This is a genomic window from Okeania sp. SIO3B5 (assembly GCF_010692555.1).
Taxonomy (GTDB): Bacteria; Cyanobacteriota; Cyanobacteriia; order Cyanobacteriales; family Microcoleaceae; genus Okeania.
In genome coordinates this window covers 1-57,671 of record NZ_JAAHHG010000003.1, presented here as the reverse complement: position 1 = coordinate 57,671, position 57,671 = coordinate 1, and the positions used below count along the sequence as shown (strand labels likewise).

46 protein-coding genes, 1 tRNA gene and 3 pseudogenes are annotated in these 57,671 nt (G+C 37.9%); 26 read left to right on the top strand and 24 right to left on the bottom strand.

Annotation, left to right across the window (positions count from 1 at the left end; all coding sequences use genetic code 11):
- Positions 1–50: 50 nt before the first annotated feature.
- On the top strand, positions 51–272 hold the full coding sequence (locus F6K54_RS00755; RefSeq protein WP_293073112.1) for a hypothetical protein: 222 nt from the start codon (positions 51–53) through the stop codon (positions 270–272).
- A gap of 145 nt (positions 273–417) precedes the next feature.
- On the opposite strand, the gene F6K54_RS00750 is transcribed toward F6K54_RS00755, so the two are convergent.
- From F6K54_RS00750 to pyrE, 7 genes and pseudogenes are all read right to left on the bottom strand, one after another.
- Complete coding sequence (locus F6K54_RS00750; RefSeq protein WP_293073109.1) at positions 418–1,104, bottom strand: PEP-CTERM sorting domain-containing protein; 687 nt, start codon at positions 1,102–1,104, stop codon at positions 418–420.
- Positions 1,105–2,350: 1,246 nt separating this feature from the next.
- Positions 2,351–2,423 (bottom strand) — tRNA-Glu (locus F6K54_RS00745).
- Between the two features lie 98 nt (positions 2,424–2,521).
- Entirely contained in the window at positions 2,522–3,955 is a 1,434-nt protein-coding gene (locus F6K54_RS00740; RefSeq protein ID WP_293073106.1) for an S-layer homology domain-containing protein, read from the bottom strand.
- A gap of 593 nt (positions 3,956–4,548) precedes the next feature.
- Positions 4,549–5,418, bottom strand: coding sequence for a DUF4231 domain-containing protein (locus tag F6K54_RS00735; protein WP_293073103.1), 870 nt, complete (start codon positions 5,416–5,418; stop codon positions 4,549–4,551).
- A gap of 867 nt (positions 5,419–6,285) precedes the next feature.
- On the bottom strand, positions 6,286–7,083 hold the full coding sequence (locus F6K54_RS00730) for a pantothenate kinase (protein ID WP_293073100.1): 798 nt from the start codon (positions 7,081–7,083) through the stop codon (positions 6,286–6,288).
- Positions 7,084–7,555: 472 nt separating this feature from the next.
- Positions 7,556–8,491 carry a hypothetical protein gene (locus F6K54_RS00725; protein WP_293073097.1) on the bottom strand — a complete coding sequence of 312 codons (936 nt, stop codon included), beginning with the start codon at positions 8,489–8,491 and terminating at the stop codon, positions 7,556–7,558.
- A 463-nt stretch (positions 8,492–8,954) separates the two neighbouring features.
- Positions 8,955–10,061, bottom strand: a pseudogene (pyrE, locus tag F6K54_RS00720) (orotate phosphoribosyltransferase); the annotation flags it as partial.
- 230 nt (positions 10,062–10,291) lie between these two features.
- On the opposite strand from pyrE, the gene F6K54_RS00715 reads away from it, so the two are divergent.
- From F6K54_RS00715 to F6K54_RS00640, 16 genes are all read left to right on the top strand, one after another.
- Positions 10,292–10,705 carry a type II toxin-antitoxin system RelE/ParE family toxin gene (locus F6K54_RS00715; RefSeq protein ID WP_293073095.1) on the top strand — a complete coding sequence of 138 codons (414 nt, stop codon included), beginning with the start codon at positions 10,292–10,294 and terminating at the stop codon, positions 10,703–10,705.
- A 5-nt stretch (positions 10,706–10,710) separates the two neighbouring features.
- A complete protein-coding gene (locus F6K54_RS00710; RefSeq protein WP_293073092.1) occupies positions 10,711–11,424 on the top strand; it encodes a helix-turn-helix transcriptional regulator in 714 nt (237 codons plus the stop codon).
- A gap of 221 nt (positions 11,425–11,645) precedes the next feature.
- A complete protein-coding gene (locus F6K54_RS00705) occupies positions 11,646–12,224 on the top strand; it encodes a Uma2 family endonuclease (RefSeq protein ID WP_293073089.1) in 579 nt (192 codons plus the stop codon).
- Between the two features lie 128 nt (positions 12,225–12,352).
- Positions 12,353–12,688, top strand: coding sequence for a hypothetical protein (locus F6K54_RS00700; RefSeq protein ID WP_293073086.1), 336 nt, complete (start codon positions 12,353–12,355; stop codon positions 12,686–12,688).
- Entirely contained in the window at positions 12,681–13,061 is a 381-nt protein-coding gene (locus F6K54_RS00695) for a DUF6516 family protein (protein ID WP_293073083.1), read from the top strand. The genes F6K54_RS00700 and F6K54_RS00695 overlap by 8 nt, the downstream gene beginning before the upstream one ends.
- Positions 13,042–13,182: a hypothetical protein gene (locus tag F6K54_RS00690; protein WP_293073080.1), complete on the top strand. Its 141-nt coding sequence runs from the start codon at positions 13,042–13,044 to the stop codon at positions 13,180–13,182. Before F6K54_RS00695 ends, F6K54_RS00690 begins: the two co-directional genes overlap by 20 nt.
- A 55-nt stretch (positions 13,183–13,237) precedes the next feature.
- Positions 13,238–13,387: a hypothetical protein gene (locus F6K54_RS00685; RefSeq protein ID WP_293073078.1), complete on the top strand. Its 150-nt coding sequence runs from the start codon at positions 13,238–13,240 to the stop codon at positions 13,385–13,387.
- A gap of 590 nt (positions 13,388–13,977) precedes the next feature.
- Complete coding sequence (locus F6K54_RS00680; protein WP_293073075.1) at positions 13,978–14,763, top strand: Uma2 family endonuclease; 786 nt, start codon at positions 13,978–13,980, stop codon at positions 14,761–14,763.
- A gap of 133 nt (positions 14,764–14,896) precedes the next feature.
- The gene (locus F6K54_RS00675) at positions 14,897–20,647 is read left to right on the top strand and encodes a tetratricopeptide repeat protein (protein ID WP_293073072.1); all 5,751 of its coding nucleotides are present in this window, start codon (positions 14,897–14,899) and stop codon (positions 20,645–20,647) included.
- A gap of 163 nt (positions 20,648–20,810) precedes the next feature.
- Positions 20,811–22,166, top strand: coding sequence for a tRNA (N6-isopentenyl adenosine(37)-C2)-methylthiotransferase MiaB (gene miaB, locus F6K54_RS00670; protein WP_293073069.1), 1,356 nt, complete (start codon positions 20,811–20,813; stop codon positions 22,164–22,166).
- 727 nt (positions 22,167–22,893) lie between these two features.
- Complete coding sequence (locus tag F6K54_RS00665; protein ID WP_293073067.1) at positions 22,894–24,342, top strand: sodium:solute symporter family protein; 1,449 nt, start codon at positions 22,894–22,896, stop codon at positions 24,340–24,342.
- 1,376 nt (positions 24,343–25,718) lie between these two features.
- Complete coding sequence (locus tag F6K54_RS00660) at positions 25,719–26,090, top strand: hypothetical protein (RefSeq protein ID WP_293073064.1); 372 nt, start codon at positions 25,719–25,721, stop codon at positions 26,088–26,090.
- On the top strand, positions 26,083–26,346 hold the full coding sequence (locus F6K54_RS00655) for a transposase (RefSeq protein WP_293073206.1): 264 nt from the start codon (positions 26,083–26,085) through the stop codon (positions 26,344–26,346). The genes F6K54_RS00660 and F6K54_RS00655 overlap by 8 nt, the downstream gene beginning before the upstream one ends.
- A gap of 44 nt (positions 26,347–26,390) precedes the next feature.
- Positions 26,391–26,630: a zinc ribbon domain-containing protein gene (locus F6K54_RS00650; RefSeq protein ID WP_293073062.1), complete on the top strand. Its 240-nt coding sequence runs from the start codon at positions 26,391–26,393 to the stop codon at positions 26,628–26,630.
- A gap of 453 nt (positions 26,631–27,083) precedes the next feature.
- Positions 27,084–27,341 carry a hypothetical protein gene (locus F6K54_RS00645; RefSeq protein ID WP_293073059.1) on the top strand — a complete coding sequence of 86 codons (258 nt, stop codon included), beginning with the start codon at positions 27,084–27,086 and terminating at the stop codon, positions 27,339–27,341.
- A 9-nt stretch (positions 27,342–27,350) separates the two neighbouring features.
- Positions 27,351–28,178: an SDR family oxidoreductase gene (locus F6K54_RS00640; RefSeq protein WP_293073056.1), complete on the top strand. Its 828-nt coding sequence runs from the start codon at positions 27,351–27,353 to the stop codon at positions 28,176–28,178.
- Positions 28,179–28,626: 448 nt separating this feature from the next.
- On the opposite strand, the gene proC is transcribed toward F6K54_RS00640, so the two are convergent.
- The 7 genes from proC to der all read right to left on the bottom strand — a co-directional run bounded on the left by proC (position 28,627) and on the right by der (position 35,535).
- Positions 28,627–29,445, bottom strand: a complete 819-nt coding sequence (gene proC, locus F6K54_RS00635) for a pyrroline-5-carboxylate reductase (RefSeq protein WP_293073053.1) — start codon at positions 29,443–29,445, stop codon at positions 28,627–28,629.
- Between the two features lie 512 nt (positions 29,446–29,957).
- A complete protein-coding gene (locus F6K54_RS00630; protein ID WP_293073203.1) occupies positions 29,958–30,605 on the bottom strand; it encodes a cell division protein SepF in 648 nt (215 codons plus the stop codon).
- A gap of 269 nt (positions 30,606–30,874) precedes the next feature.
- Positions 30,875–31,591: a YggS family pyridoxal phosphate-dependent enzyme gene (locus F6K54_RS00625; RefSeq protein WP_293073050.1), complete on the bottom strand. Its 717-nt coding sequence runs from the start codon at positions 31,589–31,591 to the stop codon at positions 30,875–30,877.
- 81 nt (positions 31,592–31,672) lie between these two features.
- A complete protein-coding gene (locus F6K54_RS00620) occupies positions 31,673–31,828 on the bottom strand; it encodes a hypothetical protein (RefSeq protein ID WP_293073047.1) in 156 nt (51 codons plus the stop codon).
- Between the two features lie 61 nt (positions 31,829–31,889).
- Entirely contained in the window at positions 31,890–32,159 is a 270-nt protein-coding gene (gene pipX, locus F6K54_RS00615; RefSeq protein ID WP_293073044.1) for a transcriptional coactivator PipX, read from the bottom strand.
- A gap of 569 nt (positions 32,160–32,728) precedes the next feature.
- Complete coding sequence (locus F6K54_RS00610; RefSeq protein ID WP_293073041.1) at positions 32,729–33,739, bottom strand: energy-coupling factor transporter transmembrane protein EcfT; 1,011 nt, start codon at positions 33,737–33,739, stop codon at positions 32,729–32,731.
- A gap of 434 nt (positions 33,740–34,173) precedes the next feature.
- Complete coding sequence (der, locus tag F6K54_RS00605; protein WP_293073038.1) at positions 34,174–35,535, bottom strand: ribosome biogenesis GTPase Der; 1,362 nt, start codon at positions 35,533–35,535, stop codon at positions 34,174–34,176.
- A gap of 563 nt (positions 35,536–36,098) precedes the next feature.
- On the opposite strand from der, the gene F6K54_RS00600 reads away from it, so the two are divergent.
- On the top strand, positions 36,099–36,695 hold the full coding sequence (locus F6K54_RS00600; RefSeq protein ID WP_293073035.1) for a hypothetical protein: 597 nt from the start codon (positions 36,099–36,101) through the stop codon (positions 36,693–36,695).
- Positions 36,696–36,886: 191 nt separating this feature from the next.
- Here F6K54_RS00600 and prmA read toward each other — a convergent pair whose 3' ends face one another.
- Both prmA and serA read right to left on the bottom strand, forming a co-directional pair.
- Positions 36,887–37,780: a 50S ribosomal protein L11 methyltransferase gene (prmA, locus tag F6K54_RS00595; RefSeq protein ID WP_293073032.1), complete on the bottom strand. Its 894-nt coding sequence runs from the start codon at positions 37,778–37,780 to the stop codon at positions 36,887–36,889.
- 218 nt (positions 37,781–37,998) lie between these two features.
- A complete protein-coding gene (serA, locus tag F6K54_RS00590) occupies positions 37,999–39,582 on the bottom strand; it encodes a phosphoglycerate dehydrogenase (RefSeq protein WP_293073030.1) in 1,584 nt (527 codons plus the stop codon).
- A 360-nt stretch (positions 39,583–39,942) separates the two neighbouring features.
- On the opposite strand from serA, the pseudogene F6K54_RS00585 reads away from it, so the two are divergent.
- The 3 genes and pseudogenes from F6K54_RS00585 to F6K54_RS00575 all read left to right on the top strand — a co-directional run.
- Positions 39,943–40,272, top strand: a pseudogene (locus tag F6K54_RS00585) (zinc ribbon domain-containing protein); the annotation flags it as partial.
- 34 nt (positions 40,273–40,306) lie between these two features.
- Complete coding sequence (locus F6K54_RS00580) at positions 40,307–40,816, top strand: hypothetical protein (RefSeq protein ID WP_293073027.1); 510 nt, start codon at positions 40,307–40,309, stop codon at positions 40,814–40,816.
- 542 nt (positions 40,817–41,358) lie between these two features.
- Entirely contained in the window at positions 41,359–42,138 is a 780-nt protein-coding gene (locus F6K54_RS00575) for a photosystem II S4 domain protein (RefSeq protein WP_293073024.1), read from the top strand.
- A 318-nt stretch (positions 42,139–42,456) separates the two neighbouring features.
- Here F6K54_RS00575 and F6K54_RS00570 read toward each other — a convergent pair whose 3' ends face one another.
- Genes F6K54_RS00570 through F6K54_RS00555 form a run of 4 tightly spaced genes read right to left on the bottom strand, consistent with a single transcriptional unit; the run spans position 42,457 to position 43,617 of the window.
- Positions 42,457–42,873 (bottom strand): type II toxin-antitoxin system VapC family toxin, encoded by a 417-nt coding sequence (locus F6K54_RS00570; protein WP_293073022.1) that lies wholly within the window; start codon positions 42,871–42,873, stop codon positions 42,457–42,459.
- Between the two features lie 6 nt (positions 42,874–42,879).
- On the bottom strand, positions 42,880–43,152 hold the full coding sequence (locus F6K54_RS00565; protein ID WP_293073019.1) for a hypothetical protein: 273 nt from the start codon (positions 43,150–43,152) through the stop codon (positions 42,880–42,882).
- Positions 43,153–43,207: 55 nt separating this feature from the next.
- On the bottom strand, positions 43,208–43,402 hold the full coding sequence (locus F6K54_RS00560; protein WP_293073018.1) for a hypothetical protein: 195 nt from the start codon (positions 43,400–43,402) through the stop codon (positions 43,208–43,210).
- Between the two features lie 44 nt (positions 43,403–43,446).
- Entirely contained in the window at positions 43,447–43,617 is a 171-nt protein-coding gene (locus F6K54_RS00555; protein ID WP_293073015.1) for a hypothetical protein, read from the bottom strand.
- A gap of 449 nt (positions 43,618–44,066) precedes the next feature.
- Here F6K54_RS00555 and F6K54_RS00550 point away from each other — a divergent pair, with 449 nt between their 5' ends.
- Positions 44,067–46,673 carry a GUN4 domain-containing protein gene (locus tag F6K54_RS00550; RefSeq protein ID WP_293073012.1) on the top strand — a complete coding sequence of 869 codons (2,607 nt, stop codon included), beginning with the start codon at positions 44,067–44,069 and terminating at the stop codon, positions 46,671–46,673.
- Positions 46,674–46,850: 177 nt separating this feature from the next.
- On the opposite strand, the gene F6K54_RS00545 is transcribed toward F6K54_RS00550, so the two are convergent.
- Positions 46,851–47,186, bottom strand: coding sequence for a XisI protein (locus F6K54_RS00545; RefSeq protein WP_293073009.1), 336 nt, complete (start codon positions 47,184–47,186; stop codon positions 46,851–46,853).
- Positions 47,187–47,640: 454 nt separating this feature from the next.
- Here F6K54_RS00545 and F6K54_RS00540 point away from each other — a divergent pair, with 454 nt between their 5' ends.
- Together F6K54_RS00540 and F6K54_RS00535 are read left to right on the top strand one after the other, a co-directional pair.
- Positions 47,641–48,969, top strand: coding sequence for a hypothetical protein (locus F6K54_RS00540; protein WP_293073006.1), 1,329 nt, complete (start codon positions 47,641–47,643; stop codon positions 48,967–48,969).
- 743 nt (positions 48,970–49,712) lie between these two features.
- Complete coding sequence (locus tag F6K54_RS00535; RefSeq protein ID WP_293073003.1) at positions 49,713–52,040, top strand: VIT domain-containing protein; 2,328 nt, start codon at positions 49,713–49,715, stop codon at positions 52,038–52,040.
- Between the two features lie 643 nt (positions 52,041–52,683).
- Here the strand turns inward: F6K54_RS00535 and F6K54_RS00530 are convergent.
- Positions 52,684–53,004, bottom strand: coding sequence for an antibiotic biosynthesis monooxygenase (locus tag F6K54_RS00530; RefSeq protein ID WP_293073000.1), 321 nt, complete (start codon positions 53,002–53,004; stop codon positions 52,684–52,686).
- 510 nt (positions 53,005–53,514) lie between these two features.
- On the opposite strand from F6K54_RS00530, the pseudogene F6K54_RS00525 reads away from it, so the two are divergent.
- Positions 53,515–54,555 (top strand): annotated as a pseudogene (locus F6K54_RS00525) (IS701 family transposase).
- A 319-nt stretch (positions 54,556–54,874) separates the two neighbouring features.
- Here the strand turns inward: F6K54_RS00525 and F6K54_RS00520 are convergent.
- Together F6K54_RS00520 and F6K54_RS00515 are read right to left on the bottom strand one after the other, a co-directional pair.
- Entirely contained in the window at positions 54,875–55,132 is a 258-nt protein-coding gene (locus F6K54_RS00520) for a hypothetical protein (RefSeq protein ID WP_293072997.1), read from the bottom strand.
- 57 nt (positions 55,133–55,189) lie between these two features.
- Positions 55,190–57,448 carry a protein-arginine deiminase domain-containing protein gene (locus F6K54_RS00515; RefSeq protein WP_293072994.1) on the bottom strand — a complete coding sequence of 753 codons (2,259 nt, stop codon included), beginning with the start codon at positions 57,446–57,448 and terminating at the stop codon, positions 55,190–55,192.
- Between the two features lie 23 nt (positions 57,449–57,471).
- On the opposite strand from F6K54_RS00515, the gene F6K54_RS00510 reads away from it, so the two are divergent.
- On the top strand, positions 57,472–57,671 hold a 200-nt coding region (locus F6K54_RS00510; protein ID WP_293072991.1), incomplete at its 3' end, for a hypothetical protein.

The window sequence follows — 57,671 nt, the reverse complement described above, 5'->3', positions numbered from 1 at the left end:
TTTGGTATAAAACCTACCACCTTCTTCAATTTAGTAAGTGAATATCGATTATGTTAAATAATTCTGATTATGTAGAACTACAACCTCTAGAAAGTGATGAATTTCTCCCTCCTCTAAACCCTTGGAGCAAAATAGGAGGAATGTTTTTAGTGGGAACATTTGGTGTGGCTATTGCTCTAATGAGTGTAGTAAAGTATAACCCTACTGTCAGAACTGAAGCAATTGCTCGCCCAACAGGAGATATATCATGTCTCTTTGAATACCCACAATAAACATTTTAGGGAGTAGGCAGTAGGGGAATGCTTTGACCGCTATAGCCTATCTATTTGAAAACCACTATAATAATGCTAATGCTACCAGACTTGAGAGCAAGCAAAATTTAAGATTGAACCTAAAACCTACAACCTACAACCTACTTCAATTATCTTGGCGCTTCAACATAGAAGTAGCACCCAATGTCGCGAAAGCTAATAAACCTAATATTGAAGTAGGTTCGGGAACAGGAGTTAAAATTATATTATCAAAATTTACATCACCAGAACTAGCAATATAGACTTGAGTAATATTTTCAAAACCATCTATTGATAGAGTTTGAAAAGGTAAAGATATATCGTTACCAATGGAATATTCTACAAATTGACCAGCAACTTGCATTGTTGGGTCAAATGTTGTGGAAATTAAGATTTTAGTATCATCCGTTGTATAACCAGTAATTGCATTTTCATTCTTCCGCAATTGATAATCTAAACTTTCTAAAGAGAAGATGCCACCATTTTTTAAAGTTATAAATGAACCTAAAAGTCCGAATTCATTAGTAAAATGTTGAGCTTCATAACTCTGGCGAGCATGAAAATGTGAAGTATCACTAAAATAAGCTGATGGACTGCCTATTTCCTGTGCTGAAAATGCTGCTACATTAAATCCATTTTCCATGAAACATTTACCTGCACTCAATGGAGAAGTACAAGTGTTTGGATTGGAATTATCATATATTTCAGAATCATAAGTAATTGTTGCTGCGTTAGTTTGCCCACTACCAACAAATAGTATCGCTAAAGTTGCACAAAAGCTAATACCCGTAGTTTTCAATCTTTTGAACATCATATTATTAATGCCTGAATTTCAGTAAATTAATGAAGGAGATAATAGCACTGAATTTCTGAAATTACAACTGCTTTGATCTAATCTTTATCTATGACAAAATGTCATACTTTTTCTAGTTAATTAAAAACCATAATTTATTTTTGAGTTATTATCAATTTAACTTACTGTTTAATAACTGATATTTTAATTAGGGCTTGCTGATTAAATATCAAAGTCTTGACTTGTATTGGTTTTACCCTTTTCAGGTACTAAGGGAGTACCAGCTTTTAGGTGGTAATGGTTCAAAAATCTAAGATTTTCGGCATTTCGAGGGGTAGAAAATCAAGGGAAGATTCTTCTGACTACTTCTTCTATAATTCCCATTCCTCCTGACTTCACCGATTCTGGATTCTGGATTCTACCTCTACCAAAAGACTTTTTCAGTCAACCCTAATTAGGGTTTGCTGATTAATAATGAAAGCCTTGACAGGCAAAGGTTTTAGCCTTTTAAGGTGCCAGAAGACAATTAGTGCGAGCATCTTGCTCGCGTCATTACAGCGGTTTTCATTTCAGTAGATTACAGTAGGGACGTTGTATGCAACGTCCCTACTGGATTTTGGTTATGACGATGTGGTTCATCAATTTGAAAAGCGCTGTAATCATCATGTATTACCCGGTATCCTAACTATAGTGGCAACTGCTATAATTGCTGAAAATGACCTTAACTGTTACTATTTTTCCTCAAAAAAACAATAGATATCTCAGAAAAGAGGGAGTAGGGAGTAGGGAGTAGGGAACCCACCCCTAACCCCTCCCAGTAGGGGAAGAATTGATAATTTCTTTGGGATAATTGATTTTATTTTTTATTATTGGAGATGTCCAATAGATATCTCCACTAAAGGTTTTAGCCTTTTTAGGGTAGAAAAAAGTGCGCCTGTTTTAGTCTAAAACGCTTAAAAAGTTAGTATTTTAGGCGCATAGTTGGGCAAGAAAATCTTTGGAAAATTCTTACTTCTACCCCCTATAAATTTTCCTGACTCCTGTCTTCCCCTCCCCTCCTGGGAGGGGCTAGGGGTGGGTTGTCTCCTACCCCTACTAAAAGACTTTTTCAGCAAACCCTAATTAGTAGCTTTGAATAGCAAACCATTAACCTGAATTTACCGAAAAATTAAGGTATAAAGCCTCTCAATTCATGGAGAAAAAGAAAAAAAATCCTTTTAGCCAATCCTCTTCTTATAAAGAAGAGGTAATTATTAATTATTAAAAATACCCCCAAGGGAATTCGAATCCCTGTCGCCTCCGTGAAAGGGAGGTGTCCTAGGCCTCTAGACGATGGGGGCTTATTTGTTTCTTTTCACTCTTACTAACTTAGCGAATTCCTAAATAAATGTCAAGGGGTATGAAAAAAAATTTTCCCTCAACAGTTTGGCTATCTTGACTACTGAAGATTTTGACTTTGCTGTAAAGCCATCTGAGCCGATATACCCTCTTTTTGGTCCCCAAAATACCATAAAACAGCAGCAGCTTCAGCCCGACTCACTGTTTTATCTGGCCTAAATAATTTAGTATAACCAAAAACCCGCCTAATATTAGAAAAATCATTCTGAGCATCTGCCAATACAGTTCTCAAAGCAGCAGGGTCAATCCTAGAAGCATCTTGAAAATCCCAAGCTTCCTTAACTTTCTCTACTGTGGCCTCTGGCAATGGCTTGCGAAAATCTAGAGGTACTTTCCAAAGAATCAAATCCTCACGGGTTAAAAAATCATTTGGACGAAATTTAACTACATTAATATCTCCAGACAAAGGACTAGGAATTAAACCAGCTTCTGCCAAACCTTGAATTATAGCAAAGTCTGGGTCAGTTTTCGAGACATCTTCAAAAATTGGCACTTCATTGAGTCCTGCTAATCTAATATGTTGAGCAGAATTATTAGTAAAAATCTTATTATTAGTATTTACCAACCACCGAACATATTCCCGCCTAGTGACAAGATTCTGAGGATCGACTAAAAGAGTTATAGTATCTGGATTATCTTGATTTTGGGCTTGTGGCTGCTGAAATACTCCCAATTTGGACAAATCTGCAATGTATTGACGTAATCCTGAAGGCACATCTCTGAGAGCTTTTTTTAACACAGAGGACTCTGGAGAAGTGGGGACCTGCACTGGGGGTATGCCACCAGGAGGGAATGGTGTGGGAGTCGGTAATGCCGCTACTCCGGGAGTGGGCAAAGGTGTGGGTAATGATGCAGTTGGAGATGATTCAGTAATGGGTGATGCTGTGAAATTTGGAGATGGCTGAGTTTCTAGCTGGGTAGTTGATGGAGCGACTGGGATAACAGGGGGCGAGGGGACATTAGTAGTTTCTTCATTCTTGGGTTGATAGTCTATCTCATATTCTGTTGCTATTCCTGGAGTTTGGCTTGGTTTGAGGGATATCTCTACCTGCAAATCATTTTTTTCTGCGATCAGAGATCCACTACCTTCTTCGGTAGGTTTGCTAATAATTTCCCAATTCTTGTCTCGAAATTCTTTTTGATAAAAGTTTTGGACTACGTTAGTAGGGTCTGAACTACTCCAAACTGTTTTTTGCTCTTGTTCGGACTTTTCAATTAATTGAGAGTTGGGATATGGAGATATTTCTGAGGGAAAATTAGCCGGAATTTGTGTTGGTGATTCGAGTTGTTGGTTGTTTGGAGTTGGGGTTTGAATTAATTGGTTAAAAGGAGGGTTATTTTTTAACTGGGGGTCTGCTGCAAAAACTTTTTCTAGCTCTTTACTTGAGGGATTATTTGCACAAGCACTGACTGACATTAATAAACAAATAGTTAAACTGGTAAATATAGAAGGTCTATTTAATAACATATTCATTAATCTAAATTTAGTTGCTATTTTGTAAGCATTCAGCCGTCAGCATTCAGCAATCAGCTATTGCTTTAATCAGCTATTGCTTTTAGTTTACGATCAAAACTTTATTAATTGTCTTACTACAAAAGTTGGCTTTCTTGGCCTTAAAGTCTATTTAAATTTAAATACTGTCCTTAAGGAGAGAGTATTGTTGGGCTCGAGCTGTAAGCATTCAGCTATTAGCGGTCAGCTATCAGCTTTTTAATGAATGAAGCAAGCACTTGCTTATACCATTTCTCCATGAAGTTGCGCTTAATACAAAGATAACAGCTATTAGTAAAATTCAGGTTTTGGTAAGAATTATTAAGCGCATTGTTACAGAGAAATGGTATTAAATTGTACTACATTTTCAAACAAAGAATTGAAGCACAAGAATAAAGAGCTTAAATTGTCCACTAAAGATAATAAAGCTGATAGCTGATAGCTGATAGCTGACCGCTGAATGCTTACCTCGAGCTGACAGCTAATAGCTGTTTGCGCAGCATTCCGCAGAAAATGCTTACGCTATTTTTCAGGGAGGTTTTTGTTTCCTCCCTTAATTCTCAAAACTATATTTTTCAGGTATTCTTTAACAAGGATTTTGGTTGTTCAGCAGATAAGTTGTTTTTTTCTTCTTTTTTATCTTCTTGTTGTGATGATTCTGGTCCTTCTACTTGTTTGAGATGAACAGTATTTACCTTGGTAATAAAATTAGCTATAGAATTTCTGGCTTTTTTGCCACGTTCAGTTGTATCTTCTACATCATAAATTCTATAAGATACATTTGCCCCTAAGATAAATTTCTCCTGTTCTGCTTCTAGGAGTTCCACAACTCGATTAGCAGAAATCCAATTTTCTTGGAAAGGAAATGAAGTTACAACACTAGCAACTATAGAAGCGATCGCTGGACAAATTACAGGTAACCATTTTAACCAAGCCTGACCAGTTTCTAATTTATCAACAAGGACTAAAATTGGGGTGACTCCCGAAAAAACTATTGTACCTAACTGCAAAATATAGTAGATATTTCTGGCTTTTTGCCTAGTCTTTTTGTAATCATCTATTAACTCTTGAGTATAACGTAAAGCTTTTTCTACTTCTTGAGTTATCTGAATATTTTCTGGAGAATTTTCTAGTTGTAAAACATTACCGTATAAGGTTGCTTTTTTAAGTAAATCAGCATCCTTGATTGTTTTAGTGTAGTTGATTTGTAATTGCCGATTTAGGAGATACAAAAAAATAAACAAAGCAATAGAAAATACTAAAACTATTGGCAATTGAATCTGATCTGGAAATAAATAAACACTAATTCCTGAGCCAATAATAGTGGAAAAAGATATATATTCACATATTCTCAAAAATGATAAGATACGTGGGCTAGATGGTGGAGATTTATAATTATCGGCCTTGATGTTTAACTGAGAATCAAGGGTTTCCGAACTTGTCATATTTTGTTTATTCCTTTGATTTGATAAGTGGACTAAAATATTCTATGGCTCACAAGATAGTGAGGGCAATATTACCTGAGAAATTATCTTACCGAAAAGCGACGTTGAAAGCATAGGTGTTTTAACCGGGGGATGAAAACAAGCGAGTCGTTTAGACTAGACAACTTTAGTTGTCCTATGCTATCATCTTAATATACAAATGTTTAGATAAAAGTAAGCAGAAGGCTAGGGTTAAACTTAAGCCGACTGTGTAGGGGCACCGCGGAAATTGTCCCCAAAGAGTGTATCTTTGGTCAGCGCTCGAAAAAACGAAGCAACAAGGATTTATCCTGTTGCGTAGTATCAACTTAGAATCCCCTCGGATTCAGCCAGGGGAGTAGTCAAAATAGGCTGTGATATTATGTCCGGAGAATAGGACAATAAAACTCCATTTTGTTGACCCAGAACTCCGCTAAAAAATCGACAGACTTTCTCCTCCAACAGTATGTTCTCCTACTATTTGCCCTACTCCTGATATAGAATCCGGTTATATAGTATATGTTGATAATTCTATAATTACTTCAATATTTAATCTCCCCCACTCCCCTACTCCCCCACTCCCCTACTCCCAACTATACAATAACTATTCAACCGGATTCTATATGACTCGTTATTTATAACTATTCAACCAAACATAATATTACTAAGCAAATTGCTGATATAGCAATCAGGAATCAAATGTGAGAATTGAAGTGTTTCTTTAAAGTATAGGATATAGCAGTTATCTTATTCTTATGTATTCGTTTCTTCCCTATTCCCTCCATACCTAAAGCAAAAGTCTCCAATATCTCACAACTAAAATCTTATGGCTATATTTATTTTAATGTTTTAAACTTGGGATATTTGATGCCAAGTTTTTGCCATACCCCAAAAAATTACTTCCGGTGCATCAATGATAGTTGCACCTAACTCCGGAAAAAGTTTTTTGAAATGAGTTAATAATAAAGTGCGATCGCCTCCTGTCAAAACTATTTTTCCTTCAGGAAATTCTTCTCGCCAGGCGACAATATAATCTTTTATACCTGCTAATACTGTATATATTATCCCACTTTGAATTGCTGTTGCTGTTTCTTTTGCCCACCGTGGAGGTAACTCTACCGGTATATCGACCAAAGGTAACATAGCTGTTCCTGCTATCAAAGATGATAATTGCAACCTTAACCCTGGTAAAATAGACCCCCCCACTATTTTTTTTTGGACATCAGCACCAGTAAAAGTAATTGCTGTACCAGCATCTATTAACAGTACAGGCCAACCAAACTTTGTGCCTGCACCCAAAACTGCTAAAGCTCTATCTATTCCCAAAGTAGGATAAAGTCCTTGCAGTGGCAGTTTATCTAGAGTAATCATATCAGACCAAGGATAAGTTTGCCAAAGTGCTGTTTGTTGAGGAACTACTGATGCTATTAATAAAGGCATCTGATGATTTAACTTTATATTCTGAGTTTCTAATGTATTTTTTAGTAGTTTTCTGACTACTATTTCCACATTAATATTTTCCTCTATTTCCCATTTTTGAATCCGGTCTATATCCCAGGTTTTATGAAGTATTGCACCCACAAAATATCCCCAGTGTAACCGGGTATTTCCAATCATTAAAGCGAGCCATTCTTGATTTTCAGACATATAGTTCAACAATTAATAATTAATAATTAATAATTAATAATTACCGAATAATTAATAATTAAATAATTCTGGCTTAAAGCCGACCTTTTTAAGGGAAAAAAAGCGGTCGTTTGCTTCGCAACGCTGACGCGAAACGCGTATCTCGGAACGGAGTTCTATCTTCGGAGATCCCGGAAGGGTTGGATGGCGAGTTTTCGGAGCCATATCCAATAGACCAAGAGAAGAAACAGTATTTCCTTATATTCAATTCCGTAACGGTTTTAACCAGAGATAATTATCAATTATCCATTATCAATTATCAATTAATGAACTCTCCTTTATAAAGAAGAGAATTGACTCAAAGGAAAATTTTTCTTTATTATTCCCTTAAAAGGGAAGGCTTTAAACCAAAATTTTTCGGTAAAAAGTCCACTTTTAATTTATGATTAAAAGCCTCCATCCCCGTGTCTCCGTGTCTGGTGCGTCCCCGTGTCTACTTGTAAGGAAGTCCTACATCTAAACCAGAAGTATATATAGCAACTGCTTGGTCTTGCATATTAAAGACTACTTTTATGCCTGTATCATCAGGATTTTTCCATTTATAAGCACCCTTAATTTGATTTTCTGCTGGTGTCTCATCTGATGTAACTTCTTGTTCTCTACCAAGAGTATTATTAATTTGCATTTCCCTTGCTTCTCTTGATTGTACAAAAGCTTCTGAGTCAAATTCGGGGTCTATTTCTCCTTCTGCTCCAAGAATATTTCTTATTTCTCGGTATGTCATCCCTAGCTGCAATTTTTCATATTTTTGTCGGGTAATTGAATAAACTGGTTTGGGTTGATTCCAGAAAGGATTACCAAAATTATAAGTATTCATATTTTTAGTTCTAATAGTAACCACTTTCTGATTAGAATCAAAAATTATACTCATGCTTGTACCATCAGGATTAACCCAATTATATGTAACAGTATTAGCATTAGTTAAAGGATTATCTCTTGTTGGTTGTTTTATTCCTTCATTACCAATAATTTCTCTAACTTCATCATAAGTCATCCCAATTTTAATATTTTCAAAATCTGTACTGGTAACTAAAGGAGGTTCTTGATTAACTCCAAAGTTAGTCGCGTTCAAATTTTGAGCAGATAATCGAACCAGTTTATTTTCTGAATTAAATATGGCAACTATACCTGTATTGTCATTATTTAACCAGCGATATGCTACGCCAAAATTTTCTGTTGTCGGACTATTATATTCTGTATAAATTTCACCTTCTATTCCCAATATTTGCTTTACTTCTTGATAGGTCATACCAATTTTTAAATTGTTATAATCAGCTCTGGTAATTCGATTAGCTAGAGCAGGTTGACATTGTATATTTAAGATAGATAGAAAACCACTAATAAATATTGCTAAGAAAAACTTTTTCATCGTAATTACCTGAAATATTTGGTAAGCATTTCCTGCGGAATGCTGCGCAAACAGCTATTAGCTGTCAGCTAGAGCGCAACAAAACTCTCTCAATATAGGACAGTGTTTCAATTAATATAGGCTTTAAGGGCAAGGGAGGCAACTTTTGTAGTAAGACAATTAATAGAGCTTTTATCCTAAACTAAAAGCAATAGCTGAAGTCCGCAGTTCCTCCGGAGGAGGCTAGCTGATAACGTAGTTCTGACCATAGGAGGCTGGCTGACGGCTGAATGCTTACAATATTTGCTATATTTTAATGTAAGCATTTCCTACAAAATACTGCGCAAACAGCAGTCAACTATTAGCTGTGAGTTATTAATATCATGTCCGGATAATCAGTGATAAAAAAACTTTCTTCCCTCTAGCCTTTTCTTCCATGCGGGGTCGCACCGCTTCTGCCTTATGCCCTCTGCCTTCCTTCATTTTAATGATGATTTTTAAGCAGATCAAATTGTTCGGAATTAATCTTGCTAGACTCATATAAAGCTTGAGCAATTTCTGTCAAAGTCAATACTGAATAACTCCTATATCCATTTGCTTGTAACTTGTCTTTTACACCCCGTTCATGGTCAATAAAAACAACAATATCTTCTACTTGCAATCCCACTGATTTAAGTTTATCTGCTCCCTTCATGACACTATTACCACTAATCATAATATCATCTACAACTACAATTTTTTCCCCTGGCTGAAAATGTCCCTCAATTAATCTACCAGTGCCATGAGCTTTTACCTCTTTGCGAGGAAATATCATCGGACGTTCTAGACGTAAAGCTAAACCTGTAGCAGTAGGCAATGAACCATAAGGAATACCTGCAATTCTATCAAATTCTAGGTCTTTGAGAATCTCCGCATAAGCAGTGACTATTTTATGGAATATTTGAGGAATAGAAATGATTTTTCGTAAGTCTATATAATAAGGAAAAGTCGCCCCCGATGCTTGTACATGGTCGCCAAAAATAATACAACCAATATCGTAAAGTTGTAAGATTAAATCCCGGTGTGGTTCATGCTTTAAAAAACAAACATCTGGCAACCACAATTCACAGGTCGGACTACCTTCAACTACCTGTAGACGTTGTTGATTAATCCTATTTCTTAAGGTTTCAATTTCTTGATTAGGATGTGCTGCACCAAATAATTTTGGTGGGATTGGTAATAATAATCCTTCACCATTAATATTCAAACCAGCAGCTAAAAGTTGAGTTAATTCTTCAGGATTAGCAATATCATTTTCTTCCGCTATATCTCCCTGAATTAGTATTAATCTTTCGGGAGCAATTTTTCTGATTCTAGCGAGAATATCTGGCATTACTCCTACTTCTAAACCTAGCTGTTCAATACTTCCCCGACTTTGAGCTTCTTCTACTAATTTGAGATAAAGAGGTTGCTTTTGATTTGGGTATTCTTGTAATACTGCTGCAGAAGAATTTGCTGTAGCACAAAGCAGGAAAACTGTTTTGCCTGGATAAAGTAAAAAAGGTGCAACTAGATCGAGACCAGTGTAAGGTGAAATTGTACAAGCATCTACTAACTGTTTAGCGATCGCATTCTTTCCTCATCATACCTTCATTTACCAACGCCACATAATAATGTTTAAGGTGTGTCGGTCTAGTAAGGTAAATATTAGCTACTAAAATTTAGACTACGGATAGCATTTAACAATCCGTCATAATGCACCATTGAATAACGATAGTTAAGCAATATTCTTCTCAAGGAATATTAGGCTTGACATTCCTTTAAAAGAATATTAGTATAGAAATGATGGTTAAGCAAATGAAATGGACATGGGAATTGTATTTAGATGAAACAGAAAATGTACCTAAAAATTTACTAACTTTTTTTGTGAGATTAATACCGGAAGAAGAGAAATCTCCAGATTTACCAAAACCAAAGCTAACAGAAGCAGAAACTAGGCGACTTCAGGTTAATCTTAAATATCTTTGTGAGAAAGGTCTAGCATCTTTGACTAGGGATAATTTTGATAAACTGGAGGATGATTTATATGAATTTAAACTCACTAAAAGTATACACAATCCTAGATTTATACTCACAACGTTAACTCCTCAAAGGTTTGTGATTTTACACGCTTTTAAAAAGAAAAATAATGGTGCAATTAAAGAAAAAGATAAACTAATTGCCAGACAAAGATTAGAGAATTTAAGAAATAGGTAAAAACAATGAAATATAACTTTCAAGAATGGTTAAAAACAGACATAAGCGATGAGCCAGAAGTAATATTAGCAGGTAAATTAGAATACCTGCGATTATATTTAACTGATGCTATGCGATCGCTACGAGAAAAAGCTGGATTAACTCAAGCTCAACTAGCAGAAAAATTAGGAGTACAACAAGCTGCAGTTTCTAAACTAGAATCATCATTAAAAGACCATAAATTAGAATCGGTTCTTGATTATTTACATAGATTAAATGCAGATTTATTAATAGCAGTTAAACAAGAAGATGAACTAATTCAGGTGAGCGATAATGATGGAATGATATTAATAGATTTGCCAGAGGAAATAGAAGATTTAGCAGAAGTGGAAAAAATGAGTTTGCGTGAGTATATCTTGGCAGCTATTCAGCATTTTTCACAAAAGAAAGTTTCCGTTAGAGAATTTATTGAAAGTGATGATGAAGTAGCAGTAAAAGTAAGAATGAAATTAGCCAATAAATCCTTATCTGAAATTGCTTCAGAGTTAGAAAAAATGTGTCAAATTTATGACGAGGATGACCGTCTTTTTGCTGTAAAAAAATTATTGGCTGGTGGTGTTAGTGTCGGTAGTAATAACCGAGATATAAGCGATAAGAATGAAGATGATGGAATTGAACTTTTGGAGTTAGCTGAAGAATTGCTAGAAAAATTAGAGAATATTTTTGAGGAACAGGAATAACGAAGTCAGAAGTCAGAAGTGATTTTTGTAATATAGAATCCGGTTATATAGTATATGTTAATAATTCTATAACTACTTCAATATTTAATCTCCCCTACTCCCTCACTCCCTCACTCCCCTACTCAATAAAATGTAGAAAAATTTTTGAGAAATAGTATTATTCAGGAACCGCTAGCAGTGTTAATTACCTGTATTGATTATTATGTTTAAGCTGAAAACTAATGAAGACAAAACTTACGCAAAACTACCCGGATAGAATTTACTGGACAACAGCAGATTTAGAACTCTTGCCAAATAACGGCAACCGCTATGAAATTATTGACGGAGAATTATTGACAACTAGAGCGCCTCATATATATCATCAACGCACCTGTGGTAAAATTTATGGGTATTTGGAGAAATGGTCTGATTCTACTAATCTGGGTGAGCCTTTTTTTGCTCCGGGTATTGTATTTAGCGATGGCGATAATGTGCAACCAGATTTGGTTTGGGTTAGTCGCGATCGGCTCCCGACTATTCTTGACGATAGCGGACATCTGACAGCAGCACCGGAGTTAGCAGTAAAAGTGTTGTCAGCAGGTAAAACTAATGAAAGGCGCGATCGCGAACTGAAATTAAAGCTATATTCAGAACGAGGAGTTCGGGAATATTGGATTGTGGACTGGCGAAACCAACAAGTTGAAGTGTATCGACGGGGCGATCGGGCTATGTTAGAGTTAATTGCTACTTTATTTCCTAATGACACTATTGCTTCTCCCATATTGCCTGGTTTTAGCTGTCCGGTGGCGCGTTTGTTTTAAAATAGAAGTAGGGGAGTCTATCTTTCCTACCAAACTCGACAATAAAGCAATCTAAAATAGAGCAGTTAAATCTAGTTTTCCATAGTCAACAATAAGCTAATTTTTGAAAAAACTCGGAGGTCAATCTTGTGCTAGAAACTAACAATAATAATCTGGCATCGTTACCAGATAAAATTGTAGAAATTAAACTAAAGAGTAAACATCCAGAGGCTGTCAAATCTATTATTAAAAGCGCCTTAATGGCTGCGTTACAATCTACAGATAACGGGATTAAAATCACCGAACGGCGACTAGATGAATTTGAGACTAAATATCAGCTATCGACTGCAGAATTTTTGCATAAATTTAATAATAATGAGCTACCTCATTCTGGAGATTTTGATGAGTGGATTGGGGAATCAAGGATGTTGGCACATTTGCTTGATAAAAAAACAAAGATCCAAGGAGTTGAGCTAGTTGATTGAAGCTTATTTTGAGGAAATACACAATTTGCTCGAATCCCTAATTATTGTAAAGAGTTTTAACATTAACTTCCAGAAACGAGATATCGACGAAGGGTTTATTCGAGGCAATATTTATTTTGTCAACGATTCGATTCTTCATGTTCGCGAGTTTATTAGCGTTCAAACCATAAGAGAGCGCAAAATGTACTCCTATCATTATATGGATGCCAGGAATAACCTGATTTTTCGTTATGACGATGCCGAACATCATCAGGAGTTAAATTTATCCACTTTTCCCCATCACAAGCATGAAGGAAGTGAGGATAATATTATTTCTTCAAACACTCCTACTTTAGCGGAGGTTTTGCAAGAAATTGAGGAAATTTTGGAGTAGCGATCGCTTGTTTAACTCAGGACTTACTTCAATAATAATAGTTGATGGTTTGTTAGATACTGATTTTACTGACTGCTTGGCAGTAAATACTCAAGATGTAGAAAAAAAGGGCAAAATTTGAACCTAACAATAGAGGTTTTAAATCCCATAAATTATATTACAAAAGAGGCAAATTAATGAAAAATGTTCGGGTAATGGATGATACGGAAATTAGAGTTAAAGGTATGGAGGCTTTGTACGAGTCTCTTGGAGTTGCTGGAGCTTTAAGGTTTTTGAGCTTGCTGCATCGAGAACAAACTGATTATGTAGATGTTTCTAAGAGATAGGACTTACGCAGATACGCTATATATAGTACTCATAACTATTGTCCAATAGTTACTGGAATCTATACACAGTGTCTTTGCGTAAGTCCTGAGAGAGTTTATCGGGAACAAACTATTGATGAGATTTTTGCCAGGGCAGGGCAAAACTGGCAAGAGTAATGGGGGCGATCGCTCCTTTGTTTGATAAAAAAACAAAAATCCAAGGAGTTAAGCTAGTTGATTGAAGCTTATTTTCAGGAAATACGCAGTTTGCTCGAATCTATATCATCAGTCTCAGAAAACTCATTTTGGAGAACAGTTTGCTAAAAAACTCTCTAAACAAGGAATCCGAAATACAGCAGTTATATCATGTCCGGTTGAATACTTATAATTAAGATAGTAGGGGAGCGGGGGAGTAGGGGAGTAGGGGAGTAGGGAAAATAGAAATATTTACTATTGAAGCACTCATAATAAGTTTTTTCATCACTAATTATCCGGACATGATATTAAACCTAGTTTTCTATAGTCAACAACGAGGGATTTTTGTGCTATAAACTAACAATAATATCGTGCTATAATTCTAATCATACCTATTAGTTATCAGGTGAAGCTCAATGGTTTTAACTGCCCAACAATTAGAGGCAATAATGCCGGATGCCACTCAATTAGAAAGCGACGAACCCGAAATGGAAAGTTCTCAACATTATATGCAACTGATGTTGCTAGTTTCTTGTCTGGAATGGTTATGGCGCGATCGAAATGATTATTTTATTGGTGCTAATTTGACTATTTTTTATAGTCGCCAGTACCTAAAAACTAAGGATTTTCGTGGTCCTGACTTTTTCTTGGTTAAACAAACTGAAAAGCGACCTCGGAAGTCCTGGGTAGTTTGGGAGGAAAACGGTAAATATCCCAACTTAATTATCGAGTTATTATCTGACTCTACTGCTAGAGTAGATCGCAACTTGAAAAAAAATTTATATCAAGATAACTTCCGCACCCCAGAATATTTTTGGTTTGACCCCGAAACTATGGAATTTATGGGATTTCGTTTAGACAAAAATCGCTATCAAGAAATTCAACCGAATAACCAAGGTTGGCGTTGGAGTGAAGAATTAGAATTATACTTAGGAGTAGATGGAGGTCAATTGCGTTACTTCACTGCTAACGGTCAACGAGTTCCGACTCCCCAGGAAGCAGCGATAGAAGAACAATTGCTAGTTCAAGAGGCTCAATCGCAAGTCCAAGAGGCTCAATCGCAAGTCCAAGAGGCTCAATCACAAGTTCAAGAGGCTCAATCACAAGTCCAAGAGGCTCAATCACAAGTTCAACAAGAACGAGAACGGGCGGAACGCTTGGCTCAACGTTTGCGAGAACTGGGTATTGATCCCGACGAATAATATTAAGTCATACACCATTTGTAGGGGGCGAATGGCTATTCGCCCTTTACCTTATAGGGTTTTGGTTATGACGTGAAGTCATCAAAATGCTTAAAAATTACTATTTTATTCAACTATAAATTCATCAAAAATTATGGCAAAAGGATTTGGGGAACCAAAGGCTGAAAAAGCATCTCAAGGGCAACAAGCTTATTTAATGTTGATTATAGAATTGCTCAATTGTCCGAGGGGTTCTACCAGTGGGGCAGAATTTCAGGAGGTTTTAAACAGCCACCAAGAGCTAGCTACGCCGGAGTTATTGGAGGTAATGGCGCAGGAGGCGGAAAGTTTGAGGGATAAGAAAAATTGGGACAAGGCAAATTCCCTGTTAAGTCTGGCGCTGCAAGTGGGGGAGGTTTTGGGAAGTTCTGAGAGAGAGGCGGTTGTGAGGCAGGAAACTGCGGATGTTTTGAGTCAAATTGGGAGGCACGAATACGAAATTAGTCAGTTTTCTGAGGCGGTACAATTTTCTGAACTGAGTTTAACCATATATCGAGAACTTTCAGACTGTCAAGGAGAGGTTGAGGCTCTAAATAGTTTGGGTAAAGGTTGTCGGTGTTTGGGGGAGAAAGAAAGAGCGATCGCTCTGCATCAAGAGTCTTTGGCTATTGCTAGGAAAATTGGATATAGTCAAGGAGAGGTTGATGCGCTTAATGGCTTGGGGGCGGTGGATAATTCTTTGGGGAAATATGAGGAGGCAAAGGGTTATTATCAAGAGGCTTTGAGTATTGCTGAGGCGATCGGGTATGCTAAAGGGAAGGCTGATGCTTTTAATGGTTTGGGTAATGTTTGTAATAGTTTGAAAGAATACGAAGGGGCGATCGCTTGCCATAAAAAATCCTTGGTTATTAGACAGGAAATTAAAGATCGGTGGGGAGAATGTGTTTCTTTCTATAATTTAGGTCTTAATTATCGGTCTTTGGAGCAATATGAGCAGTCTTTGGAGTGGGAACAAAAATTATTGGTTGGTGCTAGAGAAATTAAAAACCTTCAGTGGGAGTCGTACTCGTTGGAGACACTGGGCAGCATTTATCGTTCTTTGAGTCAACATGAAAAAGCGATAGAATTTTATCAACAGCGTTTAACTATCAGTAAAGAGCTTAAAGACCTTAAAGGGGAGGATGATTCCGTAACCGATCTGGGTTTGGCGTACAATTCCCTAGAGCAATACGAGCGGGCAATAGAGTTCTTGGAACGGCGTCTAGAAATCAAGCGGGAACTCAAAGATCGTCCAGGGGAGGCAAGCTCTCTAGGTCTTTTGGGTGAGATATACCACTCTTTGGGGCAATATGGGCAGGCGGTTGAATTTCATCAACAGTCTTTAACTATCTGTAGGGAGTTGAAAGACTTGGAGGGAGAACTTTTCTGCCTGAATAATTTAGGTAATGCTTACTTTTCTCTAGTCAAACAAATGAAAGCAGAGGGAGACGACAAAGCCGCAGCAGAAAATATAGAGTTAGAGATTGCAGTCTACCAAAATGCTCTGGAAGTTTGCACAAAAGAAGCTTTTCCCAACAAATGGGCAGATACCCAGAATAATTTGGGTTTAACCTACGGATATAGAATCAAAGGAAACAGGGCAGAAAATCTGGAATTGGCTATTGCTACCTGCAAAAATGCCCTAGAGGTTCGTACTAAAGAAGCCTTTCCCAACAAATGGGCAGCGATTCAGAATAATTTGGCTATTTTCTACCAAGACAGAATCAATGGAGACAAGGCAGAAAATCTGGAATTGGCTATTGCTGCCTGCAAAAATGCTCTGGAAGTACGCACTAAAGAAGCTTTTCCTAAGGACTGGGCAGCGACTCAGACTAATTTGGGTTTAGCCTACTCTGAGAGAATCAAAGGAGACAGGGCAGGAAATTTGGAATTAACCATTGCTGCCTACCAAAACGCCCTAGAAGTTTACACGAAAGGTGGCTTCTCCAACAAATGGGCAGCGATTCAGAATAATTTGGCTATTTTCTACCAAAACAGAATCAAAGGAGACAAGGCAGAAAATCTGGAATTGGCTATTGCTGCCTGCAAAAATGCTCTAGAGGTTCGCACTAAAGAAGCCTTCCCCAAAGACTGGGCAGATACTCAGGCTAATTTGGGTTCGGCCTACTCTGACAGAATCAAAGGAGACAGGGCTGAAAATTTGGAATTAACCATTGTTGCCCACCAAAATGCCCTAGAAGTTCGCACTAAAGAAGCCTTCCCTAAGGACTGGGCAATGACTCAGAATAATTTGGGCAATGCCTACTCTGACAGAATTAAAGGAGACATCGCAGAAAATCTAGAAAAGGCGATCGCTGCCTACCAAAATGCTTTGGAAGTACGCACCCAAGATGCTTTCCCTAGTGACTGGGCAATGACTCAGATGAATTTGGGTTTAACCTACTCTAACAGAATCAAAGGAGACAGAGCCGACAATTTGGAATTAGCCATTGTTGCCTACCAAAATGCTCTTTCAGTTCATACTAAAGAAGCCTTCCCTATCGACTGGGCCAATACTCAGAATAATTTGAGTTCAGCCTACTCTAACAGAATCAAAGGAGACAGGGCAGAAAATCTGGAGTTGGCGATCGCTGCTTGCAAAAATGCTCTGGAAGTACGCACCCAAGAAGCTTTTCCTAACGACTGGGCAGGGACTCAGATAAATTTGGGTTTAGCCTACTCTGAGAGAATTAAAGGAGACAGAGCCGAAAATCTGGAGTTGGCGATCGCTGCCTGGCAAAATGCTCTGGAAGTTTACACCAAAGATGCTTCCCCTTGGGACTGGGCAACGACTCAGATGAATTTGAGCAATGCTTACTGGCAGAGAATACAAGGAGACAGAGCTGAAAATCTGGAATTGGCGATTACTGCCTGCAAAAATGCTCTGGAAGTTTACACCAAAGATGGTTTCCCTTGGGACTGGGCAATGACTCAGATTAATCTGGGTTTAGCCTACTCTGAGAGAATCCAAGGAGACAGAGCCGAAAATTTGGAAAAGGCGATCGCTGCCTCCCAAAATTCCCTACAAGTTTACACTAAAGTAACTTCCCCTTGGCACTGGGCAATGACTCAGATTAATTTGGGCAATGCCTATTTCCAGAGAATACAAGGAGACAGGGCAGAAAATATGGAATTGGCGATTACTGCCTGCAAAAATGCTCTGGAAGTTTACACTAAAGTAACTTCCCCTTGGCACTGGGCAATGACTCAAATTAATTTGGGGAATGCCTACAGAGAGAGAATCAAAGGAGACAGGGCAGAAAATATGGAGTTAGGCATCGCTGCCCTCCAAAATGCTCTGGAAGTTTCCACTAAAGATGCTTTCCCTTGGAACTGGGCAATGACTCAGATTAATTTGGGCAATGCCTACATAGAGAGAATCAAAGGAGACAAGGCAGAAAATCTGGAGTTGGCGATCGTTGCCCTCCAAAATGCTCTGGAAGTTTACACTAAAGTAACTTCTCCTTGGAACTGGGCAATGACTAAGATTAATTTAGGGAATGCTTACAGAGAGAGAATCAAGGCAGACAAGGCAGAAAATCTGGAGTTGGCGATCGCTGCCCTCCAAAATGCTCTGGAAGTTTGCACCAAAGATGGTTTCCCTTGGAACTGGGCAATGACTCAGAATAATTTGGGCACTGCCTACTATGAGAGAATCAAAGGAGACAGGGCCGAAAATCTGGAATTGGCGATCGCTGCCTTCCAAAATGCCCTAGAAGTTTCCACCAAAGATGGTTTCCCTTGGAACTGGGCAATGACTCAGAATAATTTTGGTTTAGTCTACCAAGACAGAATCAAAGGAGATAGGGCAGAAAATCAAGAAATGGCGATTACTGCCTGCAAAAATGCTCTGGAAGTTTACACCCCAGAAGCGAATCCTGTTCAATGTCTCAACACTTCCCGTGTTTTAGGCGAACTCCACTTCAAGGAAGGCAACTGGCAATCTGCTATTGATACCTACAAACAAGCCATCACCGCAGTGGAACTCAGTCGCAGTTGGTCAAAAAACGACGATCGCCGTCAAGAAATCCTCAAAGATGCGATTGAAGTTTACGATAACATCGTTCAATGCTTCGTCAACCTCCAGCAATACTCCCAAGCTTTTGCATACGCCGAACGTTCTCGCAGTCGGCAGTTAGTTGACCTCATGGCAAGTAAAGACCTTTACCACAAAGGAGAAATCCCCCTAGAAGCAGAGGAACTGTTGCAGCAATTTGAATCTTTGGAACGGCAAATAGATCGCTTGAGGTTCCCCAAGCAATCCCCAAACAACCGAGAAACTATAGATGCTGCTACCGCCACCCACCAACGTGCTGCCTGGGGAGCAACAAATGAAGCCATAGCTAAATTAGAAGTTGAAAAGCAGGAAGTTTACCGTGACATTCGCAAATTCGACCAAGTCTTGGCGGAAGGGATTCAAGTTACCCCTTTGGAATTTTCCAAATTGCAGCAACTCATAGAAGACGACACCACCGCCATCCTCAGCTTTTACAGTACCAACGAACACACCCACGCTTTCATAGTACGACGGAGTGGAGTCGATGTGCATACCTGTCAAGGGCAAGGTTACAGAGAGCTACAAAGATGGTTGCGCAACAACTGGTTACAATCTTATGCCGAGATATCCTACTTACCCGGTTTCATTGCCGCCGCTCAGTTGTTAGGGTGCGAGGTGGAGGCAATTGAATTCTGGAAGCTCGAAGAGACAGAAGTGACCGTCATTCTTAAAGATGGAACCTCTCACACCGTGGACAAAACCAAATTTAGGGAATTACGGCAACAGGAAAAAGAACGGTTAGATAACGAATGGAATCAACAGATGCCAGGCAAATTCGCAGAAATCAGTCGGTGGTTGCAATTAGATAAATTAGTAGAGAAATTAGAAGGCATCCAAGAACTAATCCTCATCCCCCATTTATACCTGCATCAAATTCCCTTTGCTGTCTTACCCCTGGCAAACAACCAATATTTCGGCGACAAATTCCTCATCCGCACCCAGGCAAGCTGTCAAGTTCTCGACTTCTGCCACCAGCGTCCACCCCTGGCAACCAACTCTCCCACCTACGGCATCGTCGAAAACACCACCCAAGACCTATACTATTCCAGCTACGAAGGACGACAAGTTGCCGAAATGTACCAAGTTGCCGACAGCCAATATCTTAAAGGCAGCGAAGGTACTGTCAACGAGTACAAAAAACTCTTGCCCCAAGTGCAACGGTTACTATCAACCCATCACGCCCAATCTCGCCTCGACAACAGCCTCGAATCTGCCCTCATCTTAGCCGATGGCAGAATAACCTTGGGGCAGCTATTATCTCCTGCGTTCCGTTTTCCAGACTTAGATGAAGTATTCCTGTCTTGTTGCGAAACCAACCTTGGAAGCACAGACATCAGCGATAACATGATGACCTTGAACACAGGGTTTTTATGTGCGGGAGCCAGGGGGGCAGTTAGTAGCCTTTGGTCAGTGGACGATCTAGCCACTTCTTTATTTTCAGTATTTTACCATCAACTACGCCTAGCAGGTAAAAATCGTCCCCAAGCCTTGCAACTTGCTCAACAGAAATTGCGACAGTTAACTGGGAAAGAGCTTGAGGAGAAGTATGGAAAGGAATTGGAGAAAGCTCTAAGAGAGAAATTAAAGGAAGCCTACGAAAGGTTTCGAGAAACAAAAAAGCAGCGCGACAGTTACCCCAAAGATTCCCCAGAATATAAACAGTGGCAGAAAGAACGGGAGAAGCGAGGTAAAATTTACGATCGCATTGGCAGAACAATTGAAAACTTAAAGCAAAAGAGCGCAGAGGAACATCCTTTCGCCCATCCGATATATTGGAGTGGTTTTATTTGTGCGGGTTTGAGAGGTTAATCTAGAAATTCTAGAACGGCCTAGAAAGACGCTACTGAATATGAATGCTACAGGCTAGAAGCCTGTGCTACATAAAGCCAAAGTAACACAGGCTTCTAGCCTGTCTGATTTTTTATGATATAATATAAAGTCTTTGTATACTATCATTTTATTCCAATATATTATGACTACAATTCCCCGTCGCTATCACATTACCACTTTCGGCTGTCAAATGAACAAAGCTGACTCCGAACGCATGGCAGGTATCCTAGATAATATGGGCCTCATATCTTCAGAAGACCCGAACGAAGCCAATATCATTCTATACAACACCTGCACCATTCGCGACAATGCCGAACAAAAAGTTTACTCCTATCTAGGTAGACAAGCAAAACGCAAACACCAACAACCAGACCTCACTCTTATTGTTGCCGGATGTGTTGCTCAACAGGAAGGAGAAGCACTTCTGCGACGAGTACCTGAACTAGACTTAGTTATGGGACCTCAACACGCTAACCGTTTGCAAGACTTATTAGAACAAGTATTCAATGGCAACCAAGTAGTCGCAACTGAACCCATTCACATTGTGGAAGATATTACCAAACCCAGACGGGATAGCAAAGTCACTGCTTGGGTAAATATAATTTATGGTTGCAATGAACACTGCACCTATTGTGTTGTTCCTGGTGTCAGAGGTAGAGAACAGTCTCGCTATCCTGAAGCTATTCGTGCTGAAATGGAAGAGTTGGGGCGGCAAGGTTATCCAGAAATAACATTGTTAGGGCAAAATATTGATGCTTATGGACGGGACTTACCGGGGGTAACAGCAGAAGGACGCAATAAACACACATTCACAGATTTACTTTACTATGTGCATGATGTACCAGGTGTTGAACGCATTCGCTTTGCCACAAGTCACCCCCGCTATTTCACAGAACGTTTAATTAGAGCTTGTGCTGAATTGCCCAAGGTTTGCGAACATTTTCACATTCCCTTTCAGTCTGGAGATAATCAATTATTGAAGGCGATGGCAAGAGGTTACACCCATGAGAAATATCGCCGAATTATTGATAAAATTCGAGAACTAATGCCTGATGCTTCTATTAGTGCTGACGCAATAGTAGGTTTTCCTGGAGAAACTGAGGCACAATTTGAGAATACCCTGAAGTTAGTAGAGGATATTGGGTTCGATCAGTTGAATACTGCTGCTTATTCTCCCAGGCCAGGAACTCCAGCAGCTTTATGGGAAAATCAACTGAGTGAGGAGGTGAAAGCGGATAGACTGCAACGGTTGAATCATTTGGTGGGGGTAAAAGCAGCAGAGCGATCGCTACGTTATATGGGTCGTACTGAAGAAATTTTGGTTGAAGGTACTAACCACAAAAATGCTGCTCAAGTTATGGGTCGTACCCGTGGCAACCGTCTGACATTTTTTGAGGGGGATATTAATGAGTTGAAAGGTAAGTTAGTCAAGGTGAAAATTACTGAAGTACGTCCTTTTAGTTTGACAGGAGAAGTCAAGCAGTTGGTCATTAATTGATAATTGATAATGGATAATTGATAATTACCTCTGGTTAAAACCGAGAGGATTGAATATAATGAAATATTATTTCTTTCCTTAAAAGGGGAGGCTTTAAACCAGAATTATTTAATTATTAATTATTAATTATTCGGTAAAAGTTTAGTTTAACGGAACAGTTTAACAGTTGGGGAGTGGAGGAGTGGGGGAGATGGGAAGATTTTTCGGTGGTAGTTTATTGTCATTACTTTTGTTACGAGAACAGTGGGAGCATCTTGCTCCCGTGCCAAGTATCCTTGTTATTGTATATCATTACGCAAGCAGGACTACCCATTTTTCTACCTTTTTCCCTTATTCTCTAACTTAATATCCTGACTTCTGATATACAGCGTATTTCATATTAGTAAGGTACACCAGTCGCGGGCAAGATGCCCGCACTGGAAATACTTTACTATTCTTATATTTACCTCATTTACCTAAAATCTGCTTTTATAGTAGTTAATTTCAACTGAAAACATATGAAAAACTTAAACATTTTCAACTCTGCCTACTTCTGGTATTTCTGCTTTACCGTAATTTTCCTCCTCTCCCTAGATTTTTGGTCATGGAAACAAACAATTTCCTTTTCAATTCTCCATCTACCAACCTGGGTTTTCTATTTTATTGCTTTACAAATTCTTCTTGCTTGTGCTATTTTTGTTTTCTCTCAAACATTCTGGAAAACTGAGTCTAAAAAGGAGAATAAATCGTGATAGAAAAGCTAATTCCCTACTTAATCATCAGTATATATTTACTCTCAACTCTCGCCATTGGAATTATCAGTTATCGCAGCCAAGAAAATACCCCAGAAGATTACTTTCTCGCAGATAGAAAAATCAACTCCGTAGTTCTATTTTTCACTCTCATTGCCACAAATTTTAGTGCTTTTACCTTCTTAGGATTTTCTGGTGCTGGTTATCGTATTGGTATGAGCTATTATCCCATGATGGGATTTGGTACAGCCCTCGTAGGAATTACATTTTATTTTATCGGTTATAAAGTTTGGCTTTTAGGAAAAGAAAAAGGCTTTATTACCCCATCAGAATTAATTGAAAATCGTATCCCTAGCCAACCACTAAAATTATTATTTTTAGCCGTAATGATAATTTTTACCATACCTTACTTAACTCTACAACCAATCGGTGGAGGTTATATTATTGAAAATTTAACTAACGGGCAAATTCCTTATTTTTGGGGAGCAACTTTTTTAACCTTTATTATTGTACTATATGTATTTTTAGGAGGCATGAGAAGCGTAGCTTTAACTGATGTTTTGCAAGGAATTTTAATGTTAGTTTTGATGATAGTTGCAGTAGTAGCGATCGCTCAAAGTCTCGGAGGTTTTTCTGAAGCTAACCGCACAGTCTATCAACTCAAACCAGAAATTTTTTCTCGCTCTGGTATGAATAATTTTTTCACTCCCCATAAATGGTTTAGTTATATGTTGCTTTGGGGTTTAAGTGTGCCGATGTTTCCCCAAATGTTTATGCGATTTTATACTCCTAAAACTGCTAATTCTCTAAAAATTTCTGCTAGTTTATATCCCTTAATTACTGCCTTAATATTTATTTGCCCTGTTTTAATTGGAATGTGGGGTCATATTAACTTTCCTGATCTAGTAGGAAAAGAAGCAGATCGAATTTTTCCCATAATGTTAGGAGAATATACATCTACTGGCATTGCTTCGTTAGTAATGGTAGGTGCTTTAGCAGCATTTATGTCAACCCTTGATTCCCAACTTTTAGCATTAAGCTCCATGATTACTAGAGATATTTATATTGTTTATATTCGTCCCCAAGCTACTGTTGCAGAACAAACTTTTGTCGGCAAAATATTAATTGTTATTTTAGCAATAATAGGTTTAACTCTTGCAGCAAATCCCCCGGCGACAATTGCAGCGATCGCCACTCAATCTTTTACAGGTTTAGCAGTATTATTTCCCACAGTTATTGCTGCTTTATATGGAAAAAATATTTCATCTATTAGCTGTATAGTTTCGATTATTTTTGGGGAAATAGCGGTTATTGGTTTTCAGATAGGTTTGATTCCTCAAAGTTTTACTTTAGGATTTTTGCCCGTGGTGCCGATAGTATTAGTTTGTGCATTAATAATTGTACTAGGAAGAATAATAGATAAGGGAATAGGGAATAGGGAATAGGGAATAGGGGGAAAGAATTTTAGATTACTCTCTGAACTCATATATTGATAACTCTTGTGCTTTTTGATGTAGCTGGTCTCCTGGATTAAGTAAAGCTACCCAATAACCAGTATCAGCAAAAACTCGTTTCATTTTTCCCTACCTAAACCTTGATAAAAATCAAAGTTTTTTGACAGGTCTGTTGGTACTTTTTTCCATTCACGAGTGGGAATTTTTGCTCCTATTTTTACAGCTATTTCCCATATTGGTCGCCCCTGATTATCGTATTCAATATCTACTGATTTTTGTTCCTGTTGGAAATTAGTATAAAGTTTTTACTGACTAATTCCTTCATTGCCAAGAGTTAATCAGTATTACTACCTGAATAAAAATATCTTTCAGTTCCACAGAAGGAATTGATGCTAACAAAAATAATTTTCTCTCGACTATCTTCTAAGCTATCAAAATCAAAGTAAGGGCGTTTTTTTTATCTTTTCTAAAATAATGCGCCCGCTTGATAATTCCACTAAACTCATCAATATCAGGAATCTGAAAAACTAAACCCAAAGGATTTTGGCTTTTATCAGTTGCCGAGAAAGCTCTTTATTGACTCTGGCAAGCCTGATAGTTTTCAAAATATTCCCCTACTTCTTAAAAGTCTAATAACAGCTTCTATTCTGCATTGATATCAAATCCGTTTAATTGGACATAAAAAAATTCTTCAATCGTCATAACTATGCTCATCTTTGTAATTCTTTCTCCTCCTGACTCCTGACTCCTGACTCCTGACTCCTCCTAACTTAACCATTCTATGGCTGTTTAACCGGATTTGATATGATTATTTTTTTTACATTTTAGGCTTTTGATTCCACTCTTTCCCATCAAGCAATCTTCCATTAATCTTAGACCTAACCCCTCCCCACTGTTTAAAGAAAAATGGAACCAATTTTGGATTTATTTATGCAGTTAAAAAGATAGGGAGATAGGGAGATGGGGTGATGGGGTGATATAGAATCCGGTTATATAATATATGTTGATAGCTATACTTTAGTATTCAATCTTCCCACACTCCCCACACTTCCCACACCCCTAACTATATAGTAAGTATTCAACCGGATTTGATATAATGGGGCGATAGGGCTTGTAACTGTTGGCTAAAATCTGGTATTATCTATAAAAATCTGGGATTATCTGTTTATGCTACTTGGACATCATACTGAACTACATCCGAATAACCAACAAAAAACATTACTGGCTAAACACGCGCTTTGTAGCTCGTCACGCTTGGAATTGGGGATTATGGTTAACTAGAAACATCCGTATAGCACAATTCCAATAATCCAGACAGCAAACTTAAGTTTCCTACTGCAATTGACTTACATAAACTTTTAGTAGCAATGGTTAAACCTAATAACTGTTGGTATTATGAAGTGTCTAAAACAGCGCCTCAATATGCTTTGAGGTATTTATCCGTTGCTTGGAAGCGTTGTTTTAGCAAAGTCGCCTCCAAGGGAGGAGCTTCGCTATCAGGACAACCTCAATTCAAGAAAAAAGGTAGAGATGATAGTTTTCCTACGGAATGCTACGCAAACACTTTAGATGGTTCCATATCAGTAGGTTTTAATCGTATAAAGTTACCTCGAATTGGTTGGGTAAAAACTTTTGAAATATTGCCAGACAATGTTAATCCAAAGTCTGTAACTATTAGTAAAAAAGCTGATAGATGGTTTGTCAGTTTCGCTCTGAGAAACAGAATCTCAAATTACTGAGAAATCAGTAGATGTAGTTGGTGTAGATTTAGGTGTAAAGTCTCTAGCCACGTTATCCACTGGTGAGGTTTTTATTGGTGCTAAGTCTTATAGAAAGTTAGAAGCTAAATTGTCTAGGCTGCAATACCTGAACCGACATAAAACTAAGTTTTCTCACAACTGGAGGGCAGCACAACTGAAGATAGCTAAACTACATAGCATGCATAGCCAACATGAGAAAAGATACATTGCACAAGCTAACTACTTATTTGGCTAAAAACCACAGTCAAATAGTAATAGAAGTATGACAATGTATCAGGCATGATGGCTAATCATAAGTTAGCTAAGGCTGTTGGCGATATGGGTTTTTATGAATTTCGTAGACAGCTAGAGTACAAATGTCAACTGTACGGCTCGGAACTAATCGTTGTTGATAGATGGTTTCCTAGTTCTAAAACTTGCAGTAGGTGTGGAACTGAATCGCGAATCTCTGTTTTTATCAGAGCGCGCAATCAAATTGCGAACACTGCAATTTTAGCTGCGATTGCTCCGCAACGCTAGCGCGAACGAGATTTGAATGCAGCATTAAATTTAGCTATGGCGGGCAGTTTGCTCCGCAACGCTAGCGCGTTTCGCGCCAGCGTTGCGAAGCAAACGTCCGTGTCAGCTTGTGGACTGGACAGGCGCCGACGTTGCCAGGTAGAAGCAAGAATAGAACAGATAATCATAGATTTATATAGATTATCCTAGGTTTCTAAGAACGGTGTATTGGAATATTTTTCCATTTCTATATCCACAAGACTTCTCCGTGGCTCAAAAATTTAGTATCAGGTAAACAGGACTTACGAAAAATATCCAATGATACACCATCTGTAGGGGCGGTTCGCGTTTGCGGAGCATTCCGTTAGGAAACCGCCTCTACTAGATAGCGGTGCGACCCCGCGTCGGCGTGAGACGCAAGCGGTCAGACCCCGCGCCGCCGTCAGGCATATTTCTCCTTCATTTCTCGAACTTTTGAAAATACCATTTCTGATCGCAACTTTACCCCGCGGTTCCTGGCTCAACAATCCTGGTAACTGCCGTTCTGCGTATTGCCAGCTCAATAGACGCGACCACCTCTACAGCCTTATTGGTTTTCGTGTAGTGTCTGATGGTGGGAGAACTCTTTCTAATCAGGATAACTCTACTCTAAATACTCAATACAAACAAAAACTAATTGCGGATGAAAAGACAAATTATTCTACAATAGTAGATACTAAAAATAACATTTGAGACAAAATAATGAAAATTGCAATTATCGGTTGTGGTTATGTAGGCACTAAAGTTGCCAAACTGTGGAGTCAAAACGGTCATCAAGTAACAGTGACTACTACTACTCCAGAAAAAGTTTCAGAACTGGAAAATGTAGCGCAACAAGTAGTAGTAATGAAAGGCAATGACCCCCAAGCGATGCAGGATGTATTGCAAAACCAAGAGATGGTATTGTTGAGTGTTGGTTTTCGCTCTCATATTGGCATGGAGTACAAACAAACCTACTTAGAAACTGCCCAAACTCTAGTTGCCACCTTGAAAAAAACTCCAAATATTCAGCAAATAATTTACACAGGTAGTTACTCAGTTTATGGTGACAAAAATGGTGAATGGATAGATGAAAATTCCCCTGTTACCCCCGCTAGTGAAAATGGTAATATTCTCCATGAAACTGAACAGGTATTATTATCTGCATCCACTCCTCAACAACGAGTGTGTCTCCTGCGTCTAGGGGGTATTTACGGTCCCGGTAGAGAGCTAATAAAAATTTTTAGTAGGTGGGCAGGAAAAACTCGCCCTGGTACTGGTGATGATGTCACTAATTGGATTCATTTAGATGATATCGTCGGTGCTGTAGAATTTGCTAGAGACAGACAGTTGCAGGGTATTTACAATTTAGTTAATGATGTACCAATGAAAGGTAAAGAATTACTTGATAGTTTACACAAATATCAAGGTTTAGAAAAAGTTTCTTGGGATGGTTCCCCCTCATCAATGCGCCCTTTTAATGCCAGAGTGTCAAATAAAAAATTGAAAGATGAAGGTTTTGAGTTAGTTCATCCTGAAATTGTGTTTTAGGCGTTGGTAAATTAGTGTATGATATTAATCTTAATTCTTTAGGAGTCAGGAGTCAGGAGTCAGGAGTCAGGAGTAAACCCACCCCTCGCCCCTCCCAGGAGGGGAAGAAAGAAGAAGAAACCCCGAGTAGAAGGAGAAAATTTTTTTCCCACGTAGACGGAACGGAGTTCTATCGCGTTCTTATCCTGACATAATATCATACCTCTTTTCACCAACGCAGTGTTTTAATAAGGGAGGACTCAGGAGTCAGGAGTCCAGTAGTGGCGTGACACAGCTAAAATGCTGGATTATATCAAATCCGTTTAATTCGGTATAAAAAAATGTTCCATCTTCAACCATTACCAAATATTTCTCCATCTCCCCTACTCCCCTACTCCCCTACTCCCCTACTCCCCTACTCCCCTACTCCCCTACTCCCCTACTCCCCTACTCCCCTACTCCCAAACCCTTAGCTATTACCTAACTCTTGAGACCTTTCTTTTGACGCCATGACTGCTTCAATTAAAGCAGAACGAAAACCCAAACTTTCTAATTCCGCAACTGCGGCAATAGTTGTTCCTCCAGGACTTGTTACCTGGTCTTTCAACTGTGCGGGGTGCATTCCCGACTCCTGTAACATAACTGCCGTACCCAAAACTGTTTGCAATGCTAACTGATAAGCGATCGCTCTAGGTAAACCAGCACGAACTCCCCCATCTGTCAAGGACTCAATTAAAATTGCCACATAAGCAGGTCCGGAACCAGATAAACCTGTAACTGCATCCATTAAAGTTTCTGGAACTTCCACTACCTTTCCTACCGACTCTAAAATGCGAGTAGCTAACTCTTGATGTTCCGGTTTAATATGCTTACCAGGAGCGATCGCGCTCATTCCTGCACCTACTGTTGCTGGAACATTAGGCATGACTCTTACCATAGGTCGCGATGGGAAAGCTGCCTCCAACCTTTGTAGAGGTACACCTGCCATAATTGAAATTACCAATATACTCTCACCACCAACTTGCCAGTCTGCCAATTCCGACGCTATGGTATCAAATATTTGAGGTTTAACCGCCAGTAACAAAGCTTCCGTTGTAGCAGTAACAACCAAATGATTATCAGTAGTTACCTCTACACCATATTCCCGTGCTAAAAAATCCCGCCTCTGTTGCTGCGGGTCACTAACTAAAATTTCTGAGGGTTGATAAATTTTCTGTTCGAGCAGTCGGGATAATAAAGCTTCACCCATTACCCCACCACCAATTAAACCAAACTTTGCATTTGCCATTTCAGTTATCAGTTATCAGTTATCAGTTAGCCTCCTAGCGGAGGAGCTACGCTATCAGTACCTCCTGTAATAAGGAGACTTGAGATCAAGAATATCTTCGGGCTAAAACCTGTCGCGTCGTTTCCATCCACCGCTTAAAAGAGGGTGGTTTCCCAATTACCAAATTTCCAAGATAAATAGGGAATTAGGGATGGGTTCTTATACCGTTTCACAGATGTCAGAAGTCAAAAGTCAGAAGTAAAAGTTGATAGACTTAAAGTGTTAACTACACAATAATTTCACCCTATTATTCCACATCATCAGTTGCAGACTATTTGTGACATCCTTAGAGTGAATTGGTATTAGATATATATAATTATTAGCGCTAATTATATTTGTTTGCGATCCCATACCCAAAATTCCCTAGTGCAGGACAGCGGAAATAACTGGTTACAAAATCCTAAAAGCCTTATCAATCAATACTTTTGACTTTTGACTTTTGAGTTTTGACTTCCGCGTAGCGGCACTAGCTATTATTGCATCATTTGAATTTGCTCCGGTTGCCAAACTTGAGACCCAGAAGTTCCCACACGAGGGCGTGGTTGAGTCTGAGGTGTCTCGTTCACTACACCTGCTTGAGTTCTGACTTGTACGCAGCTTGGTGTAAACAGAAAAATACTTTCTCCGATGCGTTCTTGATGACCATCCAGAGCATAAGTACCCCCTGCTACAAAGTCCACTGCCCTTTGAGCTTGGTCTGGGTCCATAATGGTCAAATTTAAAACCACGGACTTGCGCTCCCGTAGAGCACGAATTGCTTGAGGCATTTCTTCAAAAGTTCGTGGTTCCATAACCACAACTTCAGACATTCCATTTAAAGCGCCAGGCATTCCAATTACATTATTCATAACCGATCCCATTCCAGATTCTGATTTAACAGCTCCAGTAACACCTGTGCTGCTTGTTGTTGTTGTTGTTGTTGTCGCAGCAGTGGCCCTATTTCTTAATCGGCGACTATTGCGACTTTCCTCTTCTACTACTGGTACAGCAGCAGGAGCTTGTTCTTGTGGAGGATAAACACTTTGATATTGTTCTCCTTCCACTTCATCGTAATCATATTCGTACTCAACTTGTTCGTTGAGTCCCACAAAATCTTTTAGTTTGGAAAAAAGACTATTCACCATTAAATTACTCCTTAGCTACGTCAAATTCGGACTATTTTCCCAAGGTAGCTTAATCGCTGGTAGTTTACTACTACTTTTACTTTGTGACATACTCTCGATGCTGATGGCCAGATTTATCAAAATAACATGGGTCGTGCAACCCCGCCTTTTAAGGCGCAATATTTTTGGAGCCTTACTCAAATCCCCTACTTCCCCTCCTGGGAGGGGGAGGGGCGAGGGGTGGGTTAACTTCTGACTTCTGACTTCGTTAACCCGCACCGTCATTTTTATTTCCTGCCTAAAGGCGAGGAGCTTTCAACATTCTTGTGTGTTATCCTGCTCCTCTCACCAAATAGAATTCTACCTAGTCTGACCATAGTCGTACCAGCAGTTATGGCTAGATTATAATCTTCTGACATTCCCATTGAAAGTTCTTGGATATTTAGATTAGACAAATTTTTTTTGCTAATTTCCTGGGCTAACTCTTGAGTTTTCTCAAATACTGATAAGGTTTGCCCATGGTCTAATCCTTGGGGTGGAATAGTCATTAGACCCTTAATTTTCAGATGTTGACATTGATTTAACTCTGGTAAGTCAGTAATTAATTCTGGTATGCTCCACCCATACTTATTAGGGTCTGGTAAAATTTTGACTTGCAGGCAAATATTAGGACTACAAGATAACTCTTCTGCTAAACGGTCCAGGCGTTGGGCCAGTTTTAAATTATCTACAGAATGAATCCATTGAAACTGCTTTAAAGCTTTTGCTGCTTTATTAGTTTGCAAGTGGCCAATCAGATGCCAGGTAATCTCTGGTAAATCTTGTAGTTGGGCTTGCTTTTCTTCTGCTTCTTGAACTTTATTTTCTCCAAAATCTCTTATTCCTGCTGCATAAGCAGTACGAATAGCATCAACTGATACCTGTTTAGTTACAGCAATTAAGCGTATTGATGCAGGTAAGTTAGAGCGGATTTTAGTAATACGTTCGGTAATGGACTCAACCATTTTATCTTGAGATTTGAGAATTTCTTATTATCTTTATCTGTGGCGGGCTTAATATCCCACCGTCATTTCAGTTATCAGTTATCAGTTATCAGTTATCAGTTCGGTTAAGCAAGGGGGATGCTTAAAATTGTTTGGGGCATCAGACACACGCGTGGGCGATCGTTGACTATATCCATGCAATTTTCCCTTCTGCCTCCTGCCTTCTGCCTCCTGCCTTCTGCCTTCTGCCTTCTTCAAGATTAGGCCGAACTATATAGTTAACTTTACTTTACTTGAGTAGAAGCAGAGAACAGCTTAATTATTGAAAAGTATTTTTGTGAACTGTCTGAAGTTTTTGGTATTCAACTGCTTGACCATTTCGACGCAGTTGACGGAGGCGAATTTCCACCATTAAACGTGCGTCTGAACGGCCTAAAGGTTCAAATTTAATACCTCCTATTCCATTTGTCACTAAAAAAAATAAGCGTTGGGCATAGAGGGTAGTAAACAATTCTTTGTTCTCCTCAACTAAGCACACCCTGTATAAGAGGCCAAAGTTAGGATGGTTCATGTAAGTTTCGTTGGTCATTTAGGCTTAAAAATCAGCAGATAATGACAGGATGTTTAATTAGCTGTCAGCTATCAGCTATTAGCAGTCAGCGTGAATAGTCCACATCATAAAGATATCTAAAAGCTGGGGTTTAAATCCCCTACTTCTAGCTTGTCGTTTAATTTTAGGAGGGGTCACGTATCCCCTTCTTAAAAGCTGAATGCTAAACACTGATAAGCTGTTTGCCAAGCATTCCGGACTGAAACGCTTTTTAAATAACTTAGTGGCCTTTGTCAATTGAAAGCCCCTAATTGTTTTAGATTTTAGATTTTACAGCTTAAGAGATAAATTTAGGTTTTTGTATTTTCTCTAAATTATTGAATTTTCTTAAAAGTAAATAGACCCAGAAAATATATTTTCTGAAATTATAATTATTTGATATTCGAGTTGAATATCAACCTATAATTTTTATCTTAAAATTATCAACAATATAAATTAGTGATTAAGTATCCTAAAACACTATTATTGAAATTATTGAAAGTTTTGCACTTTACTTAAGATAACGATACCAGATAAATAATTATTTATAAGGAATATATAATTTTGTTTTAACTTTGTCCTCCCCAAACTAATCTAACCCACCAGAATAACACTAAGCAAACCAATACTAACCAGTCCCATACCTTTAGCTTTAGATCGTGCCATTCTACTTTATGTTGTTGGGGAGTTGTAAAACCTCGCACTTTCATGGCACTAGCAATTTGATCTGCTCGTAATAGCAAATTTTCTAATAGTCTTTCTGCTACTATTAACCACACCTGAGAAGCTTGTCGCAGTCCTAGTTTTTTCCAGTTAATTGCCCTAGTTCTAATTGAACGAACTAAATTCTGTATCTCTTCTAAAACGAGGGGAATAAATCTTAAAGATAAGGTTAAAGTTAAACTTATTTCTGTTACAGGTAAATTCAATTTATTCAGAGGTTGCATTAGGTCTTCTATTCCTGCTGTAATTTCTTCGGCTCCTGTGGTTAAAAGATATAAGTTTGTGCTATAAATCACGGTAAATAATAAGGTGGCAATCCTAATACCTAAATCTACTGAACGACGAGTTATAGTCAGTGGTCTTTTTTGAAAAAGGACGTACCTATAAGAGGTAGGTTGAGATAATTCAGTTGGTTCTTGTTGTTGTGTTTTAGAAGTTGATTCAGTTGAAGTTTCTGTTTTTAGCAATCCAAAAAAATTGGAAAAATTTTTTACTTCTGGTTCTGGTGGTAAATTATTAGTTTGTTCAGCAAAGGTTAGTTCATCTTTTGGTAAACGGGGTTGATAGTTAATTGAAAGTCCATCAGGGGCAATAGCTGCACTCATGACAAAAACTAAACAACAAAATGTGAGTAACCAACCCATTTGTCGTTTCCAAACTCGTAAAGGAATTGAGGCACTAAATGTTAATACAATTAATATAGCTACTAATATTAAACGCCAGATAGAACTACTCAAAACTGGGCTGATCAGAAAGCTCATTAGCCAGATTAATTTAACTCTAGGGTCGAGTTTATGTAGCCATGTTATGGGTTTTTCTAAGTATAGTCCTAGAGGAAGCGATCGTAGTAAATCCATTTTTATTTAGGTTTTATAGCAGGGAATAGGGAATAGGGAATAGGGAATAGGGAATAAGGAATAGGGAACAGGGAATATATAGGAAAAAAGTATTTTTGCAAATATGAGATGCACCTAAAAAAACTGGCAAATATATTAATCGTTAACTTTAACAATTACCTGTTAATTATCAAAATAATTGGGTCGCGCCACCCCAGGCGAAATGTTTTTGGAGACTTGCTCAAATCCCCGTTACAAAAACAACTTTTGAATGCATGACTTTTGACTTTTGAATTCTGACTTCGTTTACCTGTTAATTATCAAAATAATTGTGTCGCGCCACCCTGTCTCTTAAGGCGAGATGTTTTTGGAGGGTTGCTCAAATCCCCGTTACAAAAAAACTTCTAACTTCTAACTTTTGAATGCATGACTTTTGACTTTTGACTTCGTTAACCCTAAACACGAGTTGCTCTATTAACAGTATTATGCTCTACTTCCCTAGCTTTTTTGCCACGCCAAAGTAATCTTATAGGTGTTCCTGTAAATCCTAAATGTTGACGAAACTGACTTTGTATATAACGACGATAATTATCAGGAAAACGCTTTGGATCATTTACAAATAAAGCAATTGTTGGTGGTTTACTTGTTACTTGAGTTCCATAATAAATTTTTCCTTGACGGCCCTGACGAGTTGTTGGAGGAGAATTCCAACTAACAGCTTCCTCTAAAACTTCATTAATAACTGAAGTGGTTACCCGACGTTGATATTCATTGGCAGCATTATCTATTAAATCTAGAATTTTCTCTACTCGTTTTCCTGTAGATGCACTAATAAAAATCATCTCTGCCCATTCCATAAAATATAGTCGCGACCTTACTTCTTGTTCATAAGTATAAATAGTATAGGCATCCTTTTCCACAGCATCCCATTTATTCACCACAATAACGCAAGCTCTACCCTCCTCAATAATCCGGTCTGCCAATTTTTGGTCTTGCTCTGTTACCCCATCTAAAGCATCAATTACAAACAGAACAACTTCAGTACGACGAATAGCTTTAAAAGCTCTATTAATACCAAAAAATTCTGCACCATATTCCACATTTTTCTTTTTTCTAATACCAGCAGTATCAATCAAACGGTAAGTTTTTTCATTACGTTCTACCACAGTATCAATAGCATCTCTTGTCGTACCAGAAATAGGACTAACAATTGCACGATTTTCTCCAAGAAATGCGTTTAATAAACTAGATTTACCCACATTAGGACGACCAACAATTGCTACTCTAACCTCATTTGTTTCTGGAATTTCTGTAATAGCTGGTAAGTGGGTAATTAACTCATCCAATAATTCTCCAGTGCCATTGCCATGAATACCAGAAACGGCATAAGGTTCTCCTAAACCCAATTCCCAAAACATTGCAGCTTGAGTTAATCCTTCTGTCAGAGATTCGCACTTATTAACCGCTAGGAGGGTAGGGACAGGTTGTTGACGAAGCCATCTAGCTATTTCTTCATCTCCTCCAGTTGGGCCTGCTTGTCCATCTACTACAAGAATAGCAACACTTGCTTCCGCGAGAGCGGCCATAGCTTGTTCGCGAATTAACGGTAAAAATTCTGTATTATCATCAAATATCAAGCCTCCTGTATCTACAACTTGAAATTCTCGGTCTTGCCAATATGCGTTACGGTAAGTGCGATCGCGAGTTATTCCTGGTTCGTCATGGACAATTGCATCTTGATTTTCGGCCAAGCGATTCACAATTGTGGACTTTCCCACATTTGGTCTGCCAATAATAGCTACTATAGGTAGGGACATAGTTAATTTTAATTAGTTTAGGGAATAGGGAATAGGGAATAGGGAATAGGGAATAGGGAATAGGGAATAGGTAGGGACGTTGCATGCAACGTCCCTAAAGGTCTTGATTACGGTTCGCCCAAATATCTTAATTCATAGTTTGATTCACCAACGCCAATTATTTAAACTTCTATTGTAGCAATAATTTTCTTGAAGCAAGTTTTATATAATGTCTGTTTAACTATAATTAGGGTTTGCTGAAAAAGTCTTTTAGTAGGGGTAGGAGACAGGAGACAGGAGACAGGAGACAGGAGAAATGGGGAATTTAGAGGAGGTAGGAGTAAGAATTGTCCCTTAATTTTTCTGCCCAAATCTTGACCAAAATACTGAATTTTTGAACCATTACCACTTAAAATCTTGAACTTTTTGATACTTAAAAAGGCTAAAACCTTTATCTTTAAAGACGTTTAGGTTTAATCAGCAAGCCCTAATTAGTAGTGAAAAAAATCATCTTCTTCCTTATTCCCTCTTCCCTCTTCTTCCTCCTTCCTTCTTCCTTCTTCCCTCTTCCTTCTTCCTTCAATATGAATACACCAAGTCATGCCATTATTAATCTAGCTCTTCTTGCTAAACCACAATTACCACAAGCTAATCTTGCTATCGTAATAGGTGGAGTTTTACCAGATATTCCGATCTTTATTTTCTACTTTTGGGCAAAATTTATTGTCCGGTTACCAGAAGCAAAAATTTGGTCAGAAGCATATTATCAACCATTAATACAAAATCTTGTTGCGACTTTTCATTCTATTCCTTTAGCGATAATTTTATTACTAATTTCTTACTATTTTGGCTGGGAAATTATGCAAGTTATTTGTATTAGCTTGGTGTTTCATTCTCTGGGTGATTTACCAGTACATAATAATGATGCTCATAGACATTTTTTCCCTTTAAGTAATTATCGATTTATTAGTCCTATTTCTTATTGGGACCCGAAACATTATGGAGCAATTGTTGCCTTGATAGAAATTTTACTGGTGTTCTTAGCAACTTTGTGGATATTTCCTAGTATTAATTCTGGAATAGGAAAAATATTGATAATTCTAGTTAATATTTTTTATTGTAGTGGCTATATTTATTTTTACAGCAGAAGGAAGAAGGAAGAAAGAAGAGGGAAGAAGTGAAGAAGGAAAAATCTGGCGTTGTCTGAGTTTTAAGCTTTTGGTATGTCCGCGCCCTTTCCTTCCACTGCGATATCTTCGTTCTTAAAATTTTCACCTACCATCTAAAACCTAAAACCTAAAACCTTCTTAAATTTTTACCTAACTAAAAGCAATAGCTGATAGCTGATAGCTGACCGCTGAATGCTTACAAATTAAGAACGCCGAATATTAAAACAACACCACTCTCCTCGCTTCCAAAGAGTGGCCACTACCCAACCATTTTGTTCCAAATTATCAGCAATTGATTTAGATTGTTCTAATAAAATTCCACTCAAAACACCCCAAGTTTTAGGTTTAGCGATCGCTTCCAGATGCGGAATTATATCAATAATTACTTCAGCTAAAATATTGCAAACTATACCATCTACCGGACCAGAAGCTAACTTAATTAAATGCTCAATATCACCAAGTTCAACAATTAATTTTTCAGCCGTTATATTATTTAATTTCCGATTACCAATAGTGGATCTAACTGCTAGTGGATCAATATCAACTGCATATATCTGACGTACTCCTAATAATGCTGCCCCAATAGACAAAATACCACTACCACAACCAATATCAGCAATAATAGCTTCCGGATTAGGTTCCAACCCCAAACGCATTTCCAATGACTCCAAACATAACTCCGTAGTAGGATGAGTTCCTGTACCAAAAGCCGCTCCTGGGTCTAAACGAAGGATAATTCTATCTATATCTTCTGGTAAATCTAGCCAAGCAGGATGAATGAGAAAGCGATCGCCAATTTCTTGAGGTTGCCAATATTGTTTCCAACTACTTGCCCAGTCTTCTTCCTCAATTAAATCCCAATCCACTGCTGGAATTGGTAAATTCATACATAGGGCATCCTGACGTAAATTTATAGCCAAAGCTGACAAGTCCAACATTTGAACTTGTTCTTGTGGTATATAGGCCCTGATCAAACACTGATTATCTTTGACCTGACTCGCAGTACCCCGGCAACCAAAAGTATCTAGACGCCAAGTAATGACCTCCTCCAGATTTAGGTGACACAATACTCTAATTTCCCACCAGTTATATGCCATAAAAATAGAATTTAGAATTTAAAATGTAGAATTTAGAATTAAAGGTAATTGAAATTTAGAATTTAGAATTAAAGGTAATTGAAATTTAAAATTTAGAATTTAGAGGAATTAAAGGTAAATTTACCAATTCTGAATTCTAATATCAAGGTAAATTTACCAATTCTAAATTCTAAATTATGTTTTACCAACTCTAAATTCTAAATTCTAAATTCTAAATTCTACAGAGCAACTGTATAAGCATCCCTAATTCCTGGTTCTTTGGTAATTTCAGTTAATATTTCTTCCGGCAATGGGTCATCAATACTTAATACCATCACCGCATCACCCCGGACAATTTTACGACCCACCTGCATACTAGCAATATTGACATTAAAACTACCCAAGAGCGAACCAATTTTACCAATAATTCCGGGCATATCTCGGTGCAGAGTCAATAACATATAGGGACTTGGGGGGACATTAATCGGAAATCCATCAATATTAGTAATCCGAATCTCATCCTCTCCGAGTAAAGCACCTCTAACAGTATGGTCGCCCAGAGAACCCTTTGCTTCCAAATACAACGAACCAGTATAGTCTCGGACTGAAGCATCCCTAGTTTCCACTACTCGAATACCTCTTTCCTTAGCTTCAATTGAAGCATTTACATAGTTTACACGCTCTCGCAAAGCTTGGGACAATAAACCTTTAAGAGCTGCCACCACCACAGGTTGACTATCTTCATTGGCCAAATCTCCTTGAAGACTAACATCGAGAAAATCAATTCTTCCGCCTGCCAATTGACTAACTAAATTACCAAGAGTTTCAGCCAATAACAAATAAGGCTTCAATTTTTCCAAAGTTTCTGGATAAATACCAGGAATATTCACCGCCGATCTAGCAGGCAAACCCAACAACACATCGCGAATTTGTTCCGCAACATCTATTGCCACATTCACCTGAGCTTCAGCGGTAGAAGCACCCAAGTGAGGAGTCATCACAATCTTTTGATCCAAATCTCGTAGTGGAGACTCAGCTTCTAGAGGCTCATTTTCATACACATCTAGAGCAGCTCCAGCAATTTTTCCCTCTTTTAAAGCTTCACTCAAAGCAGCTTCATCAATAATCCCACCTCTAGCACAATTAATAATACGAGCAGTGGGCTTCATTTTGGCGAAAGTTTCAGCATTAATTGAGTGATAAGTTTCATTAGTTTTGGGTATGTGGAGAGTAATGTAGTCCGACTCTTGGATCAATAAATCCATATCTACCAAATTACAACCCAATTGGTCTGCCCTTTCTTTAGAGATAAATGGGTCATAGGCCAGGATTTTCATACCCATAGCTTTTGCCACCTTAGCTACATGGGAACCAATTTTACCCAAGCCAACAACGCCAAGAGTTTTTTTATAGACTTCTACTCCGATAAACTTTTTACGGTCCCACTTTCCACTTTTAATTGATTGGTTAGCCTCTGGGATGTGGCGTGACATGGACAACATCATAGCTAGGGCGTGTTCTGCTGCAGCGATCGTATTTCCTTCTGGAGAATTGACCACCACAATACCTTTGCGAGTTGCTGCTGGTATATTTACGTTATCTACCCCTACTCCAGCACGACCAATAATTTTTAGTTGAGTAGCAGCTTCAATAATTTCCTGGGTAACTTTAGTACCAGAGCGAATCATTAAAGCATCATATTCTGGTATAATTTTGACCAATTCTTCTGTGGGCAGACCTGTTTTGACATCTACCTGAGCTACTTGAGAGAGAATATCAATTCCAGTTTGATCTATTGAATCGGATACAAGAACTTTTGGCATAGGAAATTAGTTGAATAATCTAAGTTATGTGATTGTTTTACCTGCTGAAACTTCAACTTCAGTTTGATTTTTTAGTTTCTGAAATAGCAGGAGATTTTGTCAGAGTATCATTGTGATTAGTCATGTTTATTTAGCAAAAACATTAACTGCTGACTTAACCTTACCTTCAGAGTACCAGTTATGGGCCTATAATTTTATGGATTGTCAGAAATATTTTAGCTGAATCGCCGAGAAGCCTCACGCCATAATATGCAGATTTGGCGGATGAATCGGCGGCAAATTGAATAGGTTCGATGCCCATTCAATTTACAAATATCCCAGCAGAAGCTTTCGCCCTGGTTGAAAAACTTGTATTATAACGATGCTGGATGGGGGCAATTCCTAACTATTTTGACTGTCAAAGCCGTTAGCGCAGCTCCTCCGCAGGAGGCAAATGCTGGACAGAAAACCACAGCAGTGAACCCCAAAAATACCAGCCAAGACTGCTCAAGTTGTGGCAAAAAAGTCCCTAAAGAATTAAACATACGAACCCATTCTTGCCCGCACTGCGGCATAGTAACAGACCGCGATGTAAACGCGGCGATAAATATCAAAAATAGGGCGGTAGGGCATTCCGTTCTTAAAGCTCGTGGAGCCCGATGCAATAGCAGGGCTACGAAACGAGAAGCCCACACTAAGCTGGCGCTATAGTGTGGGAGATGTCACATTGCTTTGCTGGAATTTTATGAATTATCTCGTTGCTGTATTATCAGACCGCATTCAAGCTGAATCTGCTTATTCTGCTTTGGAAAAAGAAGACTTGCCAATGAAGCAAGTGGCAATATTGGGCCGGGGCTATCAAACTGCTGATGAATATGGCCTAATCGATCCTAACGAGCAGGCCCGTAAACAAGCAAGACAAATGGTTACTTGGCTTGCACCTTTTGGTTTTGCTGCTGGTGTTACTTTTAGTCTGATTACGGGATTGAATACTTTTGCTTGGGCAGGGGAATTTGGTAATCATTTTATTGGTGGTATATTGGGGGCTATTTCTGGTGCAATGGGTGGAACTTTTGTTGGTGGTGGAGTGGGTTTGATTTTTGGTGGTGGTGATGCTGTTCCCTATCGTAACCGCCTCAATGCTGGTAAGTATTTGATTGTTGTTCGGGGTTCAGAAGCTCTAATTCGTCTAGCAACTCGTACTTTATATCAGTTTAAACCAGAAAATATCCAAGGATATACTTTAAATAATTAATAATTAATAATTAATAATTAATAATTAATAATTAATAATTAGGGCTTGCTGATTAAATCTAAAAGCATTTACATATAAAGGTTGAGCGCATTTTTTAGTTAAAAAAAGTCCAAGCTTAATGGTCGTAATAGTTCAAAAAATTAGCATTTTAGGCTCATAGTTGCGCAGAATAATCCCTTGATTATTCTTCCTCCTACCTCCTCTATAATTCCCCGTTCCTCCTGTCTCCTGTCTCCAGTATAGCTGTCTCCTACCCTTACCCATAAGACTTTTGAGCGCAAACCCTAATTAATAATTAAGGCGTTGGTGAATCAAGCTATGAAACCTAAATTTTGCCAAATATAAAATGCTTTTTAGTTAATAGTTTAGCAATTGCCATTAAAGCACAATCATAGCCAAAATCACCAACACCATAATTAATAACTGGAGAGAACAAAGGTTCTCCTAAACGCTATTTGAAATTGGGTTATATCAAATCTGGTTGCGGGCAAGATGCCTGCACTACATATCCTAACTACTCCCTACTCCCTAAATAAATAATTATGTTACCAAAAGAAGAACTTCTCAAAGGAATTGAAAATCGCGAAACTATTACTCGCATCATTGATCTAGCAGAACAAGCTATCAGAACTTGGGAAATTACTCAGAGTGATTTTTTGTCACCGCCAGAAATATTTGAGTCGGAAGCAATTTTTCAAAAGTTGACAGAAGTGGAATTAGTTTCCTGGGGTGGTTATCCTCAAGCTGAACGCAAAAGATTAGCGATCGCTCGTTCAGATTTACCTATTGATACTTCGAGTGTGGAATTAACAGCTATTAATATTGAGGGAAATTTTCTGTTTGATACTGCGACTCACCGAGATTTTCTTGGTTCGATGTTGGGTACGGGAATTGTCAGAGAAAAAACTGGAGATATTATTGTTTTGGGAGAACGTGGCGCTCAGGTAATAGTAGTGCCGGAATTGGTGGAATATTTAGAAATGAATCTCCAACAAGTTCGGTCTGTTCCTGTTAAAGTTAAACCTCTAGAATTGAGTGATTTAAGAATAAGAGAACCGAAAAAGAAAGAGTTAACAACTGTGGAAGCTTCTATGAGATTAGATGCAGTTGCTTCGGCAGGTTTTGGAATGTCTCGGAGTAAAATGGTTGGCTTAATTGATGGGGGAAATGTAAGAGTAAATTGGAAGGAAATTAGTCAGGCAAGTTATACAGTGAAAACTGGAGATTTAATTGCTATTCGGGGTAAAGGGAGGTTAGAAGTAGGGGATGTTGCGATTACGAAAAAAGAACGTTATCGGGTGAATTTGACAAGGTATGTTTAGATTGAAAAAGGAGTCAGGAGGTAAGCATTCAGCCGTCAGCTATCAGCTAGCCTCCTATGGTCGGAACTGCGGACTTCAGCTATTGCTTTTCGTGTGGCTTTAAAGCTGTATTAATTGAGCTAGAATTAATCTTACTACAAAAGTCGTTAAAATCTATATTCATTTAAACTATGTCCTTAAAAGCAGAGTCTTATTGCTGAGAGCTGACTGCTAATAGCTGAATGCTTACGTCAGAAAACAGGAGTAGCTTTAAGTCTCCACTCTCCAACGAATGTTTTTCCCTATTTACCTATCGCTTTAAGTTATCAATATTGTAGATCAATTTAAAAGAAATACAGGAAAACCACACTCAACTGCATTGCGGTAAAGAGGACCATCTAACGTCCAAAGAGGAGCCTCTAAATCTTCTGCTAGAGCTATATAAGCAGCATCATAAGCACTTTGACGACGCAAAGATAAGGCAATTTCTACTATTCTTATTTCCTGAGAAATATCATGGTAAACTATGGGTAAATTATTCAAAAAATCCCAAGCAGGTGCTAGTTGTTCTTTGGGAAATATTCCACTTACAATCAATCTGGTTAGAGCATTAGCTATTTCATAAAGTGCTAGACGAGGAGCGTGTATTTCAACTTCTTGGACGATCCATTTATCTAACTGTTGGCGAACAATTTCACCGCGAGGATCGTTATTCACAAGAACTATTAGTAAATTAGAATCAATGACAACATTCATTATTAACTAAAAAATATACCTTTGCTCTAAATCTTTTCGACTTTCGTGGGCGATCGCTACTCCATCTATTGGAGACAAATTTTTGCCTATTTCCCGCAAACTAGCTATTGCTTCTCTTGCTTTTTGTTTGTTAAGTTGAGGTGGAGTTTTTTCTAGACTTAATTTCAATAATCTTTGGGCTAAAATACTTATGGGTAAATTTAATCTTTCAGCTTCTTTAGTAAGGTGATCGTAATCTTGGGAACTTAATTTTACAGTTAGTAACTTTGATTCAGTCATAATTATTTTATTGAAAAAAATGATTATTTTAAAAAAGTTTAGATTTAACTTTCGACTAAACAGCATAGTCTATTTCATTGGCTAATTCAGAAGCTACTTCTTCAGTGAGCTGAATGTGCTGATTTATTGCCTCTAATTCAAGATTATTTAGTAGTTGTATTAGTTGTTGATAATCAGTTGTTTTTTTGTCGAGCTTGATGATTATATTTTGCTCGTCAACAGTAAGATTATAATAAGGATTATTAGACATAGTTTTTAAGTTTATAGATTATCAATTTAATAATGTTTACTTTCTCAGAGAATTTCGCTTTCAAAAAACAATGGCGTTGGATCGAATTCTACTTGTTGTTCTTCTGTTAATTTGCTCTGAGAGTTATTAATATTTCTGAAGGTCTCGATCGCCTCCTGAATCTGTTTTATTTGTTCGGGAGTCAGTCGAGTTACGTCTATGGTTTGATTTGTCATGTTACTATTAGCTAGGATTGGTCAATGTTTTATGGAAAAAACTGAACGTAAGCATTTAGCTATTATTGATAATTATAACAGGAGTTACGCAAATTAACGTTGAAAATGCCATATGTAGGGGCATTAACGATAGTTATGCGAAGCAAATGGCATTGGCTAAGGCCAAGCTCCGCTAACGCCTAAATCTTTTTTTGTATAGGATAAATTAGTCTGAGCTACAGAACTTTTGTACCTTTTAGTTTTGAGCCTAAAAAATCTCACTTTTGACTTTTGAATTTTGACTTATTTGGTGAGGTAAATTCATCGCGGGCAAGATGCCCGCACTACAAAAGTTTAATTTTTAATCTTTGTACTTTATAATACTTGGAATATGCTGTAAATTTTAACTTTTTACTTCCCTATAAAATCTTACTTTTGACTTTTGACTTTTGAATTTTGACTTATCAATTATGCCAGAATCTACAGATAAATCAAACAAAATTATTACTATCGGAGACCAAGCAACAACAAAAGATGAACTTGGTTTTACTCCTTATGTAATAGCTATGGCTGAATTTTTAACTAATGAAAATACAAAACCTCCACTGACTATTTCTATCGAAGGTGAATGGGGTAGTGGTAAATCTTCTTTTATGAAACAGTTGGAAAAGGAGATTCTTAAGAAGTCTGAAGAATTAGATAAAAAAGATTTAGCAGAGGTTTGGCAGAAAATTAAAGAAGACCAGATTATTTTCAGCAATCTATCAGATATTGGTAAATTTATTAGATTAGGATTCAAGCAAAAAACTCAAACAGTTTGGTTTAATGCTTGGCGACATGAAAAATCTGAGTCACTTTGGGCGACTTTTGCTCTTTCTTTTTTGGAAGAGTTATCTAAAAATCGCAATATTCCTGATTTTTTCTATAACTTATACAGTCGGTTTCAACTATTTATTTATCGTTTAAATTTTAAAGATAAACCGTTTAAAGCTATTCAGACTTTGGTGATGGTTTCGTTGATTTCTAGTATTACTGTAGCTATTCCAATTGTATACTGGAAATTTGGCTTTGAGGGAGTTTATCAGTTGTCTGAAAATTTGGCTGACACTCTGAAATCAGATTCAAAGGAGGAAGAGAAAAGTCAAAAGGAAGAGGCTGAAACAACTAACAATGAGACAAAGGAAAATAATGATCGAGACTCAGAATCAACGAATAATGAGGATACAAATAATCTTTCTTTAAATATTTTATTACAACTGGTCGGAATTAGCAGTTCTGCTGCCGGAATAGGAAAACTTTTCGGAATAATCAAAGACTTAATTGGCGACGAGAAAATGGATTTAACTCTATATCTTGAGTCTCCTGATTATGAAAAGGAAGCTGCTTTTATTGAAGAATTTCACGAAGATTTCTCTAAAATTGTTGGTGCTTATGTAGGTAGAGATGAGAAAATTTATGTTTTTATTGATGACCTTGATCGTTGTGAGCTGGGTAAAGCTGCGGATTTATTGCAAGGTATAAATATGATGATTTCTGATGACCCAAATTTGATTTTTATTTTGGGAATGGATCGGGAAAAGGTGGCAGCTTCGATAACTTTTAAACAAAAAGATGTGATTCCTTTTCTAGCTTCAATTGCTAAAGAAAATCAAGAGTGGGAAAATCGAAATGATAGTTCTATGAAGCAAGTAGATTATGGTTTTAGTTTTCTGGAAAAGTTTGTGCAGTTATCATTCTCTGTTCCTGAACCTTCTCAAAATACGTTGAATAATTTTCTGGAAAAAGTATCTGAAAGTCAGAGAAAAATAGAAACTCATGAAGAAAAATACTTTTTTTGGATTCCTTATAGTTTTATTGCCAAAATATTTGATATTCCCGAAAGGTTTAAAGACGCAAAACGTCTCTCATTAAAACTTTCTTTATTAATAGAAGCAAAAATTTTATTATTAGAAATAAAAAAAATGACAGAAAGAAAGTTTGACAGAGTTATTTTCTTAATAATTATCAAAATAATAGGTATAATCGTCATAATAGGGAAATATATTAATATATTATATCCACCAGAAAAATTAGAAAGAAGGGAAAAACTAGCAACGGAAATTTTACATCCAAATTTACCAGATTTACCTATTTTCCCGATTATTGACAAAGATTTAGATTTGGAAAGCCTTGCCAATGTTATAGAGATAGTTGCCCCTTTTTTTGATAATAATCCCCGTCGTTTAAAACAATACATTAATGTTTTGAGACTAAAAACTTATATTGCTTATTATGCTGTAGGAGTAGCTTTTTCTGAAAGAAGAATGATAACCATAGAACAGATGGCTAAGTTTACTGCACTAACATTGCAATATCCTCGTTTTCTTGTTGAACTTAAGAAGAATAGTCAACTACTTGTTGATTTAGAAAAATTTGCTGTTGATAATTCTCCTGAATCAAATAAATCTATAATGCTGCCTAACGAAAAATCAAATGCAAGTTATTGGATTAATAGTTACCCGAAAATTCAACAGTTACTTTGCTCTAAAGTTAAATCTAATAATCGACAAGAAACTCGCAACAAATATATCTTTGAAAATAGATTTGTTCAAAAAATATTACAAGTTTTACCATCGCAACAAATTATATCTCCTAAATATTTCAAACTTCGTGATTTCCTATTTGTTGAAAAGTGGAAAGAGGCAGACATAGAAACTTATCATGTGATGTTGGAAGTTGCAGGGAGACAGAAGGAAAAACGGCTAGACGTGGAAGATATAGAAAATTTTCCTTGTGCAGACCTCCGCATAATAGATCAACTTTGGGTTAAATATAGTTATGGCCAGTTTGGCTTTTCGGTGCAGAAGAAAATTTATCAAAGTTTGAGCGGAACAACAGAGTTAAAAGTACGGGAAAGGTTCGGTAAAAAAGTAGGGTGGAAAAAAGGAGAAGAATGGTTGGATTACAGTGACCTAACAAATGATTTTAGCACGCTTTTAAAGGGGAAGTTCCCTTGTAAGATAGTTACTGGAAAGGTAGGTAGCTTAGGTATAGGTTGGTTTTACCTTCTCTCGCGCATGGAGATTTGTAGACTTTAACGTATAAGCACTTCAGTTATTATTCTCAATAGAAATACGACAATAATTTGGAGAACAAACCCCTACAGTTTTTCACGAATCATTCCTTATGGCTAAAAAATCTTACTTTGTAACTTTTAACTTCCCTAAAAAATCTTACTCTTGACTTTTGACTTTTGACTTTTGAATTCCTTCAATTTACTCCACAGCAAAACCCGTATATTTCCGTTTATAAGGTGCATGAAAAGCCAAAACAATATCAGATGAAGGTACTCCTAAATCTACTAATTCACCAGCAATACCAATTTCCCTACCATCATGTTGTATCCAGATTTTTTCATTTTTAATATCTATTTGTAAAACACAACCTCGTATTCTTTCATTCCCATCCCAACCAACATTTAAAAGTTGATAATGGTCGCGATCGCGGTCAAAAATTGTTTGTACTTCTACCTCTCCATAAGATGGTTTATATTGTCCATACTCTTTAATTATTTGCTCAATATAATTTCTGTATTTTTCTAACTTTTCCATTCTATAATTACCTCCTGGTTTTGCCTATAATAAAAAAAATTATTGATACTTTGTAGGTTGGGTTGAGGAAACGAAACCCAACAAATTATAAGATTGGTGTTGGGTTGCGCTTCCGCTTAACCCAACCTACTAGCACTGAGAACATTTAATTATTAATACCTGTACTTCATATACTTGAAATCTGCTGTAATATAGGCGTTGGGTTGCGCTGCCGCTTAACCCAACCTACTAGACTTTGTAGGTTGGGTTGACGTTTACGGAAATCCAACATTATAACTTGGTGTTGGGTTGCGCTGTCGCTTAACCCAACCTACAGTTTGATGACTATTAACTTTATTTATCAACTGGATTTTAAATTGGGCAACGATTAGGTATATCTCCTATTAAATTAACTACTGGACTGATCAGTTATCCAAAGATTATAATATAAGTAATTAAGTCTAGAGGTAAAAAAATGTCACGTTTATATCATCAAGCCTATAAAATATTAGAAGTTGAAGTTGACAAATGTGCTAAAGAAGATTTGGTTGGGGAAGTGGGAAAAAATATAGTAATGAAAAGATTGGATAAGTTACGATTCCAATCAGGAGAACCCCTAAAAGAAGAAGAGTTAAGCTATTTACTAAAAGACCAATTTCCTAATTTTAGTGACACAGTTATTCAGAAAGCAGTTAAAGTAAATAAACCATCTGGAACGTTAAGTAAAATTGCCTTGATACCTGCTGCATTAGTGGGAATGGCAGGGATAGTTTGGGTGGCAAATTTACCCTATCCAATGATTCGTAAACCTGTGTCTAGAGTAGCACCAATAATTCTGATACCTAGCTATATAAATATGGATAATAACTATCGAGAGGCGATCGCTAATGTTGAACAAGCAGATCAATTAATTAATCAAGCAACTTCCAGTGTAGATATCAATTTTGGTGCTGAGAAAGTTGCTTTGGCACAAAAACATCTTGATGAATTACCCATTTGGTTTTTAGGTTATTATCCTCAAAGATACTGTACCCTTTTTAGTTGTTCTTGGAAATTCACATTAGATGAATTTGAAACGGCGAGAAAAAAGATAGGACGAATGGAGGCAAAGGTATTTCAAGAAAAAAATGCTCAAACATTGTTAACGGAAGCGGAACAAACAATTACAAATGCTAAACAACAGTATCAGCAAGCTGCAACCACAACAGATAAACAACAAGCGATCGCTGACTGGCAAGCGGCAATAGATAAGTTAGAGCAAATTCCTCCTACTACTCTTGCTGGAAAAATGGTAAAACCAAAGTTAGCAGCGACAAAGCGAGATTTTCAAATAGAGGCGGGTTTAGCTAAGGGAAGTAAACTCAGTTTCACTTTTATGCAAGTGGCAAAACAATTTGGTATGCAAGCAGCTATAGCTGCCCAAAATGGACCTCATCCAGAACAACAATGGCAAGTAGTGGCGAGTTTATGGGAGCAAGCAATTAATCAATTACAGAAAATACCAGCAGAGAATCCAGCTTATTTGGAAGCACAGACTAAACTGGGAGAATATCAGGTTAATTTGGCTAATGTCAAAATGCGGTTGCAAGCAGAAACAGAGTCAAAAAAAGCTTTTAAAGAGGCTAAAAATTTAATTGCAGATTGGCAAAGATATGCTGCTGATAATAATTCTAATCGTGGTATACTGGCCAGTAAACTTCAATTAATTATTAATCAGTTAGAGAATATTAAACCAGAAACAACTTATTATCAAGAAGCTCAAGAATTGTTGAAATTTGCTCAGAATAAACAGAAAAGTTTATAAAAATAGGGAGTAGGGAGTAGGGAGTAGGGAGTAGGGAGTAGGGAGTAGGGAACCCACCCCTCGCCCCTCCCCCTCCCAGGAGGGGAATAATTGATAATTTCTGTACGATAGTTGATTTTATTTTTTATTATTAGAGATGTTTATTATATATCCCCCTAAATTTTTACAGCACTTTTGAGGATGGTGAGGTACAGTCTTGGTAACACAGGCTTCTAGCCTGTAACAAGCAGGATGCTTGTGTTACCAAGTAATATAATGTCCGGTAGCATCGGAGCGTGCATAAAATAAAGGTGACACTCTTGAGAAAACCTTCTGCCTCCTGCCTCCTGCCTCCTGCCTTCCTTCCACCAAAGTCTAATTATTCAACCGGACATGATATAACACAGGCTTCTAGCCTGTAACAAGCAGGATGCTTGTGTTACCAAAATTACTAAATAAAATTTTGTACCTCACTAACTCCGAAATTGCTGTAAGCTGACCATAATAATACATAATTCTTAATAGAAAATTCCTAAATGACTGTGCTACAAGAAAAATAATATATAGCAATATGATTTGAGTTGTGATATACTGGAAGCTTTTAGGGAACAGGGAACAGAGAACAGAGAAGAAGAAAAAAACATATCATGTGAATATAATAATTGCTATATTCTATACTTTTAAGGAACATCTCAATTCTCACAACTGATTCCTGATTGCTATATTACAAAACTAATTAATTTCTTTAGAATCATACATGAGCTATGTCTACAAATACACCAACTCTTGCAGGATTATACGTTTTCTCCTCAGAAGAGAAACTGACTTTTCCGCTCAAACACACGGAAGTTAAAGCTAAAATAGCGGGCAACCTATCCCGCGTCCAAGTAACTCAACAATTTGAAAACCCATTCACCGAACCCCTAGAAGCAACCTATGTATTCCCATTACCAGATGAAGCAGCAGTCGATGAAATGGAAATCAAAATCGGCGATCGCTTAATCAAAGGTAATATCAAAAAACGAGAAGAAGCAAAAAAAATCTATCAACAAGCTAAACAACAAGGACGCACTGCAGGGTTACTCGAACAACAGCGCGATAATATTTTCACTCAGTCCCTGGCAAATATTAAACCAGGGGAACAAATAGATGTAATTATTCGCTATACAGACTCCCTCAAATTTGAAGGTGGAGACTATGAATTTGTATTTCCGATGGTTGTGGGAGATCGTTATATTCCAGGAACCTCTATAGATGGAAGTGGTGATACAGATCAAGTTCCTGATGCTAGTCAAATTACACCACCAATAGTTCCCCCGGCAACTCGTTCGGGACATGATATTGGTATGACAGTAGAAATAGACTGTGGGATGCCAATTTTTCAGGTGAATTCCATATCCCACCAAATTCAAACATCCGAGCGAAGAGAAATTGTTACGGTTAAATTAGGAAATGAAGACACCATCCCTAATAAAGACTTCATTCTCCGCTATCAAGTTGCTAGCGATCGTACCAAAGCAACAGTATTAACTCAAGCAGATCAATGTGGGGGATATTTTGCCGTTTATCTAATTCCCGCTTTACGGTATCGCAGCGATGAAATTGTGCCGAAAGATGTAGTTTTCCTCATGGATACTTCCGGTTCCCAAAGGGGAGAACCATTGTTGAAATGTCAGGAATTGATGCGCCGTTTTATTCACGGACTTAACCCCAACGACACTTTCACAATTATCGACTTTGCCAATACTACCAGAAAACTGTCAGAACAACCTCTACCGAATACACCTAAAAATATTGCCACTGCAATTAACTATATCAACAAATTAAATGCAAATGGTGGCACTGAATTACTGAATGGCATCCAGGAAGTATTGCAATTTCCGCCTCCACCTGCGGGAAGACTACGGAGTATTGTAATGTTGACTGATGGTTATATTGGTAATGAAAAAGCAGTATTGGCAGAAGTGCAAGACAAACTCCAACCAGGCAACCGACTTTATAGTTTTGGTGTTGGTAGTTCTGTAAATCGATATTTGATTAACCGTTTGGCAGAAATTGGGCGGGGTATTGCCAGGGTTGTGCGACAGGATGAACCGACTGAGGAAGTAGCAGAGAAATTTTTCCAGCAAATAAATAATCCTGTATTGACTCAAATTGAGGTTGAGTGGAATGGTTGGGGTGAAGTACCAGAAATTTATCCGGTGACAACTCCAGATTTATTTGCCGAACAACCTTTGGTTTTGTTTGGGCACAAACAGGATGCTGTGGGAGGTGAGTTACAGGTTAATGGTATTGCTGCTGGTGGGGAAATTTATCAGCAGACTTTCGATATTCATTTTGCTGAGAGTGGTAATGTGGCAGTTGCTCAAATTTGGGCCAGGCAAAAGATTAAGCATTTGATGAATCAGATGTTTGATTATGATAAGAAGTCGATGGTAAAAGAGGTGACGGAGACTGCTTTGAGTTATCAATTGTTGTCTGAATATACGGCGTTTGTTGCGGTGAGCGAAGATGTGCGTGTTGAACCTGGTGGTAAGAGTATTTCGATGGAAGTTCCTGTGGAAATGCCTGAAGGAGTGAGTTATGAGGGGATTTTGGGGGCAGCATCTCCACAAAATATAGAATTTCTAGCACCTCGTAGTGAGCAAGTGCAATATATGAGGTTAGAGTCTTCTCAACTTATGATGGAAACAGCACCTCAAGCAACAGATTGGATGAATGAGGAAAGGGAAAGAGGAATTTCCCTTGGTGCAAAGTCTTTACAGGGAATGAGAGCAAAGAGGAAAAAGCCAGATTATACAAAGTCAACCAATATTTCCTTACAAATTATTCAGGTAAAGGGATTGGATGCAGCAGGGCAAAAAAATCTGCAACAGCATCTACAGAATATGAATTTACCACCAAATATTCATGGTGAAATAGTTTTGGAATTGCAGGTAAAAGGCGAACGCGTACTTCGAGTAATTTTAGATGATGAAGTTTCTACTTTGAAGGATAAAAAAATTGTAGAGGAAATTAAACGATCGCTTTTAAAATGGCGTGTTCCCTCTGCTGCAAATAAGATTGAGATTACAATCAAAGTTAGTTCGTAATATTCAGGAGTTAGGGGGATAGACTTTTTCTATTCCCCAGTTGAGAATGCAGATAGTTTTGTGGAATGGGCATCTTGCCCGTTCCTGATATTTTCACCGCAGTTAGGGACAGGCAGGATGCCTGCCCCCACTTATATAGAATCCGATTGAACAGTCGTCATTGCGACGATAGGAAGCAATCTCAGGGGTGCGCGGAGATTGCTTCCTTCCACTCCGTTCCAGTCGCAATGACTTGGCTATAGCAATTATCCGGATTTTATATTACCACTTATATTCATCCCGCCACTCAGTAATGCCCACTTCAGCAACACCGGAAATTTTATCTATAGCAGTCGCCACTATAGTTAGGACATTAGTTAGGACATTGGGTAATATCATGTCCGGATAATAGCGTGATAAAAAAACCTTTTCCCTTCTAACCTTTTCTTTCCTTCTGCCTCCTGCCTCCTGCCTTCTGCCTTACCTTCTCCAAAATGTAAGTATTCAACCGGACATGATATAACAATGATAATTCATGATGCGAGCAAGATGCTCGCACTAATTGTCAAACACCAACCTGGCGGTTGCTATAATTGCCAAGACAAGATATTAAAGACAAAATTTCTCTAATTAAATTGACAAAAAATTACCCTCATCTGCCAAATTACTCCGGCAATATCTCAGTAATAGTTTCATAAAAATTAGTTTCTGGTGGTTTAGCAAATAAATGTGACATTTGTTCCAATGCCGCTTTATAAGCATCAGTTTGATTCGCATCCATATCTTCAACCCCTTCCCAAAAAATTACAGCAATACCTTTATCTGTTCCTGGCAACTGCAATAAATAAGCTCCCTTAAAACCTTCGTTATAGGTAGCAACTGCCTTTTCATAAAGTTCTCTTGCTTCTTCAAACTTCCCTGGTTTAAATTCACCCAAGGCAACATAAGCATATTTATGCTTCAAAAAATCCATAAAATCCGACATTTTTTCTCCTGATAGAATAGATAGAGTTTAATACCAAATCAAAAGTCAAACATAAGACTTCTTAACTTGATTAAGACAGTGTTTGTCAAATAAATATTACAGCACTTTTGAGGATCGTGAGGTACAGTTGAAGATTAATCTCTATCTTTGTAAGGCTTCTAGCCTGTAACAAGCAGGATGCTTGAACTGCCAAAATTACTTTGCAGTTCAGGCTTCTAGCCTGTAACAAGCAGGATGCTTGAACTGCCAAAATTACTAAATAGGGCTTGCTTAATAAAAGTGTAATCAATACCAGTTAAGGCTTCCAGGGTTAAAGATTCAGGACTTACGCAAAGACACTACATATAGTGTTAGTCCTTAAAGGCCGATCTATTTGGCGATATAGCTGCCGCCACCATCCTCCGCCAACGCTTGAATAGCAAAATATAAAAACCTTAAAAATGTACCCCAAATTACTGTAAATTACTTGGTATACTAGATTAGTATCCATATACTTGTCAATACTTTAAGATGAACTTTAATTATATAAAATATTGTCAGTATTTAATAAGTAGTCAGAAAAATTATACTCTGACAAATCTGGCCGAGCATCTGGAAAAAATTAGCCACGATCAAATTAATCGTCCCATACAAAAATGTTGATTTAGGTACAGAAATTTTGTGGCAAAATGTCAGGGAAGAGATTGTCGCTTCTGAAGATGGTTATTTAATCTTTGATGATACAGTTATTAATAAAAAATATTCCCTAAAAATTGATAGCGAAGCTCCTCTGAAAGAGGCACTTGTTCGTCGTTAGTGAGCGTGGTAATGAACATAGGGTAGTGAGTGGAATAGGAATAGTGAATTGCTTATATTTTAATCCTCAGTTAGAGCGATTCTGGATAGTAGATTATCGTATTTATAATCCAGAAAGCGATGAAAAGAGTAAAATAGATCATGTACAAGAAATGATGGTTGATGTGGTCTAAAAGAAGAAAATACCAGTAAAAATAGTATTAATGGATAGCTGGTATGCAACTCAAAGACTAATGATTTTAATAGATAATTTAGATAAAATTTACTATTGCCCTTTGAAAAGCAATCGTTTAGTAGACGATAGTGGGGGTGTAAAAAAATATCAAAAACTGGAAGGATTAAAATGGAATGAGTTGGAACTAGCATCAGGAAAGATTATTAAGATTAAAGGAATTCCAGTGAGATAAAAAAGTTAGATTATTCTGGGCTACTGTTTCTACAAACAGAACAGAATATATTGCCACGAATGACCTCAATTATCAAAGTACAGATGACGTTGAATTTGAAATTCAAACCAGGTGGAAAATTGAGGAATTTCACGCCAGAATTAAACAACTAACAGGGCTTGAATTTTGCCAATGTCGTCGGGCAAAAATTCAAAAAAATCATATTGCTTGTGCCATATTGGTGTGGAATCATTTGAAAAAAATGGCAAATGTTATGGGGAAAACTATTTACCAACTGAAACATCAATTGTCATCTAAATATCTAGTCTGTGAACTCAAATATCCGACAATTAAAATGACAGTTGTTTAACATGAGTATAAATAGGAATAGAATTAGCCAAGCTGGGCGAACGCTATAATTTTTAGGCGTTAGCGGAGCTTTGCGTCAGCAATCGCTCTATTGGGCATACGCTATATATAGTGTCTTTGCGTAAGTCCTGTTTATATAGCAATGTGCGCTGGCATATTTACAAATTTCAGGAACTGTCCAATAGCTAAAAGTTTTATATTATTCCAACGCAGGTGCTGCGCAAACAGCTTTTTATCCCCCCTACTGCCTATTGCCTATTGCCAGATGAGCTGCGCGCAGCGCTATAACTGATTATCCGGACATCATATTACAGCATATTTTAGTCAAATGATGTACAAGGTAAATGGTGAAAATCTCTTGTAGCGCGGGCATCTTGCCCGCTATGGGTGTACTTCATAGAGTCGCAAAGTGCTGTAAATGTGGCAATAGATGGATAAACCCAACAAAAATCTTTTTCCCCAACTCCCCCACTCCTTTCGGTATCCGTATATCCGTGCCATAATCCGTGTGAGCCACTCCCCAACTCCCCCACTCCTTTCGGTATCCGTATATCCGTGCCATAATCCGTGTGAGCCACTCCCCAACTCCCCCACTCCCTTCAGTATCCGTATATCCGTGCCATAATCCGTGTGAGCTACTCCCTACTCCCTGAAATAATATCCTCAGACAAAGATTTCCAGAAAGGATTATTTTTTCCTAAACGAGTTGTATTTGTCGCATCATGGATACTTCCCCTTAAATTCTGATAATATTTATCGTCCATAAAATTAATATTTAAACCAGCATAAGCTACTAACCTGCGGAATTTTTCCTGAGTATAATCTCTACCATTAATTAATGCTCCTACAGGATTTGAAACTAACAATTCTCCATTAACTACTACCGAGTTCACCATATTTGGCCACCAAGAATAACCACTATATCCAAACATAGCTGGTACTTGAATAATCTGGTCATCACTTAAATTAAATTCCCGCTTCAACTTTTCAATTAATGGATCTAATTTTTCCCGCTGTAAATAGAGATTATGCTGAATTAACTTCTGATTTTTTAGCGCTGCTCGTACCGTTGTTTGAGTACTTAAACCACGATTTATTGCCGCTTGTCCATATCCTTGTTGACTCAATTCTTGTAATAGTTTTACCCCTGCCTCTGGACTAACAATTAACATTAAAGGTTTGCCAAATTTACTAGGAATAAAACTAATAATTTCATCTACATGACGAATCATTAACCAAGAAGTATCAATATCTACTGGCGGGCCTTGAATTTTTTGTGCTTTAATAAAATCAATGATTTCAGGATTCATTCCTACTTCACCTGCCTTACCATAATAAATTCTTCCCAGCTCATATCCTGGTAGAGGTGGTGTGACTTCTAGGTTTCCATAAGCATCTGCCCATCTATTTAAAGGATCAAGTTGTCTGGGTTTACCTACTTCAAACCAGCCAAAATCTTCTTTGAGCAGACTTCTAGCATATTGATCATTTTCCCCAGGGCGGTTAGCTTTGAGTACCACATTCATATTGTGGGTTTTACCTTGAGAAGGAAATTGCACATAACCTATTTCTTTAGTATCTTGCATCCAGGTAGTACCGCCAGAATTAATTTGAGCTTTAGCACCTGTTCTTTCGACGATCTGTTTGATTTTGGCGACAAATTCTTGATTGCCAAAACCACGTTCGCTGACATGAAGCTCTTTGACTGGAGCAGTATTGGGAGACATTAACCAGGGAACTACACCTATTTGAATACTATCAGAAGCAATTTGTCTGCCATTTTTTTCAGCGATCGCTGTTAATTTAACGACTCCTTTCCAATTGCGATCTGCAAACTGTTTAGCTTCTACCCCTAATACTACTTTCTCTCTAGATATTAATGCTTCAGTACCAGAAATATCTACTGGTTGCCATCCGTATTCTGTTTTTTGGAATACATTAATATAGTCACTAGCATCTGTGTCTGTTGAAAGATAGATTTGAGCATCTTGATAATTTTCTGCTACTTGAATATTCACCAGTGCCAAATCTGCTTCATCACTTTCCCCATTAACTTCTCGATCGCGCCAGTCTGGCCTTCGATCGCCATTATCATCATCGCTATTAAACAACATCAATGCACCTTCTGATAAAGACCATTTTTCTCTACTCGATATGTCAGCTTTATCTAGTTCTCCATCTCTGTTGGTATCGCCATACATGGTGAAACCAGGAGATAAACTATATGCAATGGGTGAATAATTGCTTGTATTATTGTTTGTGTCGTCTTCTGTATTTTCTACCCATCTTCTTGCTGCTATGACTTTTTCATAGGAGGCAACTGCTAGATAACCCTGATATTCGATCATTTTTTCGATCGCTTTATCTGTCATGAAGGAATTTTGGGGAATTTCGCGCAAGTTAGAAATTGCCTCTAACCAAAGATTTTCTGCTTCTTGCCAAGTTTGGTAATTTGCCTGAGTTATTTTTCCTTTTTCTACTGCCTTACTTGCTTTGGCGATCGCTTGCTTCCAACTTTCGAGCGCTTTTTCTTCTTTAACAATATTAGCTTCTACGTTACGGAAGTTTTTCAGGGTTTTTTCATATTGTTGTAGGTAGAATTTGTATTGCCAGGGTTCTTCTACTTCTTGGAGACTTGGACTTTGAGAGACTTTATTAAGTTCAGCCTTTATTTCATCCCTAAGCTGGTAAAGTTCTGATAGTGAATTTACTTTTCTTGTAGTTTTTAAGTTGTTGTTTACTGACTGGAGCGTTTCTAAGGGCGAAACTACTGAATTTGCTTGTTCTAAAAGGGAAGGTTGTGCCACTGCTTGAGGAACAGGCACCCAAATAATTGCTACTAATGCTCCAATGGTATTAACTAGAGCTACTTTGACATATCTAATCCAACACATAGTATATATCCTCATATATACTAATGGATTTTAACGGATTTTTGGCAACTCAGAGGAGTAATTTTCAACCGGAAATTATTTTGGTGGTGGTGCATAGTAATGGTAGAGAGAGTCTGGGGGGATGGGGAGATGGGGAGATGGGGGGATGGGGAGATGGGGAGATGGGGAGAGGGGGGGAGGGGGAGATGGGGGGGGGGGGAGGGGGGGGGTGGGGGGGGTGGGG

Bases quoted from the DNA above. Each gene is read 5' to 3' on its own strand.
- F6K54_RS00755 (WP_293073112.1), top strand. From the start codon at position 51: ATGTTAAATAATTCTGATTATGTAGAACTACAACCTCTAGAAAGTGAT.
- F6K54_RS00750 (WP_293073109.1), bottom strand. From the start codon at position 1,104: ATGATGTTCAAAAGATTGAAAACTACGGGTATTAGCTTTTGTGCAACT.
- F6K54_RS00740 (WP_293073106.1), bottom strand. From the start codon at position 3,955: ATGAATATGTTATTAAATAGACCTTCTATATTTACCAGTTTAACTATT.
- F6K54_RS00735 (WP_293073103.1), bottom strand. From the start codon at position 5,418: ATGACAAGTTCGGAAACCCTTGATTCTCAGTTAAACATCAAGGCCGAT.
- F6K54_RS00730 (WP_293073100.1), bottom strand. From the start codon at position 7,083: ATGTCTGAAAATCAAGAATGGCTCGCTTTAATGATTGGAAATACCCGG.
- F6K54_RS00725 (WP_293073097.1), bottom strand. From the start codon at position 8,491: ATGAAAAAGTTTTTCTTAGCAATATTTATTAGTGGTTTTCTATCTATC.
- F6K54_RS00715 (WP_293073095.1), top strand. From the start codon at position 10,292: ATGATGGTTAAGCAAATGAAATGGACATGGGAATTGTATTTAGATGAA.
- F6K54_RS00710 (WP_293073092.1), top strand. From the start codon at position 10,711: ATGAAATATAACTTTCAAGAATGGTTAAAAACAGACATAAGCGATGAG.
- F6K54_RS00705 (WP_293073089.1), top strand. From the start codon at position 11,646: ATGAAGACAAAACTTACGCAAAACTACCCGGATAGAATTTACTGGACA.
- F6K54_RS00685 (WP_293073078.1), top strand. From the start codon at position 13,238: ATGAAAAATGTTCGGGTAATGGATGATACGGAAATTAGAGTTAAAGGT.
- F6K54_RS00680 (WP_293073075.1), top strand. From the start codon at position 13,978: ATGGTTTTAACTGCCCAACAATTAGAGGCAATAATGCCGGATGCCACT.
- F6K54_RS00675 (WP_293073072.1), top strand. From the start codon at position 14,897: ATGGCAAAAGGATTTGGGGAACCAAAGGCTGAAAAAGCATCTCAAGGG.
- miaB (WP_293073069.1), top strand. From the start codon at position 20,811: ATGACTACAATTCCCCGTCGCTATCACATTACCACTTTCGGCTGTCAA.
- F6K54_RS00660 (WP_293073064.1), top strand. From the start codon at position 25,719: ATGGTTAAACCTAATAACTGTTGGTATTATGAAGTGTCTAAAACAGCG.
- F6K54_RS00650 (WP_293073062.1), top strand. From the start codon at position 26,391: ATGATGGCTAATCATAAGTTAGCTAAGGCTGTTGGCGATATGGGTTTT.
- F6K54_RS00640 (WP_293073056.1), top strand. From the start codon at position 27,351: ATGAAAATTGCAATTATCGGTTGTGGTTATGTAGGCACTAAAGTTGCC.
- proC (WP_293073053.1), bottom strand. From the start codon at position 29,445: ATGGCAAATGCAAAGTTTGGTTTAATTGGTGGTGGGGTAATGGGTGAA.
- F6K54_RS00625 (WP_293073050.1), bottom strand. From the start codon at position 31,591: ATGGTTGAGTCCATTACCGAACGTATTACTAAAATCCGCTCTAACTTA.
- pipX (WP_293073044.1), bottom strand. From the start codon at position 32,159: ATGACCAACGAAACTTACATGAACCATCCTAACTTTGGCCTCTTATAC.
- F6K54_RS00610 (WP_293073041.1), bottom strand. From the start codon at position 33,739: ATGGATTTACTACGATCGCTTCCTCTAGGACTATACTTAGAAAAACCC.
- der (WP_293073038.1), bottom strand. From the start codon at position 35,535: ATGTCCCTACCTATAGTAGCTATTATTGGCAGACCAAATGTGGGAAAG.
- F6K54_RS00600 (WP_293073035.1), top strand. From the start codon at position 36,099: ATGAATACACCAAGTCATGCCATTATTAATCTAGCTCTTCTTGCTAAA.
- prmA (WP_293073032.1), bottom strand. From the start codon at position 37,780: ATGGCATATAACTGGTGGGAAATTAGAGTATTGTGTCACCTAAATCTG.
- serA (WP_293073030.1), bottom strand. From the start codon at position 39,582: ATGCCAAAAGTTCTTGTATCCGATTCAATAGATCAAACTGGAATTGAT.
- F6K54_RS00580 (WP_293073027.1), top strand. From the start codon at position 40,307: ATGAATTATCTCGTTGCTGTATTATCAGACCGCATTCAAGCTGAATCT.
- F6K54_RS00575 (WP_293073024.1), top strand. From the start codon at position 41,359: ATGTTACCAAAAGAAGAACTTCTCAAAGGAATTGAAAATCGCGAAACT.
- F6K54_RS00570 (WP_293073022.1), bottom strand. From the start codon at position 42,873: ATGAATGTTGTCATTGATTCTAATTTACTAATAGTTCTTGTGAATAAC.
- F6K54_RS00565 (WP_293073019.1), bottom strand. From the start codon at position 43,152: ATGACTGAATCAAAGTTACTAACTGTAAAATTAAGTTCCCAAGATTAC.
- F6K54_RS00560 (WP_293073018.1), bottom strand. From the start codon at position 43,402: ATGTCTAATAATCCTTATTATAATCTTACTGTTGACGAGCAAAATATA.
- F6K54_RS00555 (WP_293073015.1), bottom strand. From the start codon at position 43,617: ATGACAAATCAAACCATAGACGTAACTCGACTGACTCCCGAACAAATA.
- F6K54_RS00550 (WP_293073012.1), top strand. From the start codon at position 44,067: ATGCCAGAATCTACAGATAAATCAAACAAAATTATTACTATCGGAGAC.
- F6K54_RS00545 (WP_293073009.1), bottom strand. From the start codon at position 47,186: ATGGAAAAGTTAGAAAAATACAGAAATTATATTGAGCAAATAATTAAA.
- F6K54_RS00540 (WP_293073006.1), top strand. From the start codon at position 47,641: ATGTCACGTTTATATCATCAAGCCTATAAAATATTAGAAGTTGAAGTT.
- F6K54_RS00535 (WP_293073003.1), top strand. From the start codon at position 49,713: ATGTCTACAAATACACCAACTCTTGCAGGATTATACGTTTTCTCCTCA.
- F6K54_RS00530 (WP_293073000.1), bottom strand. From the start codon at position 53,004: ATGTCGGATTTTATGGATTTTTTGAAGCATAAATATGCTTATGTTGCC.
- F6K54_RS00515 (WP_293072994.1), bottom strand. From the start codon at position 57,448: ATGTGTTGGATTAGATATGTCAAAGTAGCTCTAGTTAATACCATTGGA.